Origin of the sequence: Mucilaginibacter sp. (assembly GCF_039207105.1) — a bacterium.
Lineage (GTDB): Bacteria > Bacteroidota > Bacteroidia > Sphingobacteriales > Sphingobacteriaceae > Mucilaginibacter.
This window is the reverse complement of the sequence record NZ_JBCECK010000027.1, coordinates 1-50,657: the sequence shown is the minus strand read 5'-3', so window position 1 is coordinate 50,657 and position 50,657 is coordinate 1. Positions and strand designations below refer to the sequence as shown.

Here is a 50,657-nt window from a genome sequence, read left to right as displayed (position 1 = left end):
AGTCTACATCGTTCAGGTTCAGATAAGCAAAAACCAAAAAAGAGAGCAGGAAAATTATATTTAAAACAACAAGCATATGTTTTTATTTATGAATTAGTAATAATATGAGTGCATATAATGGGTGAACCAATTTAAAAATAAATCCTTGTATACCTCTATTTTCGTATAATTAATTATAACTTTTCTGCCCTCATATGCAAATTAGTCCCTCATTATTCCTTGTAAAGCATCCTCGCGTTTGGCATAGGATATTAATAGCTTATTATAGTTTTCCAATAATGATATGTACCGATCTTTCCAGATATGGTTACCTGGTATTTCTTCAGAAACCGGATCTGTATTGTTAAAATCATTAACGGTTTTATGATTTTTCAAAAAGTCCTGTTTTGAAAACAGATCTGGAAACTCAACAGAAAAATCGTGTTTCAGAACAATCCCCAGCCGGTAAATTATTTCTGGTTTAAGGTATTTTTGGTTAAACCAGTTATAAACCGATCTGCGGTTAACATGAGTCAGGCGTGCAATTTCAGAAATATTCAATCCCTTTTTCCGGATAGTCAGTTCTACGATCCGTCCGTGATGGCTTTCCATAATTTATACGTGTTTTTATATGATTGGTGACAAAGTTTTTATTACGATAAGTTTAGAAGATTAAATTTTGCTTAGTGCTGTTTGTTCGGTATCGATCACTAATGCGCAGTTAAGTTCTTTCATAAGCATAACTACAGATTTGCCGTTTATTTTAAGCACTTCGCCCTGCCAGTCTAATAACAAACCATTTTCAACCTTAAGCTGATCCCCAACTTTAATGCGGGGCATACTTACCGCTTCAATATTTTCATGACTATTGATAAGGTTTTTTATACGTTCTATTTCTGAATCAGTGATGGTGGCCGGTTTGCCGCAATGATTAACAAAGTTGACAACACCCATTGTTTGCCTAACCATTAATTGCTCCTTAGGGTCGGCATTTACAAATAAATAAGAGGTGAACAGTGGAAGATCAACCACTTTGGTACGATCCACCCAACGATGTTTTGTTTTTATCGTTGGGCAAAACGAATTGATCTTTTGAGTTTGCAAAAGTTTATCAACTTTCTTTTCCCATCGTGATCGTGTGTAAACAACCATCCATTTGGAGGCTTTACTTTTTTCTGTTGTTGTGAAGCTTGTCATAATAATACTGTGAGAGTTATGTAAATAATTTAATTTTTATGGCAACAACGTAATTACATTGTACAAAAAATCAACAGTATAAATAACAAATGAAACGGGCTTGACTATGGGTTGGGGTGAACACATAACCTGCTACAATTGTGAGAATTAGGGTGCTGCTAAGGTAAATTTTTCACATTTCACCCAAAGGCTGCGTAAGCTCACTTTTTGGCTGTTAAGGCTCAAGTATTATTTTAAAGGGTTAAAAAGAAATTTTTAAATTTTGTAAAATATTTGACTATTGGATATCCTACTAAATGGATTGGGGTATTATTTGTATGGATGTCGGGGAATAGTGGGGATATTTTTCCCCGTTTTTTTGCAAAGAAACGATTTAAGCAATTTAGCTATAAATAGGAGAGGGGACAATAATTGCAGGTAAAAAAAAAGAGGTTGGTACCCCTACCAGCCTCTTCAAACTTGATTTTTTAACTTTGTAATTATTTGATAATTATAAAGCAAGTATTAAGCCAAATTAAATTTTAGCTAAATGCCTATTACGTTCCAAAATAAATAATGCCTGATTTAATTTTCATATCCTTAAATAAGGATGGCCTTAGTTGTTTTTAAAGCCATTGCTTTTAAGTTTAAGTTTCGCGTTTCCGGCAAGTAAAATATCCTGCAGGCGGTAATAATCATAAGTGATCCTAAGGAGAAGCGGATTTTCCTGATTTTTTGCGTTTAGTTCATCAATCTTGTTATTGAGGTAGTTTAACCTTTCTCTGATCGTAAAAAAATGAATGTCAAGATCTTTGTTATCAAAAATATCGGATAGTATGCTTTGATATTCCGCGGTTAATTCATCATCTTCTTCCATATGAATTCTTATATATTAGGGTATGTTAAAGTTAGATTAACTAAAAATGGAAGTCAAGTTAACATACGGTTAGATTGTTAGATGTTTAACTGTAATCATGAATTAGATAGAATATAGTTAGATTTTTGGATTGGTCAGTAACCATAAAGGCGCTGTTTACAGCGCCTTTATGGTTTATTAATTAGTGATGCTTAAAAGTTGGCAGCAATAGTTTCCAAATACTCCTCAATAGGTACCGAATTACGAAGCGATACCAGATAATTGCCCATATTACCGATTACTGTACGGAACTTTTTACTTTCGCCAATAGCCAGGTCATTTATAGCATTTACGATAACCTGCGGATCATCTTTTTGGCTATCATCAGCAGTAGCGAAAAGATGTTTTAGTTTGCCTGTTAATTCATCATATGCCGTGATGTTAGGATCAGTATTCCAAACTACGTTATTGATAAAGTTATTATCATGGGAACCACCTTGTTCAATAAGCCTAAGTTCAATATTGAGCGGTTTCAGTTCGTAATACAGGCCTTCTGTCAGGCCTTCCAATGCAAATTTCGACATGTTGTACAAAGACCCTAATGGAGCGGCTGTTGTAACGCCCATGAATGAGCTGATATTAATAAACATACCACCTTTATTAGCCCTAAAATGTGGTAAAAATGCCCGGATAATATTGATAGGCCCGCGGGTGTTTACAGCAAATTGCCAATCTATATCGTTTTCTTTTGCAAGCTCAAGTGCGCCATAAGTACCCATACCTGCATTATTAACCACCACATCAATTTTACCAAATGCGGCTATGGCATCAGCTGTGGCTGTTTTTACCTGTTCAATATCAGTTACATCCAGTTTGAATATTTTGATATTGGGATATTGATTTAATTCTGTTTCGTTTTCGGGTGTGCGCATAGTTGCTGCAACATTCCAGCCTTGCTGAGCAAAGTGTTTTGCTGTTAATTTGCCTAAGCCGGTGCTGGTACCGGTTATAAATATAGTTTTCATGATGTTTTTCTTTTATTGACAAAGATATTTGATAAATGATATACTTTTGTAATCAGTATCATAGAGTATACCAGTGAAAGTAATGAATGTCGTATGCTATTTGGGTTTAGCCAAAAACAGAAAAGCTTCAATCCTAATGGATTGAAGCTTTTCTGTTTTTATAGTTAAGTTTAAATATTATGCTAAATTTTCATTAAAGAAATCAATGGTACGTTTCCAGGCAAGTTCTGCGGCTGCCTTGTCATAACGTGGGGTAGTATCATTATGAAAACCATGATTTACGTTTTCGTAAATAAAAGCCTGATATTTTTTGCCATTTGCTTTTAAAGCAGCTTCATAGGCTGGCCAACCTTCTGTGATCCGGGTATCTAATGATGCGTAATGAAGCATGAGCGGAGCTTTAATTTTAGGTACATCGGCAGCAACAGGCTGGCTACCGTAAAACGGCACTGCGGCAGCCAGTTCAGGCACACGAACAGCCATCATGTTAGCTATGCCGCCGCCAAAGCAAAAGCCTACAACACCAACTTTGCCATTACAATCGGGGTGATTTTTAAGGTAATTAAATGCATCAATAAAATCTTCTTCCATTTCGCCTTTGTCCCGTTTACTTTGCAAGGCACGCCCATCATCGTCATTACCAGGATAACCACCCAGAGGTGTCAAAGCATCGGGGGCAAGTGAAATAAAACCAGCCAAAGCAGATCTTCGACCCACATCTTCAATATAGGGGTTCAACCCGCGATTTTCATGAACTACAATAATGCCGCCGAGCTTTTTTTGTGCATCAATTGGTTTTGATAATAACCCTTTTATATTTCCGCCACCTTTAGGTGAAGGATAGGTAATATATCCGGATTTTAAACGAGGATCGTCAGCCTTTATCTGTACGTTCCCTTTATAATCTGGCATTAGGAAAGCCATGAGAGCGGGTACGGTTAAACCACCTACAGCAAAAAGTGATAACTTTTCTACAAATAAACGCCGGCTTAGCCGATTGTGTGCATAATCATCATACAGATCAAATACTTCCTGGCTGATGTCTTCCTTGTTAATTTGGCTCATAGTTAAAGGTTTAATCAAATCTAACGATTCGTGGCAAAGATTTGCCATTCAAATATTAACATTTCGCATAACGTAAAGTTTTTAAGGCTATTTATAACAAGGCAGCTTTTTTCTTGTTGATAGTAACATTACCGTTTAAATAAAGGTCTATTATTTAAAAGCAGGTTTCAGGGTATGGCTTCATATGAAGAAAAAGTGCATTTAGCATTAAATGAATGGCAACAAAAGATGCAAAAAAATCCATCCTTTGCTAACCGCATGGCTAAAAGTATACAGTGTAAAATCAATAATATTATACCCGAGAAGCTGCACAAAATAATAACGATAACTATCGAAAATATGATTAAGGCCGTACTTTTTGGTGCTAAGTATACCACTACAAATAAATTAGCGAATGATGCCTCCCTGCAATTGAAAGAGAGTTATATTAAACAACAAATAAGCATTTATCAAAAAACGGCCACCGTAGAAGGTGCTGTTACAGGTGCGGGAGGCATATTAATGGGATTGGCTGATTTCCCTGTCCTTATCGGGATAAAAATGAAACTGCTTTTTAGTATTGCGGTTTTATATGGTTTTGATGTGAAGGATTATAAGGAAAGGTTATATATACTTTATGTTTTCCAATTGGCTTATTCCAGCCAGCAACGGCGTAATCAGATTTATGATTTGTTAAAAAACTGGGAGAACTATAGTATCCATTTGCCTCGTGATGCAGATGAGTTTGACTGGCGCACCTTTCAGCAGGAATACCGTGATTATATTGATCTTGCAAAAATGGCCCAACTAATACCGGTAATTGGAGCCGCTGTAGGTGCTATTGTTAATTATCAACTCATAGCACTACTGGGTGAAACCGCTATGAATTGCTACCGGATGCGTGTACTAAAACCTTTAAGAATACAAGATCAGGATATTTAACTTAATATTGGTATTCACTCAAAACTAAATATCCAATCATAAGCCTGCATGCACTGTTCACGGATGTTTTGAGGCATTTCAGAACTATCTCGAAATTTAAAGAACATGATTTTCGAATCAACATAATTAAGTTGAATGTGATTAATGATCAGATCGTGCTCCTGCACTTTGTTAACCCCGTGCCGCGAATTAAACCAGTACCAGTGTTCTTCCTGAATTTCTTCAAGAACCTGATAAAAAATATTCACCTGGGATTGAAAAAAGGTTTCTCTCTGTTTCATAATGAAATTGACTAAAGGGTTTATTGAATAGCATATTTCAAGTTCTATGCCACCTGTTTTTTAAAGGTAATTGTGGTATTAATAGCTACCAGACTGGGGAAAATATTGCAGATATGATGAGTTTTGTATCAACTTTGTTACCCGAATTGGGCTAAAAAAACATCAAGCATCGGTATAAAAATTAAGTGCCGGATGAGGTTTCCGGCACTTAATGATGGGGGGCTTATTTTTTAACGCTGGCTAATGGGTAAACATAATTAGCCGGATATATGCTTCTATACATGAGGTAGGTTACTGTTACCATAATGAAAGCAATAATGGCATCAATAGTGCCAGCAGGGCCAACAATAGTCAGTTTGGAGCTGAAGGCGAAAATGATATCGAAGAATATCCCTGCAAATACCCATTCTTTTAATCTCAATAATTTATCCGGGACTAAAAGAACTATAATTCCTGATAATTTGGCAACGCCCAATACATAAATAAAATAAGCAGGGTATCCTAACTTCAGCGTAATGTCCCAAACAATTGGGTTTCTGGTAAGTTCAAAAAAACCGCTGGCTCCAAACCATAAAGAGGTTAATACTGCGCCTGTCCAATAAATTCTTTTTGCATTTTTAAGTGTCATGATTTTGATGATTAAGTGTTTATGATGGTTCAAATGTGGGCTTTACAGCTGTAAACGACCAGTTGTTTCTGTGTGAACCGGACAAAGTAAAAGCTGGAAAAGACATTTTGATAGTTCAGGAATTTTCGCGGTCTCTGTGGTTAACATGATCTAATATATTTTACTGTAATATTTGGAGATGTAAATAAAATACCATTGCTTTGTATTGCAAAGTACTTTATATGGAAGAAAAAGATATTTATTCCGAGATCAGTTCCATCCGAACGCTTATGGAGCGGTCGACAAAATTTATTTCCCTCAGTGGCTTAGCTGGTGTAATGGCTGGCATTTATGCCTTAATAGGTGCAGGCATAGCATACAAACTGCTTTACGTAGATCATGTTGGAATTTATTCAAATACGACCAATGTTACAATCCAGCTGTTTGTAATAGCTTTAATTGTATTAGTGCTTTCTATAACCACCTGTATTTGGTTAACTACTCGTAAGGCTAAACGCAAAGGCCAAAAAGTATGGAACCAGAGTAGCAGCCTACTGTTAAAAAGCGGTGGCTTGCCACTATTAACTGGTGGTTGTTTTGTTTTGCTCTTGTTTATTCAGGGGCACTTTGGTATTATCGCACCCGGTTGTCTGCTGTTTTATGGCCTGTCATTGGTTGCTGCCGGACAATATACCTATAGCGATGTAAAATGGCTTGGTATATGTGAAATAGCATTGGGGTTGCTTACCACCCTGATACCGGGTTACGGCCTTTACTTTTGGGCATTTGGTTTTGGTGTACTGCATATTTTGTATGGCAGTATGATGTACTTTAAATACGATCGTGAAAATAGCGTTAACTAATTTTGATAAGGCTTTTGAAAACCGAATACGCCTACAAATCATGAGCGTACTGGTAGCTAACGAAAGTTATGATTTTAACTCGTTAAAAGATTTGCTGGAGGTAACTGATGGTAACCTGGCATCGCATTTGAAAGCTTTGGAAAAAGACGAATATATAACTGTAAATAAATCCTTTTTGGGGCGCAAACCCAATACGCGGTATCATGCGTCTGATAAGGGGATCACTGCCTTTAAAAAACACCTTGAAGCACTCGAAAATTTAATAAAGCAGCAGAAAAGGTAAGTTTTTATTGAATTTGAATTATTCAATACACCCCAATAAGTGATGAAGTATTTTGTTGAGGAAAATTCGATTGTAAGGGAAATTTGGGGCAAAGCCGATACCGTTCTGTTTATTTTTGCAGCTTCTTCTGCTGAATTTGCCCTTAATAAAGCAGTTGATTGGCTTTACTTCACCGGCAAACTACCCGCTGATCCATTGGGCAGACTGTTTTCTACCGTAACCTATGGCCAACGGATAATTTTTGCTACTACCGACGCGGCTTACGCTGCTATTGATCAGGTTACTACCATACACAAACATGTTGAAGCGGCTCGAGGAGCCAATATACCCGATTGGGCTTACCGGGATGTGTTGTTTATGCTGATTGATTATTCGATACGTTCATATGAGTTATTGGAACGCAACTTAACACTGGCGGAAAAAGAAGAAGTGTTTATGGTGTTTTACAAAGTAGGCTTTAGGATGGGTATTGAAGGTTTGCCCACGAACTACAATGCATGGAAAACTATGCGACAAAAGCACCTGGATCAGGATCTAAAATTGAGTGATTTTACTCGCGACTTGTTCAAGCGCTATCGCCATCATTTAGGCGCAATAAGATACATTTTACTGCGGTTAGTTCAGGCACTAATGGCTCCTGAAAGAGTAAAAACATTGTTGGTATTAGGAAAAATAAAGTTGCTAAAGCCTTTACTTTATATGTATAAGTTGAGCGCAGGTATCAAATTGCAGAGGTTTCTCAGAAATGCTTTGTTGCCTGCTAAGTACAAACTTCAAATTCAGAATATGGAACGGTTTAGTGAGCCGTTACAATAGCCATATCCTGAATTTGAAGCTGTTATGATAAGATGTTTACTGGGTGCTTATCTCCAGTTGTTTACCTTCTTTCAATGCCGCGTCCGTAATAAAATAACCATCAAGTTTTTTACCTCCATAAGTGATTGATGTTATTTTTTTACCGTTGTTCTTTTTGATGATTGTAAAGCTTTTGCCTGTATCTCCGAACTTAAAATTCACTTTGTCAAATAAGGGAACCGAGACAATATACTGAGGATCGGCTGGAGAAAAGGTGTAAAATCCCATCGCGTTGAACACATACCATGACGACATTTCACCTGCATCATCCATACCTGCGTAAGCCAGCTTATCTTTTCCCATATCATAAAAATGGTTCATGATGCTATCCAGTATAACCTGAGATTTTTCCTGTTTGCCCACAAAATAATACATGAATGGCGTGCTGTGATCAGGTTGGTTACCCTGGCAATACTGGCCGATAAAGCCAGATATGTTTTCGGCTTCATAGCCTTTCCACGGAATGGTAAAAAGTGAATCCAGTTTCTGCTCAAATTTGACTTTGTTCGGAAACAGTGATACTAAACCCTGCGGATCATGCGGCGCAAAAAAAGTAGACTGCCACGCATTGGCCTCACGGTACATGTACTCAAAATAAGGATAATCGGGCCTGAAATTTTTTACCCAGCTGCCATCGGCCAAACGACCACGCATAAATCCGGTTGAAGCATCAAACACGTTTTTATAATTACCTGTTTTGCTCATCAGCATTTTGTAATTGGCTGTGTCGTTTAATGCTTTGGCTAATAGGGCTACAGCATAATCGTCATAAGAATACTCTAACGTTTTAGTTACGGCGGCTTTAGTTACCGTATTGGTAACAGGATGCTCTACATCCAATTCGGCAATGTATCCTTTGGTGTTAAATTCGGTAATGTAGGGTCTTGTACCGCCCTCTACAGTGGCGTTTTTTAATAAAAGCTCATATGCCTTTTTTACATCGTAATCCCGTAAGCCTCGCAAATATGATCCTGCGATAAATGCCGATGCATGGTCACCGTGAAAAAAGGTAGGCATGAAGCCTTTAACTTCACCTTTATCTATTAATGATTTAATTACATCGTTAGCTACTTTAGGAGTTAATAATCCTAACAATACCAGTTTATTACGGTAATCGTCCCATAAGGATGGTTCTGTATAATAGTTAAAGCCTTTATTTACAACCTTACCGCTAAGGTCGGTAAAGTCGCCATTATTGTCGCTGCGCAAGGCAGGCCACAAGAACGACCGGTACAGACAGGAGTAAAATATACCTTTTTGCCTTTCCGTACCACCTGTTATCGTGATCTTTGAAAGCAGTTGGTTCCAGGTATCAGTAGCTTCTTTTCTTACCTGATCAAAACTTTTGTTCAGCATTTCTTTTTCCAGGTTTTCTTTAGCGTTTTTTATGCTTACGAACGAAAATCCGATCTTGATCTCCAAAGGCTTATCCGCATCAGCGAAATTTACTACAGGAACTGTTTTGCTATCGCTTTTTACAGAGTCAATATTTTTAATAGTATGATTGGTTACCGCATAGAAATACATTTTTTCGCCAGCTTGCTGAAAGCCAGTAAAAGTATTTTCGCCTTCTTTTATAATGTTCCAGCTTTTTACCCTTTCGTTTGACATAGATAGGTCTGCAATAAGCTTTTTGCTTTCACCTGCTTTAAAAGTGTATTTGTGGAACGCGCCGCGCAGGGTAGAGGTAAGCTCTGCATTAACACCGTACCTTTCCAGGTAAACCTGATAATATCCCGGATGAGCCGATTCGTTTTTGTGATTAAAAGCAGATTTATAATCATCCGGATTTATAGTACCGGTGGCAGGTAGCAAGGGAATATAACATAAATTCCAATGCCCTTTGCTGGTATGGCTGAAACCGTAAATCACCTTGTCTTCATACTGATAACCCGAACCGCTATGAAATTGAGTAACCGGAGTTAACTGCACCATTGCATTAGGCACAGATGAGCCAGGAAATACCTCAGCTCCCCAAACCCTTCTGGTAGGTGTATATCCGGCATCTTTAGCATCCCATAAAGTTGCGGTACCTAATAAAGGGTTAACATAATTAGCGGGTGACTGCTGCGCTCGTGATTGGTAATTCACAAACAGGAACATCAAAATGAATACAATACTTGATTTCATAGGTGATTTGGCTTTATTACTGGTAGTTTTTAATTGAGCACCAAATGTATAAAACTACGGGTAAGTTAACATACATCATGATTGAATAATTGCCGCGTAAAGCTTTGCATGATTATAAACAGAAGGTAATTCGCCCAGTTTGGTGATCCTGGTATAACCGAGTTCAGTAAACAGGGTAGCTAAATTTTCAAAAGAGACAGGGTAAGGTGCCCATTGATTAGAGCTATCAGTGTCATATTCAACAATAAGGAAGCTTTTGGCTTTCGCAAAATAACCTTCCAATTTGTATATAAGCTTTTGTTTATCTTTTATAAAATGCAGGGAATTAGCCATTAATATACCATCAAGAGGTGGTAATACCAGTACATCTGTCTCAAAATTTGCTTGGGTGAAATTTACAGGAATATTGAGTTGCTGCTTTTGCAGGTCAACAGCATTAATAGAGCTGCCGGCTGGTAAAAGCTTGAAAAGAGCCTCTGTAAAGGTACCTGTACCGCAACCAAGATCGGCCCAGTATTGCTGCTGATGTATGTTAATCCCTTTACTGATGAGAGATATAGCATCTATTTGTTTCATCTGATTACAATACTAAAGAAAAAACGATTGAAATGAATCAAAGTCAGATGAGAAAGCTTATTTATGTTGTGCTATTTTCCGGCACTGGTATTAATTATGTTATTATGCTGTTTACATATTATAACTAATAGTTACAAAATAATCGATGATTTAATGCTTGCTTAACATTCTAAAAATGAAGGCGGTCCTATTTTAGTACCGTGAAAAACCTTTCCTATCTTATATTATTCCTCCCCGTGAGGAAATATCATCAGCAATTGCCTGCCTGTGTAAGCTACCATTGTACAGGTCTGTTACAACAACAATCACATAGTTGTAAAACGGTAAATACTTTCAATTTTAAAGCGCGCTTGTTAAAGACTCCAGTCTGCGCTATTAACTGATACCTTCTCTGCTTCACATAAATCAATTGAGTAAGAACTTAAAAAACAGGAGGATAAAATATATGAAATAAGCTGATGTACGAGGCATAAAAAAGGACGAATTGTTCCACCAATTCGCCCTCATACAAGCCATTAATAATTCATGATTCTGCTAAATGACAAACTAATTAAAAGCTATGCGCAATTCTACAAAAAGAAATGTATATAAATTACTATGTACTATAACGAGATCTGCGGCGATAATATTACTACTGTTATTAATAACAGATACGCTACAGGCTAAAGAGCAAGGAAGTAAAATCACAAATCATTCCGCACAAATAGGTGGCGAAGAAAACGGCGTTTTACAGGGTAAAGTGGTTGACGAAAAAGGGTTACCGCTGATAGGGGTAACCATACAAGCCAAAGAAAACGGCACCAATAAATTAAAAACATCAGTAACTGATATTGACGGCGCTTTCAATCTTAAAAATCTTGAACCCGGCAAAACTTATGAAATTACTTTCAGCTACATGGGTTTTGATAAACAGGTTATTAAAGATTACCTGGTTAAAGCCAATGCTGCAAATGATTTGCAGATCAGGATGCTACCATCTGCCACAAGTTTAAATGAGGTAGTTGTAACAGCACTTGGTGTAAAAAAAGGTGCCGATAAAATTGGTTATGCAGTACAGGAAGTAAAAGGCGATGAACTGGTAAAAGCCAGGGATTCAAACCCTATCACCGGGCTTACAGGTAAGGTTGCAGGTCTTTCTGTGGCGCTTAATGCTGAACTATTGGGTACACCATCGTTATTATTGCGCGGTAACCAGATCACGCTGTTTGTTATCGACGGTATTCCGGTTAGTTCAGATACCTATAACCTTAATCCAGATGATATTGAATCATTCACAGTGCTCAAAGGCCCGGCCGGTGCAGCCCTGTATGGCAGCCGTGCACAATATGGCGCTATCCTGATAACAACCAAAAAAGCAGGAAAAGATAAAGGTTTTACAGTTGAGGTTAACTCCACTACCTCTATTGATAAGGGCTTTATAGCCGAACCTAAAACACAGCATGATTACGGCGGTGGTATGTATGGTCAGTATGCCTATGCCGATGGTTTTGGTGGCGGTCTTCAGGATGCCCAGTATCAATTATGGGGGCCTAAATTTCGTGGTCAGCTTATTCCTCAGTATGATGGTACATACACCCCAGATCAAACCTATACTACTAAATTTGGCGATCTGACCTATACAGGTCATATTAAACCAGAGCCTTACTTAAACCGTGGTTATGTAGATGGCAAAAGCAACCTTGATCGTTTTATCACAGCGGGTTTTCAAACCACTAATAATGTGGCCTTATCTGCCAGTGGTGATAAATATGCCATGCGTTTTTCAGCGTCGGAATCTAACCAGAAAGGTATAGTGCCCAACACAGGTCTTAATATCTTTAATTTTAATACTACGGCCAGCTATCAGATATCTAAACGCTTAACCTTTAATGCAGATCTGAATTTCAATAAAACCTATTCTGATAACGTGCCCGATGTTACTTATGGCCCCAACAGTTTAATTTACAACCTATCTGTATGGACAGGTGGTGAATGGAACGTAGACTCGCCAGATATCAGAAACGTATGGGCACCTGGCAAAGTAAACCAGGTGGCTGTGTTTCCGGAGCACGTACACTACAATAACCCCTGGTTAATGGTAGAAGATTGGACACGGAGCCATGATAAAACAGACGTTAACGGTTACCTTTCATTAAATTATAAACTGGATGAACACCTGAACCTTACCGCACGTTCGCAAATCACTACTTACTCACTGGTACGAGATGAAAAAATGCCCTGGGGCGCCTTTACCTATGCCCGTACACTGGGGCAGGGTGATTTTCGTGAAGATAGAAGGAACCTGTTCGAGAATAATACCGATTTGTTGCTGAATTATAACTATCACGCTGGTAATCTGATCACGCTATCGGGCTTAGCGGGTGGAAGTTTGCGTAATTTTAATTACAATTCCAATTTTACTTCAACCGATTACCTGGTTATTCCGAATGTGTACAACTTCAATAACTCGCTGAATACATTGATGACCAATAACTTCACTTCGCAAATGCGGGTGATCAGTGCGTATGCTTCGTTAGATGCTTCTATTGGTAAGTATGCTACAATTTCGGCCACAGGAAGGATAGATAAATCATCAGCCCTTCCAGAAGGTAACAATAGTTATTTTTACCCGAGCGTATCGGCAACTACCGTAGTTTCAGACTATATCAGGTTACCTGAGGTTATTTCTTCATTTAAATTGCGTGGCTCATTTGCTACCGTACACGGCGATGCTACGGCAACTAATATCGGCGCTACACCTTTTAACGTATACACTACCTTGGGTGGTTCAACGGCTAATAGCCTTTACTCCAACTTTTCGCAGTATGGAAATAATTATTTAAGTCCTTACGGCGGACCCGATTATTCTTTGCAGCCTGTTTATTCAACCAGCAAACCATACAATAACACAACTTCTGCAAATTCACCGGGCAGTATAGTTGATCCAAATATCAAGCCGTTTAACCGTAAAACCTACGAGGAGGGTTTTGATATTCGCTTGCTCAAAAACCGGATCGGTTTAAGCGCTACGCTCTTCCAATATATTGACGGCCCGCAAATTTTGGCCAATCCAATTTCGCCAACATCCGGTTATACCACTTATTATATCAATGCATTAAAAACCCGTAAAACAGGTTTAGAACTTACCCTTACTGCTACTCCGATAAAACTACATGACTTTTCATGGGATGTAATGACCAACTGGTCTACATTTAAAGATGTTTTCCTGGAGCTTCCTCCGGGGCAAACTTATTATAACACCTTCTTCCAAAAAGGCGACAGAACAGATGTTTTGTATGGATCGGCCTTTGTCAGATCACCAGACGGACAAATTGTGTATGATGCTGGAGGTAAGCCATTGAAAAATCCTATCAACCAAAACCTGGGCTATATGAACCCTGATTTTATATGGTCGGTAGGTAACAAATTCAGGTATAAAAACTTTTCATTCAGCTTCCAGTTTGATGGCAGCGTAGGCGGTAAAATATCAGATCGTTTGTATTCATTAACCATGCAGGGTGGCGCTAATATAGCTACTGTTGAAGGAGCATTGGGTAAATCAAGGCTTGATGATGATGTAAACGCCGGTGTTGCTGCCTATAAAGGTACTTACGTTGGCGATGGTGTTCAGGTAAGTAATGGCACCGCCATTAAGTATGATAACTTTGGCCATATTACCAATTATAACCAACTGCAGTTTACCAAAAATACATCAACCAGTACGGTACAAAGCTGGGCTACCCAATACTATGGTCAAGTGGCCGAAGGTTCGTTGGTAAGTAAAACCTATGCCAAGCTAAGGGAAGTACAAATAGGGTACGATTTTCCGAAAGAATGGTTAAGGGGTATGCTTATTAAAAAAGCATCTATCTCGTTGGTTGGGCGTAACCTGCTTTATTTCTACAAGGATAATAAATACAAGGGTATTGATATTGAGCAATTCAACACAGCTGTTGCTACCTCAACACTACAAACCCCAACAACCCGCCGTTATGGTGTTAACCTAAATGTTGTTTTTTAATATTCATAGCTATGAAGATATATATGCAAAAAATACTGCTGTTAGTGATGATGGCAGCTATACTATCAAGCTGTAAAAAGAGTTTTCAGGATCTGTATGAGAATCCTAATAAACCTACCAGTGTACAGGCTTCATTATTATTAAACGGTATATTGAACAATATGCTGGAGGCGCCAGGTGGTCAGCTCGACCGTACTAACCAGTACCAGTTACAAAACAACTCATACTTTGGTAACAATCAGTACAATTTTGGCCCTGGGAGTAATCTATACCCCGTGCTTACCGATGTTACCAATATGGAAAAAGAAGGTGCTGCTACAAATACAGGAGGCATAACACCATACAGCGCTCTGGGCAAATTTTTCAGGGCATACTTTTTTACAAAAATGAGCTTGCAAATGGGTGATATTCCCATGTCGCAGGCATTGCAGGGAGCTACACAATTAAGTCCTGTTTATGATCCGCAAAAAACGGTTTTCCTGAACAGCCTGAACTTGTTAGAACAAGCCAATGCCGATATAACCACCTTGCTAAAAGGTACATCAGCTTTTACCGGCGACATTTATTTTAACAATAGCCTGCAAGCCTGGCAAAAGGTAGTTAATACTTATCGTTTACGCCTGTTGATACACTTGAGCAAGAAGACCAGTGACGCAGACCTTAAGGTGGCTCAGCAGTTTACCCAGATCATTGCTGATCCGGTTAAATATCCTCTTATGCGCAGCACTGCCGATGATTTAAAGTATACCTGGCTAAACCCAACTAACCGTTATCCTTTAAATAAGGAGACCTTTGCCAACGGCGCGCTGAATAACAGTGCTGATACCTATGTGAGCCTGCTAACCACCGATAAGGATCCGCGGGTATTTATCACTACAGATCCCGCACCGGGCTTGGTGAGCTCAGGCCTAAGCCCTACAGATTTTGCTGCTTTTCAGGGTGGTGATATAGGCTTGGATATGGGTGTACTGGCCAGTCAGAATGGCGGCGGTAAATTAAGCTATATCAATCGGTATCGTTACTACTCCGGCTATACAGGCGAAACTACGGCTATTGTAGGTTATACCGAAATGTGCTTTAATATTGCCGAAGCCATTAACCGTGGATGGATAAACGGTGGCCCTTTAGGTGATGCCGAGGCTTATTATAATGCCGGTATTAAATCATCAATGGCCTTTTACGGTATTCCGGATAAAGGCAGCATGACTGTTTATTCGCTGCCATTGGGAGTGCCTGTTGCCGGTCCTTATGTAAGTAATACTGTTAACGTAGATTACAATGCTTACTATGCCCAGCCAGCAGTAAAATATGCCGGTAATAATGAAAATGGTATCCGCCAAATTAATGAGCAAAAATATATTGCCTTTTATTTGAACAGCGGTTTAGAGCCATACTTTAACTGGCGCCGTACCGGCTACCCTGTATTTAAAACAGGAGTAGGTACAGGTAATAATGGTAAGATAGCTTTGCGTTACAAATATCCAGCTGCCGAGCAATCAGCCAATACGGCTAACTACAATGCTGCTATTGCCCAGTATGGCAATGTTGATGATGTAAATGGTGTAATGTGGCTGCTTAAATAATAGCTATATAAAATGAAAAAGCTTGATTTATTTTTCGCGTTTGCTGTGGTGGTGCTCCCATTTGCAGCAAATGCTCAGGCTGTTCCGGCAGATACTACTGAGGTGGTTAAAGGCGTGACAGCGCATCGCGGTAACTCGGTTCAGTTTCCAGAAAATACATTACCTGCGTTTCAGAGTGGTATTGATGTGCATGCTGATTGGGTAGAGTTAGATATCCGTAAAACTAAGGATGGTCAAATCGTGATCAGCCATGATGCGGATACCAAACGCATGGCCGGTGTGGAATTATCTATTCCGGATGTTACTTACAAGCAGTTACAACAATTAGATGTAGCTGCCGAGTTCAGGAAAAGCAAAGGCCTTACTTTACAGCAATGTCCTGTACAACGGATGCCTTTATTAAAAGATGCCTTGGAGCTTTTTATGAAGCAAAATCGTACCCATGTATCTATGCATTTAAAGGTGGATTGCGTGGCCGATGCTTTAGCCATTATTAAACAATCCGGCGCTGAAAAGATGGTTGGTTTTAATGACAGCGGTTTAGACTACGTAGCTTTAGCCAAAAAGCTGGCACCTGAAATACCCATTTTTTGGGACAGGCTGCCTAATGCCAATATTGATAATGATATTAAGGTGGCTAAAGAAAAAGGCTTTGAAACTATTGTGATGCACTACAGTGCGGTTACTGCCGAAAATGTAAACAAAATCAAGGCTGCCAACCTGCAAGCGGGTGCCTGGACTGTTGATGACCTTGCCACTTTAGAAAAAATGCTGCAATTAGGAATACAAAGGATTTATACCGATGATCCTAAACTGCTAATCGCTATTAAAAAGGAAATGAGTAGGTAACTATTCATTATTACGATAATGCACAAGGCCCTTATTAACTAAAATAAGGGCCTTTACTTTTACAAGCAGGAGTTTGTATTTAAGTATGCATCATTTTTTAATATAGTAACTAAGTGTACCATAAGGTAGTATAGTAAGGTCGCTACTAACTTTGTTACCTAAAACTTCGTTGGCAAGGCATTGGTATATTGAGGATGCTTTATCTTGAGGCCAGGTTATTAAAACTTTCTCCGGTTTATCGGATATTGAGCGAACGCGGAGCACCCAGCCTTTACCATCATCACTCTCTTTTAAATTTGATAAAAACACCATCGGATTGCCAATTTTTACCGGCATTGTAATAGCGGGCTCTTTATCTACGGCTACCGCAAGTAACGGCCGGTTTTGCTCCATGCCAAAGCGGTTTGCCAGGCTTGCATCATAACTGCCATGTGGCCTGATGCCGTAATGAAAACTCATTATGCCGCCTTGTTCCAGCGTAAAGTTGGTACCCCAGTGGTTGTTTAATACCCAAGAGAACAGCGGCTGTGTTTGTTCCATAGTTTTATACCAGTTTTTTGAACCATAAGCGCCTCCAGACTGATGATTTGCCGTCATGCCGCCCAGCTCAATTAGGGGGGCTTCAATCGCGGTCCAGGTAACACCGGTTTGTGTGTTCGAAACATCAACCCAGCGTTGCATGGTTAACCAGTTTTTATTAGCTCCGTCTATTTGATCATATTCAGGTATCATTAAACCCCAGGGGATATCTATGCGTGTAGTAGGGTTTGGAATGTTAAAGGCAAATCCAAAATTGATATCTTCCTTTGTTCGGGTACTTATTTTATCGAAAGTATTAGTAAGGTCAATCCAGGGTTGGTTATAAATAAGCTTTACCTCACGGTTAAGCCATTTGCAGCCCTCGGCCTTTGATTCAACTATTATAGATGATACTAAAGGTCCATTCTCTTTTATTTTTAATACTACATCCGTAGGACTGAACGCCTTATTTGAGGTATCCTGACTTAAAGAATAATAGTAACTATTAATATGATGCGGCGACTTTTGATCTACATACTCTTGTTTATTTTTCTCGTTTATAAGATTAACGATGTCTCCGCTATTTGGATCAATTGTTACAGAAAGTATGCCGTTTGAAATTGTATTGCGATTGATAGAGCAACCCTTGAAATTAGATGCATCACCCTTAACAATAGTGAATGTAGCCGAACCTAAAGCTGGGATATTATCGGCCATAAAAACAAGTTCACCGGTAGATAATCTTTGCGATGGTACCTCATGGCCCAGTTTGTCTGTAACACGCTCACCTGTAACAGATTGTTCCCTGCTTAACGTAACTAAACCGCTTCGAGCCCAGGAGAGGGTATTAAATACGGCAATCTTATTACTTTGAGGTTTTTCAATAGATTTAAAAGCCGCTTTTATCAGATCCTGACTACCTGTATAAGCATTTTCAAAATAGCCGGCTTTGGTTGCTTCAATTTGGTTAGCTAAAGGAGCTTTCGGGTCCTGGTACCCCCAGGTATGTTCAGCTCCTAATAAACAGTTTTCCCAGGCACTGTCAATGAGTTTGCGTGGCGAAGGTGCTTTAGGATTAAGCATTGACCATAAGGTTTCGGCCTGAACAATATTTTCATTAGCCTGGCGGTATAAGCCAATACGTTTGGCATCTGAGCCCAATCCGTCTGTCCAGTACTCGGTATAATCACCTTTTATTTGAGGGATGATGGAGCCGAACCTATGTTCAAAATCGTTAATAATCTTTTGTGAGCCAGCGATGATGAGCTTCGGCCATGCGTAATTTTCATTCCAGGTACGCACGGCATCGGGCAGGTCGGCATCAATTAATGAATTATCGGCCAAAGCCCAGGGTAATACTGCTATGTTATAAGCTGAATGCCGGGCTTCGAGCATGGAAAGCTCACGCAGTATAACAGGGTTTATAAAGTTAGCAGAGGGGTTAGCTGTTGACATATAACGCAACTTAGGGTCATTACCCTGGGTTTTAAACAAGCCTTGTTTTGTTCCCTTTATTTCCCAGCCATATCCATACGGCAATGCCTGAAGATAAAGAATTTTTGACTTCCCATCCGGAGACACCCAGTAGAATGGGCGATGCTCCCAAGGTTGCCTGATCGCGCCGATATTAGGGAAGTCGATAAAGGCATGGATACCGTTCTGGAATGCCGTCTGGGTTATTCCCCATGAAGAGCCAGCCACATCCATCTGAACCATAGTTTTAATAGGCACGCCTGTGGTTTGTTGAATGGCTTTTGAATCGTGAAACAGCCTTAACAATTCTTCATCGGTACAGGCGCTGGTATTGATGTTGCCAAAATCACCATCTAAGGATATCCAGCCTTTTCGTACACCTTCAATAAACTTTTGTTTCTTCTCGGGCGTGGCCTCTTTTAAATAGTTTTGGGTTACCCAAATAGCTTCCGGATTCCACACAAAACGACTACCTTCCGGATAGTTTTGTGTTTTTTTAGCGATGTCAATTGCTACGTCAATATTGCGCATATGCAATTGGCGAACAAATTCCTGGGTGTTGGTATAGCCAATGTCTACATGTGAGTGCGGGTAAATGTATATTGTCCACTCGCGCATAGCAGGTACCATGATTGCTTTGTAATAATTTGCCTGTGAAGAAGTTACTGTAATTCGTGCCTGGCAATCTCCGCTGAGCCCTGCTCCGGCAGGTAGTAATATGGATAACTCCGAAGCATTTTTAAGATCGTTAAAAACGGTTTCTTCCGTAACACCATTGCATTCTACTTTAACAATGGCTTTGCCGGTTAACTGAGTATCGCCAAAATGGAGTATTACCGAGCGGCCGGCCTTTTTATCCGTGCGAAATTTATAGTATGGCTGTACCGAACATTCAAATGGTACTTTAGGAGCACCTTTTGAGGTTGCAATATCTTGTTTTTGAGCTGATACAATACAGGGAGTTAAAGCAATGGAAATAATACCCAAAGCCTTGATAAAAAATGATTTCATTACATCATATTAACAGCCGCGGTTGGGGCTGGTGTAAACTAAATATAAGGCAGGAGGACAAAATGCCCTCCTGCCCTTAGGTTATGGAATGGTCAAAACTTTAGGCTCATTATAATTGTACTGTTTAGTACCGTAATTAATACGGGTACCAATCCTGAAATACCAATCACGTTTGGTAGGCAATGCGCCGCCTGTAGTTTTAAGGGTAATCGTTTGTCCAATGATGTCATTACCAGTAAGGCCGGTGTAGGTGATATGTTGGGCATATCTGTTGTCGTAATTATTATTACCGCAATATTGGGTAGGGCTAACAAACAACCACAGATCGGTAATTTCCTGTTGGAAAGCTGTGTTGGTTGTACCACGGGTTACCTTAACCTGGGCGCTAACTGTTCCATCGGCGTTTAAAGTAGGTCCGCTTACCCATTGAACTTCCAAAAAAGGTGAAACTGTAAAGTCCACGGTAGTGGTGCCGCCCTTAACCTCAACTGTTTTGCTTTGGTCAACATTAGTTTGCACCATTGGTACAAAAGCACCTTCGGCCGTCATTTTATAGGTGGCGGCAAATACTTTGGTATTGCTGTAGGTACCATCTTGTTTGGTGGCCAGATAAAGTGGAGTTGGGTTGGCGCTCCAGCTTATTTCCAATAATTTAATACGGGTTCCCGAACCATTATCACCAGATACCTCACTTTGTACCGGGCTGCCGGTATTGGCATCAAGTATTCTGCCTTTCAAGGTTTCAGATGGAGGAGCATAATTATCTAATTTATTGCATGAACTAATAACTGCTGCTGTTAATGCTAATGCTAAGTAATATATTTTGCGTTTCATGTTTTAAATATTAATAACCAGGGTTTTGAATGATGTTAGGGCTTTTGCTGATCACGCTTGCAGGTATTTCCTCATAGTACCATTTCGGGTCAAAGGTGAAACGGGTATTGCGTTCGTCCAGACGAGGATCAAAGAAATACTTACCTGTTTCGGCTGTGTAAAAAGGATTAAGTACGCGCCAGGTAGTGCCGTTTTGCTCTTTATCAAAAATGCGCCAGCGTTTAAGATCCCAATAGGTTTTATTTTCAAAGGCAAGCTCTTTTCTTCTTTCCATACGGATATCATTAATGCTTGAAATAGATGTTAACGTGCTTGCACCTGCCCGGCTCCGGATCTGGTTGATTATTGATAAAGCATCGGCTGTATAAGTACCTGTCTGACCAAGCGTATTAAGCTCATAAGCAGCTTCGGCTTTATTTAACAATACTTCGGCATAGCGTAGTTCAATCCATGATTGATCTGAGTGGTTATTGGCTATTTCAGCTACCGGTTTGTTGGGAACGAGATATTTTCGCACTAAAAAGCCTGATATAGAACCTGCTGAACCACTGGTGTTAGTAAAATAGCCACTAAGGCCGGCAGGGTTCATTTTAGTTCCGTTAGGTAGGGTGTAAGGTGTTTGTGTACTTGATGGTGACGATACAACTGTTGCAGTAGGATAGGCTGCTGTTGAGCCGAAGGGAACTAATTTGTTGATACCACCTGAAGTACTGCCAGTATAAATGCCGCGGCGTATATCAATGTTTACATTACTAAACGCATCGCCTGGGAGAATCACAGTCGCACGTAAACGGGGTTCGGCGTTTGCAAATAAGTCGGTAACATTATCGTAGAGAATATATTTGCCCGACGCGTCTACAGTTTTGATAGTTCCGTCGTCATTTTTAGGCATGCCCTCAAACATCTCAACAAAGTTTAATGTAGGGCTTGTTTCAGATGACACCGATGTAGATATCTGGCGGGGAACGTTGTTTACATCGTACCAGTGCACAGCATCCGGAAATTTGTATTGTCTTATAAAGATATTTTCAGGGCTTGTAGCGTCAATAAATGTATTTACAAAGTTGGTATATTGTGCGGTTTTATCGCCTGCTGCCCAGTTTTTCAAATACAGACTGTATTTACCGTTCAGCAAATTAGCAGCATCGTAAGCAGCTTTAAAATAAGTTATCGCTTTGCTTGTAGGGATTCCGCAAACCAGGGCCGAGCCTGAACTTAATGCGATGGTATTATATTTAGCTATAGAACCTGCATACAACATTGCTCTTGATTTTAAAGCAGCGGCAGCATACTTGTTGGCTCTGCCGGCCTTATTAGTTTCTGGTAATTTATTGTAAGCCTCATCCAGATCGGTGCCAATGAAATCGTATATGCCGGCTTCTGAGGCACGCGGTACCATCAAATCATCAATATTCTTGGTAATATCATCTATACTTTGTCCGGGCTGAGTTAATAATTTGTCAACCAATGGTACGCCGCCGTAGCGTTTAACCAATGCAAAATAAGTAGCTGCACGAATAAAGCGTGCTTCGGCCAACCATGAGGTAACCTGGGCGTCTCCAAAATTGCTTGCATAATTGGGTAACGTCGCCATGAAATAATTGGCCTCCCGAATAAGGATGTATGAGTTGGCCCAAAGCGTTTTAATGCTTGAGGTTTCAGGATTGTTTTCAGTTAGTGGTTGAGGATCGCGGCTTAATGCTTCACCAGTGATCTGAGCTGGGGAACCAAAGTAATAAGTGTTGAATGTACCTGTAGGCGACCATTTAAAATCCTCCATGGGTAATTCGCTGTACATACGTGCCATGTATGATTCTACACCACTAATGCTGCCAAAAATATCGGCATCAGAAACGATGTTCATCGGTGGTATATCCAGGTTTTTCTTACATGATGGTGCTATGGCAACCAGCATGATAAGTAATATATATATCTTTCTTTTCATTGTATTTAAGCGTTAGAGTTTAACATTGACACCAAACTGCAGTATTCTGTCAAGCGGATAGATGTACCCGAATTGCTGATCAATGGCTGATGTGGCAGAAGGGTGTTCAGGGTCCATATATAACAGACCTGTAAAGGTTAACAGGTTATATCCGTTTACAAATACCCTTACACCCTTGATACCTATTTTTGATACCCAGTTGTTAGGCAGGGTATAACCCAGTTCGGCACTTTTTAACCTTACATAAGTAGCATTTTGCAGGTTTGCCAAGGTGTTAGTGAAAGGTACAGTACCGGTATATGCAAAATGACCAGGAACCCAAACTGTATTTGGATCATAAGGATTGGCATTAGGATCTGCAGGGTGGTACCTGTCTAAAAATTGAGTTAAAGCGCCGCCGCCAGCCCAAAGAGGTGTGTTCAGTTGTTCAAGATAGCTGGCATATGACATGGCCGCTCCCTGGAACAACAGGTTTAAGTCAAAGCTTTTGTATGAAGCACCAATGTTTAAACCGAAAGTTATCAATGGTAAGCCGGTTGATGCAATAGGGTGGCTGTCATCAACGCCAATCTGGCCATCGCCGTTCCAATCCTGGTAGCGATAATCACCAACTACGGTATTTCTGTTTACATATATACCACTGTTTTCAATAGCTTGCCAGTTTTCAAACTGTCCGGCTGATCCATATCCCCAGTAAATATTGTTGTAACGGTTGGCGGTATAGGTGCTGTTTATCCAGTTCAAGTAAGAGTTGCCCGCTTTGGCCTGCACACGTGTAGTGTTCATAATGCGGGTGTAACCAAATGTGCCCCGAACGTTATAAGCAAACTTGCCAATGGTATTACGGTGACTAACCTCAAAATCAAAACCTTGTGCACGATCGCCATTTAAATTTTGCTGAGGCAGGTTGGCACCAACTACATCAGGTAAGGTTAATAATTGTGTAGCAAGCAAACCTGTACGGTCGCGACGGTACCAGTCAAATGTTACCCCAAATAAACCTCTTATTACCTCGATATCCGTACCAATATCTAATGTCTTTGAGGTATACCAGGTAATTTCAGGATTAGGTATGCCTTTACTTACAGATGAGTTTACAAATGTGCCATCAAACACACCACCCGCAGGTAAGCCCATGCCCGAACCACCGGCCGGATAGGTGTAACCGCTTATAAACTGGTAGCTTGATGCTGAATCGTCTCCGGTTTTACCATACGATGCCCTGAGCTTAAAGTTATCTATGAATGAAAGTGCGGAATCTTTCCAGAAATCTTCTTCAGATAAACGCCAGCCTACAGAACCTACCGGGAATAAACCCCAACGTTTGGCAGCGCCAAAGCGCGAGGAACCATCATACCTAAAGCTAAAACCGGCAAAGTATTTTGATTTGTAATCGTAGTTAAATGAACCTACCAAACCCGCATTGGCATAATGGTATAATGCATTGGCCGATGCGGACATGTTGCCCTGCTGGTTAAGTGTGTTACCGGCAAGTAACTGGTCTACCGCGATGGACACTTCTCTTTGTGCGAAAAAGTTATCACCATAGCGATCGTTGGTTTCATAAAGAACCAGGCCGCTGATGTTGTTCCCACCAAATGTTCGGGAATAGTTTAGTGATACTTGGCTTAAACTTGTCGGGTAACCATAAAACTCCCTGCGCACAGTACCAGGTGTTTGCTGAGGAGAGGCGGCATAGGCATTTGTAGTGGCATTGTAGGAATACAGGTTAAAGGCTTCCATGTATTTCTTATTATCGGTAATATTAACATCATAGCTATACAAGGCTTTTGCACTTAAGCCTTTAACACCAGGGATGTTATAAGTTAAGCTTGCTGAAGACTGAAAATACTTGTTATTCAGTATCTGGTAGCCATTTACATCACTTGATGTTAAAGCCAATGGGTTTACAACGTTGGCCACGTTATTCAGATAGTTTGGGTTATCATTAGCATAAATTGGAGTAATAGGTGGTACATACCATAAACTCCTGAAAGACCAGTACGGAGCGTTATAAGGCATGTTCTTTTCCTCCATGATGCCGGCTATATTTAAATCAAAGGTTAAGTTTTTGGTAACCTTAGTAGTAATATTTGAGCGCAGGTTATAGCGTTTGTAATACAGATCATTACTTTTTAAAATACCATCCTGACCGGTGTATCCTAAGCTTAAAAAGTAATTGCTGTTTTCATTTCCACCGGTAGCGGTAAGATTTTGCTGTGTTTGCGGAGCCGATTTTTTAACAACGGCATCGTACCAGTTATAGCCTTTCTTGGTGCCATTTTGGTAAGCTTCAATGTCTGCATCGGAGTAAATGCGCGAGCCGCCGTTAACATTGTGCATGTTCTTCTCGTTGTTAAGGATCATCCAATCGGCTACCCCCACAGTTGATGGGAATCTGATAGGGAGCTGGTAGCCATAAGTACTGTTGAAATTAAGCTCAAGTGTACCTTTTTTACCTCTTTTAGTGGTAACTAAAATTACCCCGTTAGCGGCACGTACCCCATAAACTGCTGCCGATGCATCTTTCAGTACCGAAATACTTTCAATATCATTCGGGTCAATACGCATAATGTCGGTTCTGGGTACACCATCTACAACAAGCAGGGGCGTACCCATGCCGCGAATATCAAATGAGTTATTAAAGTCGCCAGGCTCGGCACTGTTTTGAACAACACGTAATCCCGGTACTTTACCGGCTATGGAATTAAGTACATTCTCGTTTTTGGTGGTAAGTATGTCTGAACCACTTACAGTTGATACCGCGGTTGTGAGTGATGCGCGTTTTTGTTTGCTGTAACCTACAACTACAACTTCGTTTAATGCCGAAGCGGTAGGGTTAAGGTTTACATTGATCTCGTCGGCAGCCACTTTAATTTCCTGGCGGTCATAACCAAGCATGGTGAAAACAAGTGTTTGACCAGGTGCCGCGTTAATGGTGTATTTACCATTTACATTGGTCATGGTACCTGTAGTGGTGCCTTTAATAACAACGCTTGTGCCGGGTAAAGTAGCACCTTTTTCATCGGTTACGGTACCTTTTATTGCTGTTTGTGCAAATGTTGCGGTAGCAATTAAAATCAGGATCAAGCTGGTTGCAAGGGGCTTTAATGAAAATGCCTGCCATCGGTAAGATCCAGATGAGTTGGTTAACGCTGATTTTTTGCTGCTTTTAGCTGTGAGGGGGCCTCCTTCTGCTTTTCGGGAAACCGAAAGGTACAATAACAATGCTTTACAGCGTGCAAAGCATGTTTTTGTAATGCTGTGGTATAAAAAAAGTCTCATAAATAATGGTAACTCAGATTGTTTTGGTAATAGGTTATGAAAATTGAGTTTTGAAATAGATGAAGATCTGATCAGATAACTCCCGGAGATTTGATCAAATAGTTGTGATGGTTAGTGTTTAATTTGGATTTTTCATGATATAAGTTTGGTTAATGGATTGTTTTATAACCCAGCATAATGTAGCTGTGCATTCTTTTTTTATTAAAGAATTTGGTTGTTAGTACAATAGGTTTTCTTTGATCATAATTAGCAGGGGAGATAGATCAAAGCATAGGTTTATATGTTAGTATGTACAAACATATAAATATTTTTAGAAATCAAAATTTTTTTCGTGTTTTTTGTTTATTGACTTAATATTTATTGGAGATTTTTATAAGTATACTTCTGTTACAGGTAAAATTCGTACTATATAATAACCTATAAGACAGGTATTGGTGATTATTTCGTCAAAAATAAATAAGCATTGTTAAGCTTAAATTAAATTATTGTAATAATGTATATACATAAAATCATTATAATTGTCATCTTATACCTTAACTTATGAAACCAGAGAGATTTTTAATTGGTCTTATCTTCTTGCTCTTGAGTGCTATTTGCAGCGCTCAACAGCCTGGAGGCAATCAAACAAAGCGGGCTAATGTTATTTTCATCATGGCAGATGATCACGCTTATCGGGCTATAAGTGCTTACGGATCTAAACTGATAAAAACACCTAATATTGACCGTATCGCTAAAGAGGGTGTATTGATGAAAGATGCTTACGTTACCAACTCCGTATGCAGCCCCAGCAGAGCTGTTATACTTACCGGAAAATATTCGCACATCAATGGAATGAAAGATAATGGCACATATTTTAACGGCGCGCAGCAAACATTACCTAAAATATTTAAGCAGTATGGTTATAATACCGCTATTGTAGGCAAGTGGCATTTGTTCAGTAAACCCACGGGGTTTGATTACTGGAATATTTTACCAGATCAGGGACATTATTACGCGCCTCAATTTATAAAAATGGGTAAGGATACAACCTACAAAGGTTATGTAACCGATATAATTACCGATATGGCAATCAACTGGATCGGTGAAAATAAAAATAAGCCTTTCTTTTTGATGCTACATCATAAAGCGCCTCATCGTAATGCTATGCCGCCACTTAAATACCTTGATAAATTTAATGATGTTAAGTTTCCGCTGCCTGATAATTTTTATGATGATTATGCCAGCAGACCAGCGCTTAAACGTCAAAGCATTACTATTAAAAATGATATGGATATTCGTTATGATAGTAAAATTCCATGTGATACCTGTCCGGTTACAAAAATTAATAATTGGGCTCCGGGAGAATATGAAAAAGAACTTGCTGGTTTAACGCCTGTAGAGCGTGTTGTATGGGATAAGCAGTTTCGGATAGAATATGAAAAATTTAAAAAGTTGCACACCACCGATGAAGTAACACGATTTCAGTATCAGCGCTTTATGGAGGATTATTTACGCTGTGTTTTGTCGCTTGATGATAATATTGGCCGGGTGCTTGATTATCTTGACAAAACAGGTTTGGCCAAAAATACAATTGTGGTTTATATGTCTGATCAGGGATTTTATCTTGGTGAGCACGGTTTATACGATAAGCGTTTTATGTATGAAGAGTCGTTCCGTACACCAATGATGATCCGTTTTCCTGGAGTAGTTAAATCGGGTAAAAAGCTTAGTCAGTATGTGTTAAATCTTGATATTGCACCAACCTTGTTGGACTTAGCGGGCATCAAAGTTCCTGGTGATATGCAGGGCGAAACCATGAAGCCTTTGTTGACAGGACAACATCTGGAAAAAAAATGGCGTGATGAGATCTATTATCATTACTATGAAAAATCATTTAATCTCACAGCTCATTATGGTATTCGCACTAAACAATATAAGTTGATGCATTTTTATGATCCTATAGACGACTGGGAGTTTTATGATCTGAAAAAAGATCCTCACGAAATGAAAAATGGATATAATAACCCGGCTTATCAGAGTATAATTGCAATGCTCAAACAACATATTACAGCATTGCAAATTAAGTACAAGGATGAAGTGACCAAGTAATTAAAACAGAAAGCGGGAAGGGGTTATTCCCTTCTGCTTTCTATAGTATAAATAAAGTTGTCAGCTTTGTAGTAGCCGGTATTAAATTCTATCGGTCTGTCGCCTTGGTCGTAAACATATCTTTTTCTAAAAAGGATAGGACTGCCGGGTTCAATCTCCAGTTTGGTGGCAATAAATTTATCAGCCACTTTAGCGCTTATTTCCTCTTTAGAAAGATCAACTATAATAGAATGTTCCTTTTCCAGTATCTCATATAAAGGGCGTTTGAAATCTTCGTCGCCGGTAAGGCCGACACGCGGGTGAAAGTAAGATACAAAGTATACAAAAGGGCCATCGGTACCACCTCTTAACCGCTCCAGTTTTAATACCTTTTTGGCGATATTGATCTCGAAAAAATTGGCTATTGGCTCTTCAGGATTAACCCAGCTGATGTGGAGTTCAAAATTACGGATCGGGATGCCGCGTGCATTCATTTCCTGAGAGAAGCTCAGCCAGTTGTTTGATTTTGAACTTACCGGCGAGCCTGCCACCTTTGTGCCTATTCCTTTTTTTCGGATCAGGAGGCCTTCATAAACCAGTTTGTTAAGAGCTTGCCGTAATGTAGTACGCGATATGGCCAGCTGCTTGGCCAAATCAACCTCATTGGGTAATAGCTTACCATCGGCATACTGAGGGTCGGTAATGATGTTGCGTAAAAGCTCTTCTGCTTGCAGGTGCAGGGGAATAGGGCTTTTATGGTCTATTGATAACTTCATGGTTTTCTGCTTAAAACGAATTGAAAACAATCCGCGCAAGTGATATTGGTTAGTTTATGTTTATGGTTTTAGATTTGTATCAACAAAGAATTAATGAAACGTAATTTAGCAAAATTAAAAAATGTTTTGATTATGTTTATTATGTTAATATGTTTGTACATAATAAATTTATCGCAAATAGTCATTTTCTAAACAATCAGTTATAATACTTACGTGCAATTTACGTAATAGCCATACTATCATACACGGCAGTAAAGGAGTAAGAAGCAAAACTTTGTGATATAGTACAATATAATTTATATGAACATAAGCTTAAATCCGCTAAATAACAAAACAAAAACAAACTGGAGAAAAGGTAAACAACCTTTAATGCCGGCTAAAGCCAGCGCTATTTTGCCTCAGGGCTATAATTTATATCCTCATCAATCTATTGGCCAGGGAAAAATATACAATGGATATGAATCATTGGCAAACTGGATAGCCGGATGTAAATATGTAGCAATTGACGGTTACATAGGTGTGTTTTGGGATGAAGTGAGGGATTATCTGGAGACTGAATTTACAAAGATGCAATTATCTGTTTGCTGGATCGAAAGCAGTGAGTATTTAAAGTCGCCCGATGAAATAGAAGAATTAGTAAAGCCTTACCTGGGTACACCTGGTTCTGTTTGGGGTAAACGTACTGATCTGAACCTTGCTGATTTTTACGATTTTGAGCAAATCACAGCTAATGCCGAATATGATGTAACTATTGTAATAGGAATAGGCGCCTCTCTTATAACAACTGATGCTCACATAGTATACCTCGATTTACCAAAAAATGAACTACAGTTACGTATGCGTGCGGGTACAGCGATTAACTTGGGCACAAATAAACCGGACATCAACAGCGAAATGTACAAACGCTTTTACTTTGTTGACTGGGTGGTTTTAAATGAATACAAAAAGCATATTCTTAACAAAATAGCAGTAGTTGCAGATGCCCAATGGAATGAAACCATAAACTGGATGCCGGCTAAATATTTTAATGAAGCCCTCCATAACATCAGCCAAACAGATTTTAGGGTACGGCCATGGTTTGAGCCGGGAGCATGGGGTGGTCAATGGATGAAAGAGCGCATTGAGGGTTTGAATAAAGATGATGTTAACTTAGCGTGGTCATTTGAATTGATAGTTCCGGAAAATGGGCTTGTTTTTGAAAGTGATAGCAACTTGCTGGAGGTTTCATTTGATTTTCTGATGTTTCAGGAAAGGGACGCGGTTCTCGGTGATTTCGCGGAAAAATTTGGTGATGAGTTCCCTATCCGGTTCGACTTTCTGGATACCTGGGATGGTGGCAACTTATCAATACAGTGCCATCCTAAATTAAAATACATTCAGGAACAATTTGGTGAGCGCATCACCCAGGATGAAACTTATTACATTTTGGACTGCCAACAGGATGCTAATGTTTATCTGGGTTTTCAGGATAATATTGATCCTGTGGAATTTAAAGAGCAACTTGAGAATAGCCAAAAAAATGGAGTAAAGTTAGACATTACCCAATATGTACAATCGCATGAGGCCAGTAAGCATGATCTTTTCCTGATACCTAATGGTACTGTGCATAGTGCGGGGGCAGGTAACCTGGTACTCGAAATAAGCGCTACGCCTTATATTTTTACCTTTAAAATGTATGATTGGTTAAGGCTTGATCTTAACGGTGAGCCGCGCGCCATAAATATCGATCATGCTTTTAACAACCTTAATTTTGAACGTAAAGGACAAAAGGTTACCGATGAACTGATCTCCAAACAAAACAGTATACAAAAAGGTGCCGATTGGGAAATTATCCATGTACCAACCCACGCAGATCATTTTTATGATGTACATAGGCTGGAATTTGATTCATCCATTACTGTTGAAACCAAAGGGTCGTGCCACGTTCTGATGATGGTTGAGGGAACGGAGCTTGTTGTTAAAGCAAATAATGGTACAGAAACTGTTTATCGCTACGCAGAAACATTTGTTGTGCCGGCAGCAGCTAAATCATATACGCTTATCAACAAAGGCACTGTGCGTGCTAAAGTAGTAAAAGCATTTTTAAAAGCATAAACTTAAATCATGATGATATCTTCCATAAAAAAAACGTTCATTGCATTGATGCTTAGCGGTGTTGCGCTTGTATCAAATGCACAGCAAAAACAACCAATTGATTATGCCGACCCGTTGCTGGGTAGTTCCGAGTCGCGCTGGATGCTTGGTCCTTACGCTACCATGCCATTTGGAATGGTACAGCTGGGGCCTGATAACCAGGGTGGTGTATGGAAATCTGGTTATGAATATACTTTAAATAATATCGGTGGTTTTAGCCATATCCATTCCTGGACAATGGCAGGGCTTTCTGTGATGCCAACTGTTGGTGTTTTGAATACTCGCCGCGGCCCGGCTGATGGCCCAACAACAGGCTGGACAACCGGTTATCGTTCACGTATTTATAAAGAAACTGAAAAAGCAAGCCCGGGTTATTATGCGGTAAAATTGATGAACGGTGATATCACCACAGAAATAACTACTACAACCCGTGCAGGTTTTTTTAAGTTTAGCTATCCTACAGATGAGGATGCCCATATTTTACTTGATCTCGATATCCCGTTTGAAAACACAGCCGAAATATTGGATGCTAAGTTTACCAAAGTAAGCGATACCGAAATAGAAGGTTATTCCAAACAAAAATGGAGCTGGCAGGAATATACCGTTCACTTTGTTGTGCGTTTTGACAAACCGATTGAAGGTTTTGGCGGCTGGGTAGGCAATAAGGTGCTTAAAGATGTTAAAGAAGTTATTGGCAAAGGAAAATTAGGTGCGTTTGCCGATTTTAAAGCCAAGAAAGGTGAAGTTATCCAGATGCAAAGCGCCATTTCATTGGTGAGCATTGATCAGGCACGCTTAAACCTGAAAACAGAAATGGATCCTTTTAAATGGGACTTTAACGCTGTTCATGAAAATGCCAGAAATGTTTGGAGCAACCTTTTGGGCAAAATAAAAATTGAAGGCAGCACCGAAGAAAATAAAAAGAAATTCTACACTAACCTTTACCGCTCATATGTGGCCCGTACTACCTGGAGCGATGTGAACGGTAAATACATAGATCCTAATGAAATTGAAAGACAGGTTGATCCTAAGACACCTATATTGGGTTCGGATGCTTTTTGGAACACATTTTGGAACTTGAACCAGTTATGGACATTGGTAAACCCTGATGTTGCCAGCAACTGGAGCAAATCGTTTCTTGAAATTTACAGAACCGGTGGATGGTTGCCCAAAGGCCCGGCAGGTATCGAGTATTCAGGCATTATGGAAGCTTCACATGAGATTGCGCTTATTACAAGCGCTTACCAGAAAGGTATCCGAGATTTTGATTCAAAACTGGCTTTTGAAGCTATGATGCACCAGCAAACAACGCCTGGCGTGAAAACTCCTGAAAATGGATTTGCAGGGAATAAATACTATGAATCATATCTTAAATTAGGATACGTACCAAATGAAGAAGGCCAGGTATCCAATACTTTAGAATATGCTTATGACGATTGGTGTGTGGCGCAATTTTGCAAGGCATTAGGCAAAACTGCCGAGTACAAGATGTTGATGAAACGGGCAGATAATTACAAAAATGTATTTGACCCACAGGTAAAATATGTACGTATGAAAAACCGTGACGGTAGTTGGGTTAAGGATTGGTCGCCGTATTGCTGTACCGCATTTAACGGCCCGGGATACCTGGAAGGTAATGCATGGCAATATACTTTCTTCAATCCGCATGATGTTCAGGGCATCATTAACAGGGTAGGTAAAGACGAATTTAATAACCGTTTAAATGAAGGTTTTGAAAAATCAGCCAAATATGATTTTAATGCTGATGGCGATCTTTATGATCTGGTACCCATAAATCATGGTAATCAGCCAAATATGCAGGCTGCCTGGTTGTTCAATTATTCAGGTAAACCCTGGCTTACACAAAACTGGACACGTGAGATCATGAATAAATATTATGGTTCTACGCCATATCATGGCTGGTTAGGTGATGAGGACGAAGGCCAGATGGGGGCTTGGTATGTAATGTCGGCAATGGGATTGTTTGAAACTGATGGTGGGGCATCAACCAAACCTTTTTATGAGATAGGAAGCCCTGTTTTTGATAAAGTAACTATAGCTTTAGATCCAAAATACTACAAAGGCGGAAACTTTACTATTGAGGCACAAAATACATCTGATTTAAACAGGTATGTTCAGTCGGCAACATTTAATGGCAAACCGCTTACAAAGCCTTGGATCTATCATCAGGATGTTGTAAACGGTGGTAAACTGGTTTTAGTTATGGGGCCGAAACCAAATGTTAACTGGGGCAGTAAACCTGGTGACGCGCCTCCATCAATGTCGGCAGCAACCAAATAACCAACATTAACCAATTACCTAATATAATTATGAAAGAAGTTAAAAAATTGAGATTGAGTACCATTACCCTTGTGGCTTCTCTCGGTGGTTTTTTGTTCGGGTTTGACATCGCTGTTGTATCCGGAGTATTACCACTGCTTGCAAAGCAGTTTCATTTAACTGCGGCCCAGGAAGGATGGTTTGTATCATCGGGCTTAGTGGGTTGCATTATAGGGGTAGCATTCTCAGGTGAAGTAAGTGATCGCCTGGGCCGAAAGGTTCCTTTGTTGCTATCAGCAGCATTGTTCCTGCTTTCTGCTTTGGGCTGCGCGTTTATGCCTTCGCTGTTTTGGGTAATTGCAGCACGTTTGCTGGGTGGTGTAGGTATTGGTATAGCATCAAACGTAGTACCACTTTACATTTCAGAAATTGCACCGGCAAATATCAGGGGCAGGTTGGTTACTTATTATCAGTTTGCCGTAACATTGGGTATCCTGGTGGCCTACCTTACCAACGCTGGCTTGGTTAGTTATGTTGCTCATTCGCCTGGTGAAAGCTTTTTTCAGCAGGAAATATGGCGGGCCATGCTGGGTTTAGGTGCCATCCCAGCCTTGTTATTTTTATTGGGCTTGTTTGCCGTCCCCGAAAGCCCAAGGTGGCTGATACAAAAAGGACGTAACGCAGAAGCTGCTGACATCAACGCTCGTTTAACCGGCAATACTGAACAGGATATTGCACAGGAAAAAGCAGCTGAAGTACACCAGGGTTCATACAAAGAGCTGTTTGCACCCGGCATGCGGAAGGCTTTGCTTATAGGTATTCTGTTACCGCTGTTCTCGCAGTTTAGTGGTATAAACGCTATTATTTATTATGGCCCGAGTATTTTAAGTAATGCCGGTATCTCGTTAAGTAATTCATTGATCAGCCAGATCATATTTGGTGTGGCCAATATGTTGTTTACCCTTATCGCTATTTGGAAAGTTGATAGCTGGGGACGACGTCCGTTGTATTTGTATGGCACGGCTGGGGCTGCCATAACACTTATTGCAACTGGTATTTGTTTTTATACAGGTGCAACCGCAAGTATGTGGTTGCTCATTTGTGTGCTTTCTTTCCTTGCTTTTTTTGCCTTTTCAATAGGACCGCTGAAGTTTGTAGTGGCATCAGAGATATTTCCTAACGCTATACGTGGAAGGGCTCTGGCCATTAGTATCATGGTAATGTGGGTGGCCGATGCCATAGTAGGGCAGTTAACTCCTATACTATTAGATGGCTTTGGCAGTGCCGGTACCTTTTGGTTCTTCGCGTTCTTTTGTGTGGTAGCCTACATCGTTGTATACAAACTACTGCCCGAAACCAAGGGCAAATCGCTGGAGCACATTGAAAACTACTGGAAAGAAAAAGGCATTGATGCAAGCAGCCAGCAACATGATGATAAACACATAACTCTTCATTAACATGTTAAAAAAACTAAAACTTACCATTGCCGGATTAACAATGGTTGCTTTAAACGCAGCCTCATCGGCAACATACGCGCAGCAAACTGATCTGACAAAATATGTTGATCCTCGCATAGGAACCGCACATTCCAGGTGGTTTTTCTTTACGCCGGGTGCGTCGCCATTTGGTATGGCTAAACCTGCGCCTTCAACTAATGGACACTACGGAACCGAGCATGGCTGGGATGCCGTTGGATACGATTACAGGCATACCTCTATCGAGGGCTTTGCCAACTTTCACGAATTTCAGGTAGGAGGAATTGTATTTGCGCCATCAACAGGGCCATTGCAAACGGTTCCTGGTACTTTAGAGCATCCAGAGGAAGGATACCGTTCGGAGTTTGACCGTAAGAATGAAACGGCTACGGCCGGTTACTATTCTGTGCTGTTAAAAAAATATGGTATTAAAGCTGAGCTTACTTCTACGCCAAGGGTAGCATTTCACAGATATACATTCCCGGCTAATAAACAATCGCATATTATATTTGATGTTGGCAACAAACAAGGCGAAAGTGGTGAGGTAAAAGATGCCAAAGTATATATTACGCCTGAAGGTAGGGTTGAGGGTTATGTGATTACTAAGCCGGTATATGTTCTGAAATACCAGCCAGATGCCGAGGTTGTTATGTATTTCTCAGCTATTCTTGATAAAAAGCCTGAAAGCTATGGTACATTCAATGGCGATCAAAAAAACGAGGGAGCTAAAGAAGCAAATGGAAAAGGCGCTGGTTTGTATCTTAACTTCAATACCCAAAATAAGGAAAGCATCACTGTAAAAGCCGGACTTTCCTACACTTCTATTGAAAACGCACGTGTTAATCTTAATACAGAAGCTAAAGACCTTACTTTTGATGCGGCTAAGGTAAAAGCGCATAACATCTGGAACCAATATTTGCATCGCATAGAGGTTGAGGGTAATAAACAGGAAGATGTTGTTAAGTTTTATACAGGTTTATACCATGCACTATTGGGTCGTGGTTTGGCAAGCGATGTAAATGGTGCTTATCCAAAAAATGATGGCTCCGTTGGTCAGATCGCTCTTGATGCAAAAGGACATCCTATCCACAATCATTATAATACTGATGCAATTTGGGGGGCTTTTTGGAACCTGACACAATTATGGGCCATTGCTTATCCGGAATACTATTCAGACTATGTAAAAAGCCAGCTACTTATCTACAAGGATTCAGGTTGGCTGGCCGATGGTATTGCTAACAGCAAGTATGTATCTGGAGTAGGCACCAACTATGTAAGCCTAATTATGGCCAGTGCGTACATGTGCGGTATTCGCGATTTTGATATTAAGGAAGCTTACGCTGCAGCAATTAAAAATGAGCTGGATGGCGAGAATCGTCCGAGGGGAGCAGGTAAGCTGGATGTCGCGCGTTTTGTAAAATTGGGCTATGTAGATCATATAGATAAAAGCTCTGGATGGCAAGAGGCCTGGCAGTTTTCAGCTTCACATACTTTGGAGTATTCATTCAGTTCATATGCGGTAGGGCAGTGGGCTAAATTGCTTGGCAAACAAAAAGATTATGAACAGTTAAATGCGCTTTCAAAGGGATGGGAAAAAATATATGACCCGGCATTAAAATTGGTGCATCCAAAGTTAGCTAACGGACAGTTTATTGATAATTTTAAACCCAGTGAAGTCTGGCGCGGTTTTCAGGAAGGTAATGCCTGGCAGTATACTTTTTATGTTCCGCAAGATCCTAATGGTTTAATAGCTAAGATAGGGAAGGAAGAGTTTACAAAAAGGCTTGATAGTATATTCACCGTGTCGCAGCCAAATGCGTTTGGCGGAGGCAAAAAATTAGATGCGTTCTCGGGTTTGGAGAGTCCGTATAATCATGGTAATCAACCTAATCTGCATACATCATGGTTGTTCAACTTTTCTGGCGCGCCATCGTTAACCCAAAAATGGGTTCGTGCTATCTGTAATGAATTTTATGGAGCTGATGGCATACACGGTTACGGTTATGGCCAGGATGAGGATCAGGGACAGTTAGGTGCCTGGTATGTAATATCAAGCTTAGGGCTATTTGATGTAAAAGGCTTTACCGATATTAAATCACAGGTTGGCTTAGGCAGCCCCTTATTTAATAGGGTTACCATTAAGCTCAGTAAAAAATATTATAAAGGCACTCAGTTTGTGATGGAGGTTAAAAACAATTCTGATAAAAACATCTATGTGCAAAGCTTTAAATACAATAATAAAGAACTGCACCAGCCATTTTTACCATTGTCAGATGTTTTAAACGGAGGAAAGTTAAGTTTAGACATGGGGCGGAAACCTGTAAATACGTACTAAACAATAAAAGTATTGTTATGCAAGAAAGCCGTGAATTATCAATTCACGGCTTTTTGCTTTGTGTGAGGAGCCTTATAATTGCTTACTGACTTGCTTGTCGCTGAATTTGATCCAAAAATACATACTGATCATAATGAGCATGTAAAGTATGATGTTAAAAAGGGTATGATGGTCAATTATTTGATTGGCTTTTCTGTTCCAAAATAAAGCTAATAGAACAAACCTGACGATGTTTAATAACTGGATGATCAAGATACCGGAGATTAAAAAAATTACTTTGTGATATGCTTTTTGTGGGTACGCTATTACAAAGGCCGAAAAGAAACTAATAACTCCTAATCCTAAGCAATCATATGCTAACCTTATAGCGCCCTTGCCTGCTACCAGCAGATCAATGTTGTTATAAATGACATCGAAACCAAGCCAACTTAATACCCTTGCACTTCCAGATAGCAAAAGCCAGCGGGTACCCTGTATATAATTTAAGTGTAAATCCAGAAATGCGATGTAATGATTCCCTTGGCTTGCCAGGCCCAGAAAAATAACATGGAAATAATAAAATATGAAGAAGAGTACGATGAATTTGATCGCGAATTTGAGTGGTAAACTTGATTGGTTAAGGTTCTGCTTTTGTTTGTTTTTTATAAGTTCATCAATTTTTATATCTACTACAAGCCTAAACCAAAATGATTGTAAAAAATGAAATATTACGCCGATACGGCCTTCCAATATTCCTAATTGAAATATCATACGGTGTACAAAGTAAAGTGCCGGCCTAACGTAGCGTGGTAATTGCCACCATAATCGTTTAAGCCATGCTGTACGTTCATCCGGCGATCCAAACAGTTTGGGTTTCAAGGTTTGCTGCCGGCTGTTTTGCATTCGTTCAACCTCTTCCTGCGCCAATAGGTCACTATAGCGATTATGTTTATCTATCCAGAAACGAATATTATTTTCCTTTAGATTCTCTTCTATAATATGTCCTTGTTTCCAGATAATGGTTTTGCCGGGAACAATAAAGCGATGATCCATATTCTCATTCAGGTCGGAGTACCCCTCGCTATACCGGAACATTTTAAGCAAATAAAAGGGATAATAGCCACCATATTTAATCCATCGTCCCTTGAAAAAATTTTTACGATTGAAGTATATGCCATCAATGTTCAAGTGATCTTCATTCTTGAAATTAAGCAGCAATTCTTTTAATTCGGGTGTAACTATTTGGTCTGCATCCAAACAAACAACCCAAGGTGTTTGGATATTGAAGTTTTTAAGTGCAAAATCCCATTGTTTAGGATGGTTTTCAAAAGCATGCTGTTGCATAAAGGCGCCGGCTTGCTGGGCTATTTGGACGGTTTGGTCAGTGCTTCCTGAGTCAAGAATAAAAACAGGCGAATTTAAATCCTTAATAGACTCCAACAGCCGTGGCAAATGCTGCTCTTCATTGTAACTAAGTATGATGAATGAATAAGCTGGGATCATTAATTTGAAAGGATGATTTTGTTGTATAGATCCTTGTATTTTTTGACTAAATTTTGGTTGCCAAAATCACGGGCTATAGCCTGAGGAGCATTCTGCCTGATGTAGGTGAACTTATCTGATTGGCCTGCTATCTGATTAATGGCCTGGGCAACTGAAGCTTCGTTGGTTTTGCATGTCCACCCTAACTGGTTTTGAATCACATAATCGGCCAGGCCAACACCCTCGCTAACCAATACAGGAGTACCCACAGCCAAGCTTTCAATAACAACGTTACCAAAATTCTCGTCGTAAGATGGAAGTATGAACAAATCATGCTGCCTCAATACATCAAATTTATTTTCCTGGATGAAACCGACCCAGGTTATTTTATCAGAGATCCTTTTTTTGTCGGCCAAAATCTGCAGCGATTTTATATAATCCCGATTACCATCACCGGCAATGGTCAGACTGAAAGGTATATTAACCAATGCAAGGGCGTTAATCAGTATATCAAGACCTTTTTTTTCTTCTATTCTTGAAAAAAAAATCAATTTAAGCGTTGGCGAAGGAAGACCGCTTTCTGATAACGGAATAACCGGCAGTTTTACAAAATTGGAAATAGTAGATATACTTTTAGGAGAAATGAGGTGGGCAATAGTGTCATCTTCTCTTTTTGATGTAGTGTGAATATGGCACCGTTTTAATATAGGTTTTCCTAAAAAACGATGTATAATTGCTTTGATACCTGTATTTCTATTGCTAAACGAATAAGAGCTTAACGTACCTCTTGGAGAAACTAAAACAGGCACTCTGCATATAAGGGCAATTAAACAAGATAATATCGATACCAGATTCCACCAGGCGTGGATATGAACCAAATCATAAGTCTTTGCATTTTTCCAAACCGCTTTTAATAATAAAGGTGAAAAGTGGCTATGATCTTTCGTGATACGCTTAAAGTAACTTACTTCAATACCATCTACCAACATAGAGGTGTTGGGCTGCACCTCAAGTTCATGCTGGCCATTGGCGGTTGTAGTAAATACACTGATACTTATACCTGTCTGTGCTAATTGTTCGCTAAGCATCGATACAGACATGGTTGGCCCGCCATAAATAAACGCTGGTTTATAAGAAGCCGATATTTGGAGGATTTTCAAATTTGTTTTAATGTGTGTGATGTACCTTCTCTACTTTATTGAAAACAAAACACCATCTGTTAATCAATCAGCCTTTTAATAACAATTGTAATTTAATAGTATAGTCAGTTGCATTAAAATACTTTAAACATAGCTCCTGAAGGTTTTTTCGTTTGGGTATCGTTAATGGGCATGCTAAACATTCAGTTATACCCTGATGTAATTCAATGGGGTTATCTGTATCGATGGCCTTACCCAATTCACCGTTGCGTATAGCATCAACGCTGCCATCGGTGTTGCCACAAATAACTGGCAGACCGCAGGCCAGTGCTTCGATGAATACGATACCAAAGCCTTCCTTTTTGCTGGGAAGTACAAATAGATCGGCCAGTAAAAAATGATCGGCCAGTTCAGCTTCTTCTATAAAGCCGGTCAGAATTACCTGTCCGCTTACCTGGTGTTCTGAAATCAGTTTATTGATACGTACTTCTTCTAATGTATCATACTTTCCAGACAGGATGTATTTAATATCGGGATATTGATCTTTTAATTTGCTAATGGTATTAATAACCAGTTCATAACCTTTATATTTTTCGGTTGCGGCCATTCGGGTTAGTGTAAATATGACCGGATTACTATTATCAAGACCATACCGATCAATCAAATGTTGAGGCTTGTTAAAAGCAGCTGGTAATCGCATAAACGGATCGATCACGTTGTTGAGTACCACACAAATTTCCTGATTAATACCATGACGGTTGACTATCTCTTGCTGGGTATAGTTACTTACGCAAAGTATTTTATTGCAGCGTTTGAGTAGTTGTTTCTTTATAAAAGATAGTGGTCGCCAAATTTCAATACCATGAGCAACTACCCAGACTTCACATTTAGGATTAATAAATTTAATTAATAAACCAATGATGGAGAGATTGATATGACTTAATATAACGATGTTGGGTTTACTATGGAGAGCTTTCCAGGCGAAGCTTATTTTGTTGACATCAAATCCTTTAAAATTTTTTGCAGGCAAATATTGTGGCATCAGATCGTCAGGCTTATCGTAAGCAGACCAGAGTTCAAAGTCCCAGTTATTAGCTTGAGCAACGTGATATAGGGAATATCCTAAAGTACGGGTCATTTTTTGGATACCGCCCGTTGTACTAAAAGTTTGTAAAGTAAATAATATAACTTTTTTACACATGTGGCTGTATCTGGTAAAGTGCAAAAGCTTTTGACCAGTGAATTTTGTTATTGTTGAATTTTATAATTGTATTTTTTGCCAGTTTTCCACGATATGATTCACTGTAATTTATTTCATGATGTGCCATCATCCATTCTTGCAAGGGAAAAGTAAAGCCCATTTTGGGCCGGTTCCAGATAGCAGTTGGCAATAAATTTTTAAAGCTTTCAATTAACAGCTTTTTAGGTAAATGTTTGCTAAACCTTATTTTACTGTCAATATTGTTTACCAATCTTGTAAAATCCTCATATAAAAAAGGTACCCTAACTTCAAGACCATGGCTCATGCTCATGACATCGGTATCTCTGAGTAATTGATTTTGCATATACAGGTTGGTTTCTAACCAGGATGCATGTTCATGGTCGTATTGATTTAGGCCAGGTAAACTATCTGTGTCAAAAAGCGTATTATGAACATCTTTGGTATCGGTATTAACCAATTGCGCAATATCTTCAGATGAAAATAACCCTCTTAAAAGGAGCTGATCGGCCAGGTAGTGATCGTTTATAGAAAAAGTAAGCTTCTTATACCGATCAGGGAATAGTTTCATCAAGGCAGAAAATAATGAAGGGTGAATTTTACGGAGATAACGGAGATACTTAATTCTGCCAAAGGAAGGATATCCACCAAAAAACTCATCAGCTCCAATACCCGATAATACAGCTTTTAAACCATCATCATGCGCACATTTGCTGATAAACCAGCTATTAATACCATCGGTAGTTGGCATATCCATAGCCTTCATTATTTGGGGAAATGCTACGTCAAAATCCTCTTGCTTTATCAGGTGCGAAAAGCTCTCTACCTGAACTTTATCAAGAATTATACGCTGATAAGATTGTTCGTTGTAATTCTGCTCGTTGAAGAATATAGATATGGTTTTAAGATTTTCTTTTTTTTGCTGATCTGCGAGCAGGGTGAGCAGGCTTGAATCGATACCGCCACTTAAAAATACGCCTATGGGGGCATCGGCTATCAGTTGGTGTTTTATTCCTTGAACAAGTACGTCATTTATTAGCTTGCAAGCTTCATTAATATCAGTAATTTTTTCCTGAAAAGGAATATTATGGTAGGCATTGATAGTATAGGCAGATGTATTGATGTTCCAGCACAGATAATGACCTTTGGAGAGGCTTAAAACATTTTTGAGTGTAGTATAGGGTTCAGGGATATGTCCAAATGCCAAGAGCCTTACAGGCCAGTGACGGTCTGTTTGTGATGTTATACCAGCTGCTATAAAAGCTCTTACTTCAGAAGCAAAACTCAATGATTGGTTTTGCACAAAGTAATACAAAGGTTTTACACCTGCAGTATCACGAACCAGATAAACGAGACTTTTAGTGCTATCATATAAAGTGAAAGCAAACATTCCGCTGAATTTTGAAAAAGCTTTGGTGCCCCAATATGAGTAAGCTAATAAGATAACCTCAGTATCCGTATTTGACTTGAATCCGACTCCTAATTGTTGTAATTCGGATTTTAATTCGAGGTAATTATAAATTTCTCCGTTAAAGGTTATCCAAACTTTTTGAGTATGATCACACATAGGTTGGTGGCCGTTACTACTGAGGTCAATAATAGAGAGCCGACGATGACCAAGGCCAATATGATTTTTTTCGTCTATCATGACGCCTTCATCATCGGGCCCACCATGTTGCTGCGCATAGCACATGATTTTTACTTTGTCCCGGATATCCTCAGGTTGTAGTTGCCTGTCAATGATTCCTGCTATTCTGCACATTGTTTATATATTTCCACAGCTTCGCCTGGTAAGTTACATGTTGCTATTTGTAACTTACTGTTTGGTAGTTGGTTGCATTGTTGGTGCAATGCTAATTATTTTAAGCCGGTTTATAAATAACCCGTGTTTATTACATTTAAAAGCGCTTGATATAAGAAGCTGCAACATGCACAATGATAGAACACCCGAGGCTTTCCAACCTCAATATCAATTGTTTTTGCGATTGGCGCGATATAACTTCTCCCGTCATACCCTTTAAAGGGCCAGCTTTAATAATAATTCTTTCACCCGGATGAAGACTTTCTTCTGTAATTTCCAAATCGAATGAACTTGACATAAGTAGTTTCAGTTCATTAATCTGCCGGTCGGGCATGGCTGCCGGTTTACCCGAAAAATATAAGAATCGTGATATTCCCTTGGTCATTAGCACTTCTGATTGCTCATGTTCGGCAATATTTACAAATACGTATGATTTGATAAAAGGCTCCTCTACCCATTTTTTTCTATCGCTCCATTGCTTTAACTGCTTGTGCAACGGAAGGTAAGTTATAAAGCCCTTGTTGGTTAAAGCTTCAAAAGCCTTTTTCTCGGCACGCGCATTTGTATATACCGGATACCACTTTGTTGTTGTTGAAGTTGTTGATCTCAAGTTCATTAAAATACTTATTTAAACCAGCGTCTGATATCCCACCATTTATTTTTGTTCTCATCCAGATAATATCCTGAACTTTCATATCCGCTATAATCTGAGTAGTAATAATAATGCGAACCAGAATTTTCACCCGTAAATTTGGTCGTGTAATATCTGGAATGCAATAGTTCTTCTTCAAAGGCATTCAATACAATAACTGTATTATCCAGGTTATATTCCTGGGCAATTCGCTGTGGTATGGAAGCCGCGTAAAATTTTGATTTTCCAGACCGCAGTACAAACACGTTAATATCACTCATCCTGATTAATGGAATAGCATCTGATACCAGACCAATTGGTGCGGTATCAATCATTACAATATCGTATTTTAATCTTAGTTGATTAATCAGTGTGCTCATCCTTGCACTGTGCAATAATTCAGAAGGGTTGGGTGGTACCGGCCCTGAAACTATAAAATCAAGATTTTGATGTTCTGAATGTAAAATGATATCATCCATCTCTAATTGATGGGCTAAATAATTACTCAAGCCCTTATCATTCGAAACATGGAAAGTTTTATGGATGCGTGACCGTCTGAGATCGGCGCCGATCAAAATCACTTTTTTATCAATCAACGAAAGCGTACTCGACAGGTTAATGGCTACAAATGATTTACCTTCGCCGGCTACTTCTGAAGTAATACAAATTACCTTATTTTGCTTATCGGATGCCAAAAAACTCAGGTTAGTACGAACAGATCTTACAGATTCGGCAAATATGGATTTGGGTTTGAGCAAAGCCAAAATTTCCCGGTTGTCTTCGTCAAAGGGCTCTTTGAATTTTCTGATTACGCCTAATATGGGTATAGTTGTAAGACTTTCAATGGTTTCCTTATCATAAATGTAAGGATTGAGTATCCGTACTACCATAATGAGCCCCAAGCCAATTGCTAATCCGAAAATTATAGCTGTTCGGTGCATATTGTGTTCGTCAGGCGATACTGCGGTCATATTTGGCTGGGCCAGTTCAACAATGGTTGCACCGGGCAATATGCCAGCCCTGCTTATTTGGGCCTCAAGTTTTTTCTCTGACAGAAAAGAATAAACTTTATCATTGATCTCAAAATCACGCTGCAGGCTAATCAAATCGCGCTGAGCCACGGGTAAGGCCATTATAGTTTGGTTTACCTGGCTAAGCTGACTATCCATGAAGCTTATTTTTTTTTCAATACTGGCACGTATACTTTTAATGCTATTTAATGCTGTCAATTTAATTTGCAGGAGCTGTTGATTGATATCTTGTACTGGTTGAGAACCCGGATTATAGGTTTTTAGCAACGCACGACGTTCTTGTATAAGGTTATCCAGCTTAGTTACCAATAATTGGAGAGACACATTTTCTTCTCCGGCAGTTGTGAAGTTGAAATTTAAATTATCTTTTTCCCGGGTGATCTGCTCTTTAAGCTGATCAAACGCTATAAGCTGTATTTTTAAAAGTGATTTATTGGATTCAATTTCTGCCGCTTTACTAACAGATGTGGTTGATGCAGCGCTTACATCAATTATTTTTGATTTTTGTTTGTATTTTTCAATGGAGTTTTCGGAGCCTTTAACCTCTGTTGACAAAAATGAGAGTTGACTATCAATAAAATCAATCATTTGAGATGCCGATTGCGCTTTTTGATTGCGGTCAAAAATAATGTACTCCTTTAGTATATTATTTAATGCATCAGAAGCAAATTGTGGATTTGAGTCAGTTTCCTGTAATCCAATGATATTAGAATTTTTAATAGTTTCTCCAGCTCTCAGACCGGCTCTTACACGGTCTACAAAATCTTCAGGGATATTAAATTTAAACAAATATATTGTGTTTTTATTCAATGTACCCGGGTACTTTATAGTAAAAGTAGTAGGCCCAATGCTTATGGGGCTATCATAGTTATGTATACTTTGAATTTCTTTGTTCGCAATTTTATAAGATAATTCAAATGATTTTCTGTTTACAGGCTTAAAGCTTATTTGATCATGATAAAAATTTAAGCTATCAAACCTGATTAATTCAATATTTAAAGGTTTTGTAGGATAAATTTCGGAGGTGCGCACCCGCCCCATAATGTAAAAGCTTATGCGATAATCCAGATTTTTTATGGCACTAAGTATAAGAGCCCTGCTTTGTAATACTGTAGTAATGCTTTGTATTTTTGATGGCCCCCGGTCCGGAACGCTTATTGCTGAAATGACGTCTGATATTTCTGATTTTTTTTCCTCAATCTTTAAGGTTCCGGATGAGGAATATGTTTTTGGTGTATACCATATATAAGTATAGGAAATAATTAGTGTTAAGGTAACGGATGCTGCAATCCAATACCAGCGGCTTAGCAATATTTTACCGATTTTAAAATAATCGATTTCCTGGTTAGGCAGTTTCCGTTGAATTTTTTCTGTTCCTTCCATTAACGATGTAAAAGCGTAATAATTAAAGCTGTGTGTAGTAAACCAACCCCGTTTGAATAATAGCAACAAGATTTTTCCTGGTTCTATTAAGTATATCACGCTTGTGTTGAACTATATCAATCGTATCGCCATTTTGCAAAATGGCAAGCTTAGTGTAGGCAAGTTGAATATTATTAATTAAAACTATTTGCATGTTTACTGTTTGAAACCATTTACCTTATAAAGGATAGTTAAGATACTTTTACGGTAAAAGGCTGTAATATGTTTTATTTGGGGGATAATTGGCGCGTTTGTGAATAGTTTATCTGGTACGCTATTACACAGTATTTTAACCAAAACCCCTGTTATCAGTAAACTTGATCTCCATGATTTTTTGCTCAAAAACATCGGCAGGTACCAGTGCCTTTGATTTAATTCGTATTTGATAGGTATATACGGTGCTTACGCTGTAATCTAATATTTTGGCAATTATCTCAAGGTCACTTATGCCTAAACGCATTAGTGCAAATATCCTGAGTGTTGCATTTAATGTTTCTCCGGATTTTGGCCAAATTTGATCTTCAGGTTTTAATAGCTTATTAAAGATAATAATGAAATTAGGGAACATTGTTAAAAAAACGGTGTCAAGTGTGTTATATAGCTGCTCTTTCTCCTGTTTAATGCGAATATTATTTAAAATTTCATCCGCTTCATTATATTTCCCGAGCTTAATATTACGCTGTGTTTTGCGCTTTACTTTATCCAGTGTTTCGATGTATGAAGAACAAGTTTTAAAAAACAGTCCGATAAGCTCTTCCTTAATTTTTGATGATTCCCAAAGTTTTTCATTTACTGTTTTCAATTCTTCGTTTTTCCCTTTTATCTCCAACTCATTGGCTTGGATCTTTAATAACTGTTTCCGATAAATGACAAGGAGAAAAAACAACAAAACGGCAACAATCATAAAAATCAGAATGCCGATCAAAAGCTTGTCTTTTTCATGTTGTTTTTCATCAATCAACTTACTCGCAACAAGCGGCAGTATGGATTCAATTTGCACAGCACGGTTTCTGGCACCGTAAAACTTAGCATTTTTTGCAGCTTCCTGCATAAAAATATATGCATCAGATGTTTTATTCAGTTTAAACAATTCCTGGGCAAGTAAAAATATAGCCAGTGTTTCCTTTGTTGAAGATCGAATGTCATTGATAGCAGCAAGCGCAAGAAAAAGTATCTTGTTTTGCCCTGTGTAGGAATAACTGATATGGGTGGCTACCATAGCCACAGTATGTTCAGGCATTTTGCGCTGAATGATCAGGTTATAGAAAAACTGGGGTGTTAGATTTTTATTTCTCTGCGATTCCGGAAGAAAAGCAAGATTAATGGTTTTTTCAAAATCATTTGGAGGCGTCGTAATTTCAGCATTTTTAAAATCATTTTCCGACTTTTTGTAATACAGCTTTGAAAAATAGGCGTCATTATCGTACTCACCTATTCCACCATTTAATCGTGCTCTTAATACCAGGTAATCAGTTTTATGTGCCTTGGATAAACTATTGGTGTCAATATTCTCTATAACGTCAAACCCCTCTTTATAAAATCCTGAATTCAAAAAAGTTACTCCCAATCGAAGCTCGCTCTGGATCAGCTTTTCCTTTTGTTTATACTTTATAGAAAGATCGACCATCTTTTTAACGTAAACGAATGCCGAATCAAATTTGAAAGAATGATATTCGTCAGATATTTTAGAACAAAGGTCGAATTGGATATCAAAATCTTCTTTGTTAGTATGAAGCAAACTATATCGCAACAAGTTTATCTGTTTTTGCTTTTTGAGATCATAAAAATTTTCCCTTGCCAGTTCAGATTTTAAAACTTTTAGAAGACTGTCAGATTTTATCTCTTGTGAATAGCCATAAAAACTTGTAAGCAAAAAAGTACTAATAAAAAGCATTTTAATTATCATAGATCGGATGTTAAAATAGGGCTGCACGGATTAAATAATATGGACAATATTTAGCCACATTTTGCTGCCGAATTTAATTTATTCATTTGGAAGAATTACAACTGCAATTTATCGCCAGGTAGAAGTTTGAGGGAAATATTGTAGTGCCTGAAAGGGACGGATACTCATATAAATACAATATGGCTGTCGGAATCAGACTTAAAGTATTGAAAAGTAGTTAGATTTTTTAGCTTTTTTTTGATGGTAATATTTTCATTATCAATGGTATAGATTTTTATTTTTTTAGATTTTTATTTCTCAATGGCGTTACTGCTAAGTAACGAGCCTAAATCATGGTTTACTTTGACCCGCCAATTTAACGAGCCACAATGTGCATCTATTACCAAATAATCGGCCAGCGATGAATGGTAAACAACTGAGTTTATAAACCAATTAACCAAATAACTATGCAAGTGAAAATTTTACGATTATTAAGTTGCCTTGCCTTATCATTTTGTTTTGTGTTGCCTGTTCAGGCGCAAAATAAAATAATCACAGGTAAAGTAACAGAGTCAGAAACAGGCGAGCCACTGCCTGGTGTAACTATTACGGTCAAGGGATTAACTATTGGTACCAATACCGATACCAAGGGTAATTTTAAACTTTCGGTTCCCGGGTCTGCAAATACCCTGGTAATTTCTTTTCTGGGCTATAAACGTCAGGAAGTGAGTGTATCTGATGGCGCGGTATTAAATATAAAGCTGGAAACTGATCAGAAATCCCTGAAAGAAGTAGTAGTAGTAAGTGTGGGTTACGGAACCCTTGACAAGAAAGAGGTTTCCAGCGCCATTTCCCATGTATCATCTAAAGAGTTGCTTTCGGTTGGAAGCAATAACCCTTTAATGTCGTTACAAGGTAAAGTACCCGGATTAACAATTTCCAACACATCAGCTGCCGACCCAAATTCAACACCAAGTGTTCAGTTACGTGGAGTTTCGTCCCGTAACGCGGGTTTAGGGCCTTTGTATGTAATTAACAATGTACCCGGTGGTAATATTGATAACATCAATCAAAACGATATCGAATCAATTGATGTGCTAAAAGGTGGTGCTGCATCGGCCATTTATGGTACCCGTGGTAGTAACGGCGTTATTATCATTACTACTAAAAAGGGAACTTCGCAATCAAGCATATTTTACGATGGTTATAGTAGCTTTGATTATATCACCAATAAATTGCAGGTACTTTCAAAAGATGACTTTATCAAAAACAGAGTTAATAACAAACAGGGACAGGATTACGGCGGTAATACAGATTGGCTAAAATCGGTAAGTAATTCACCATCATTTGGTCAAAAGCATACCCTTCAATTTTCGGGTGGTTCAGGCAAAACTAACTTTTTTGCATCTGCTGATTACCGTAGTGCCGAAGGTGTAGACCTAAGAGCAAGTAAAAAAGAATACGGCGCCAGAGTTAATGTAAACCACACCTCGGCAGATGATATTTTCACTGTGAGCTTGAATGTTGCCCCACGATATGCCAATACAAATACCGCCGACTACAGCGGTTTTAATAATGCATTAACGCTTAACCCTACACTACCTATTTACAACAGCGCGGGGCAGTACAATTTTATAAATACTGGTTTTTTTTCGAATAACCCGGTTGAAAATGCTAAAGTAAACCAGGCACAACAGGAAATTAAAGAGCTGGATATGAATGGTACCTTTAAAGTGAATATTTTAAAAAACCTACATACCGCCGTTACAGTTTCAGAAGTAAGTTCTTCTTTTAAAAACCTAAACTTTAATCCTTCTACACGGAGCACTATCATACATTCAAATCCTGTTAATAAAACAAATTATGCGTCACAAGAACAGGTTGAAAATGATGTGAAAAACTTAGAATGGACAGCCAACTATTTTACAAGTTTTGGTAAGCATGATATTAAGTTGTTAGGAGGGTATTCATACGCCTTATATGACTATCAGCGCTTTAAAGCCAGTAATTATGATTTTCCATTCGACTCTTTTTTATGGAACAACTTAGGATCCGGTGCTTACAATGGTGGCGATAAAGGCAACGGGCAAAGTGCCGTAGAATCAACCAGGAATGGATCTACTCTCATTGCTTTCTTTGGTAGGGTAAATTATACGTATGATAATAAATATATAATAACAGGAAGTTTAAGACGTGAAGGTTCTTCAAAATTTGGCCCGAATAACAAATGGGGTAATTTCCCTGCGGCATCGGCAGCCTGGAGGATCTCTGAAGAAAGCTTTTTGAAAGAAAAGATATCCTGGCTAAATGATTTGAAATTAAGAGCAGATTACGGTGTAACCGGTAATCAGGATTTTGATAATTATAAGTCATTACTTTTATATGGCGGCGCCGGTTATTTTCCATTTGATGGAACAACGTACCAGGTATATGGGCCATCGCAAAATGTTAACCCTAATTTGAGATGGGAAAAAGCCATCAACTTTAACGTAGGGCTTGATTTTGATTTGTTCAATAACAGAATTTCAGGATCTTTAAATTATTATATCCGTACTAACAAAGATCTGTTGGGTAATTATAATGTACCCGTACCTCCAAACCCTCAATCACAAACCTATGCTAATGTGGGGACCTTGAAAAATTCGGGTATTGAAATACAATTGAATGCAAGTGCAGTTAAAGGGCCTAAGTTTAAGTATGATATTTCTTTCGCAGCCGCATTAAACAATAATAAGTTTGTTTCTTTCTCTAATGATATTTATAAAGGCGCGCCTTATATTGATTTAGTAGGTTTGCCGGCACCTGGCAGCCCGGGTAATATTCAGCGTCTTCAGGAAGGTGAAAGGATCGGGGAATTTTATGGCTATAAATCTGCCGGAGTTGATA

General features: G+C 39.1%; 34 protein-coding genes. 13 read left to right on the top strand and 21 right to left on the bottom strand.

Translation table 11 applies throughout. The features are described from left to right. Window positions 1-201: 201 nt before the first annotated feature. From AAGC65_RS08175 to AAGC65_RS08155, 5 genes are all read right to left on the bottom strand, one after another. Window positions 202-591: a helix-turn-helix domain-containing protein gene (locus AAGC65_RS08175; protein WP_343111945.1), complete on the bottom strand. Its 390-nt coding sequence runs from the start codon at window positions 589-591 to the stop codon at window positions 202-204. Window positions 592-651: 60 nt separating this feature from the next. Further along, window positions 652-1,176, bottom strand: coding sequence for a UpxY family transcription antiterminator (locus AAGC65_RS08170; RefSeq protein ID WP_343111944.1), 525 nt, complete (start codon window positions 1,174-1,176; stop codon window positions 652-654). 595 nt (window positions 1,177-1,771) lie between these two features. Further along, window positions 1,772-2,032, bottom strand: coding sequence for a hypothetical protein (locus tag AAGC65_RS08165; RefSeq protein ID WP_343111943.1), 261 nt, complete (start codon window positions 2,030-2,032; stop codon window positions 1,772-1,774). Between the two features lie 191 nt (window positions 2,033-2,223). Next, on the bottom strand, window positions 2,224-3,036 hold the full coding sequence (locus AAGC65_RS08160) for an SDR family oxidoreductase (RefSeq protein WP_343111942.1): 813 nt from the start codon (window positions 3,034-3,036) through the stop codon (window positions 2,224-2,226). Between the two features lie 177 nt (window positions 3,037-3,213). Beyond that, window positions 3,214-4,101 (bottom strand): dienelactone hydrolase family protein, encoded by an 888-nt coding sequence (locus AAGC65_RS08155; RefSeq protein WP_343111941.1) that lies wholly within the window; start codon window positions 4,099-4,101, stop codon window positions 3,214-3,216. Between the two features lie 174 nt (window positions 4,102-4,275). Here AAGC65_RS08155 and AAGC65_RS08150 point away from each other — a divergent pair, with 174 nt between their 5' ends. Further along, the gene (locus tag AAGC65_RS08150; RefSeq protein WP_343111940.1) at window positions 4,276-5,022 is read left to right on the top strand and encodes an EcsC family protein; all 747 of its coding nucleotides are present in this window, start codon (window positions 4,276-4,278) and stop codon (window positions 5,020-5,022) included. A 14-nt stretch (window positions 5,023-5,036) separates the two neighbouring features. Here AAGC65_RS08150 and AAGC65_RS08145 read toward each other — a convergent pair whose 3' ends face one another. Together AAGC65_RS08145 and AAGC65_RS08140 are read right to left on the bottom strand one after the other, a co-directional pair. Beyond that, on the bottom strand, window positions 5,037-5,303 hold the full coding sequence (locus AAGC65_RS08145; protein WP_343111939.1) for a hypothetical protein: 267 nt from the start codon (window positions 5,301-5,303) through the stop codon (window positions 5,037-5,039). Between the two features lie 223 nt (window positions 5,304-5,526). Continuing rightward, window positions 5,527-5,931: a DoxX family protein gene (locus tag AAGC65_RS08140; RefSeq protein ID WP_343111938.1), complete on the bottom strand. Its 405-nt coding sequence runs from the start codon at window positions 5,929-5,931 to the stop codon at window positions 5,527-5,529. A 221-nt stretch (window positions 5,932-6,152) separates the two neighbouring features. Between AAGC65_RS08140 and AAGC65_RS08135 the strand changes: the two genes are divergently transcribed. Genes AAGC65_RS08135 through AAGC65_RS08125 form a run of 3 tightly spaced genes read left to right on the top strand, consistent with a single transcriptional unit; the run spans window position 6,153 to window position 7,872 of the window. Beyond that, window positions 6,153-6,773: a hypothetical protein gene (locus AAGC65_RS08135; protein WP_343111937.1), complete on the top strand. Its 621-nt coding sequence runs from the start codon at window positions 6,153-6,155 to the stop codon at window positions 6,771-6,773. Next, window positions 6,754-7,056 (top strand): transcriptional regulator, encoded by a 303-nt coding sequence (locus AAGC65_RS08130; RefSeq protein WP_343111936.1) that lies wholly within the window; start codon window positions 6,754-6,756, stop codon window positions 7,054-7,056. Before AAGC65_RS08135 ends, AAGC65_RS08130 begins: the two co-directional genes overlap by 20 nt. Before the next feature lie 42 nt (window positions 7,057-7,098). Then, window positions 7,099-7,872 carry an oxygenase MpaB family protein gene (locus AAGC65_RS08125; protein WP_343111935.1) on the top strand — a complete coding sequence of 258 codons (774 nt, stop codon included), beginning with the start codon at window positions 7,099-7,101 and terminating at the stop codon, window positions 7,870-7,872. 36 nt (window positions 7,873-7,908) lie between these two features. Here AAGC65_RS08125 and AAGC65_RS08120 read toward each other — a convergent pair whose 3' ends face one another. Beyond that, complete coding sequence (locus AAGC65_RS08120; RefSeq protein WP_343111934.1) at window positions 7,909-10,041, bottom strand: GH92 family glycosyl hydrolase; 2,133 nt, start codon at window positions 10,039-10,041, stop codon at window positions 7,909-7,911. A gap of 75 nt (window positions 10,042-10,116) precedes the next feature. Next, window positions 10,117-10,617: a class I SAM-dependent methyltransferase gene (locus tag AAGC65_RS08115; protein WP_343111933.1), complete on the bottom strand. Its 501-nt coding sequence runs from the start codon at window positions 10,615-10,617 to the stop codon at window positions 10,117-10,119. Between the two features lie 559 nt (window positions 10,618-11,176). Between AAGC65_RS08115 and AAGC65_RS08110 the strand changes: the two genes are divergently transcribed. Genes AAGC65_RS08110 through AAGC65_RS08100 form a run of 3 tightly spaced genes read left to right on the top strand, consistent with a single transcriptional unit; the run spans window position 11,177 to window position 17,049 of the window. After that, window positions 11,177-14,617 carry a SusC/RagA family TonB-linked outer membrane protein gene (locus AAGC65_RS08110; protein WP_343111932.1) on the top strand — a complete coding sequence of 1,147 codons (3,441 nt, stop codon included), beginning with the start codon at window positions 11,177-11,179 and terminating at the stop codon, window positions 14,615-14,617. An 11-nt stretch (window positions 14,618-14,628) separates the two neighbouring features. Next, complete coding sequence (locus AAGC65_RS08105) at window positions 14,629-16,200, top strand: SusD/RagB family nutrient-binding outer membrane lipoprotein (protein WP_343111931.1); 1,572 nt, start codon at window positions 14,629-14,631, stop codon at window positions 16,198-16,200. A gap of 12 nt (window positions 16,201-16,212) precedes the next feature. Next, window positions 16,213-17,049, top strand: a complete 837-nt coding sequence (locus tag AAGC65_RS08100; RefSeq protein ID WP_343111930.1) for a glycerophosphodiester phosphodiesterase family protein — start codon at window positions 16,213-16,215, stop codon at window positions 17,047-17,049. A gap of 90 nt (window positions 17,050-17,139) precedes the next feature. Here the strand turns inward: AAGC65_RS08100 and AAGC65_RS08095 are convergent, their stop codons facing one another. The 4 genes from AAGC65_RS08095 to AAGC65_RS08080 form a co-directional block, all read right to left on the bottom strand. Further along, window positions 17,140-20,052: a glycoside hydrolase family 38 C-terminal domain-containing protein gene (locus AAGC65_RS08095; protein ID WP_343111929.1), complete on the bottom strand. Its 2,913-nt coding sequence runs from the start codon at window positions 20,050-20,052 to the stop codon at window positions 17,140-17,142. 81 nt (window positions 20,053-20,133) lie between these two features. Further along, a complete protein-coding gene (locus AAGC65_RS08090) occupies window positions 20,134-20,886 on the bottom strand; it encodes a DUF3823 domain-containing protein (protein WP_343111928.1) in 753 nt (250 codons plus the stop codon). 10 nt (window positions 20,887-20,896) lie between these two features. Further along, window positions 20,897-22,831, bottom strand: a complete 1,935-nt coding sequence (locus AAGC65_RS08085; protein WP_343111927.1) for a RagB/SusD family nutrient uptake outer membrane protein — start codon at window positions 22,829-22,831, stop codon at window positions 20,897-20,899. A 12-nt stretch (window positions 22,832-22,843) separates the two neighbouring features. Further along, window positions 22,844-26,116, bottom strand: a complete 3,273-nt coding sequence (locus AAGC65_RS08080) for a TonB-dependent receptor (RefSeq protein ID WP_343111926.1) — start codon at window positions 26,114-26,116, stop codon at window positions 22,844-22,846. 540 nt (window positions 26,117-26,656) lie between these two features. On the opposite strand from AAGC65_RS08080, the gene AAGC65_RS08075 reads away from it, so the two are divergent. Next, on the top strand, window positions 26,657-28,204 hold the full coding sequence (locus AAGC65_RS08075) for a sulfatase (RefSeq protein ID WP_343111925.1): 1,548 nt from the start codon (window positions 26,657-26,659) through the stop codon (window positions 28,202-28,204). 23 nt (window positions 28,205-28,227) lie between these two features. Here AAGC65_RS08075 and AAGC65_RS08070 read toward each other — a convergent pair whose 3' ends face one another. Beyond that, window positions 28,228-28,959, bottom strand: a complete 732-nt coding sequence (locus AAGC65_RS08070; protein WP_343111924.1) for a GntR family transcriptional regulator — start codon at window positions 28,957-28,959, stop codon at window positions 28,228-28,230. Window positions 28,960-29,259: 300 nt separating this feature from the next. On the opposite strand from AAGC65_RS08070, the gene AAGC65_RS08065 reads away from it, so the two are divergent. From AAGC65_RS08065 to AAGC65_RS08050, 4 genes are read left to right on the top strand one after another with little or no spacing between them, the layout of a single operon-like run. Next, on the top strand, window positions 29,260-31,053 hold the full coding sequence (locus AAGC65_RS08065) for a class I mannose-6-phosphate isomerase (protein WP_343111923.1): 1,794 nt from the start codon (window positions 29,260-29,262) through the stop codon (window positions 31,051-31,053). Between the two features lie 9 nt (window positions 31,054-31,062). Next, complete coding sequence (locus tag AAGC65_RS08060) at window positions 31,063-33,393, top strand: GH92 family glycosyl hydrolase (RefSeq protein WP_343111922.1); 2,331 nt, start codon at window positions 31,063-31,065, stop codon at window positions 33,391-33,393. Window positions 33,394-33,422: 29 nt separating this feature from the next. After that, complete coding sequence (locus AAGC65_RS08055) at window positions 33,423-34,829, top strand: sugar porter family MFS transporter (RefSeq protein ID WP_343111921.1); 1,407 nt, start codon at window positions 33,423-33,425, stop codon at window positions 34,827-34,829. Between the two features lies 1 nt (window position 34,830). Beyond that, entirely contained in the window at window positions 34,831-37,182 is a 2,352-nt protein-coding gene (locus tag AAGC65_RS08050; protein WP_343111920.1) for a GH92 family glycosyl hydrolase, read from the top strand. A gap of 72 nt (window positions 37,183-37,254) precedes the next feature. Here the strand turns inward: AAGC65_RS08050 and xrtY are convergent, their stop codons facing one another. The 7 genes from xrtY to AAGC65_RS08015 form a co-directional block, all read right to left on the bottom strand. Beyond that, a complete protein-coding gene (gene xrtY, locus AAGC65_RS08045; protein ID WP_343111919.1) occupies window positions 37,255-38,664 on the bottom strand; it encodes an exosortase Y in 1,410 nt (469 codons plus the stop codon). Further along, complete coding sequence (locus AAGC65_RS08040) at window positions 38,664-39,803, bottom strand: XrtY-associated glycosyltransferase XYAG1 (protein WP_343111918.1); 1,140 nt, start codon at window positions 39,801-39,803, stop codon at window positions 38,664-38,666. Before AAGC65_RS08040 ends, xrtY begins: the two co-directional genes overlap by 1 nt. Before the next feature lie 67 nt (window positions 39,804-39,870). After that, window positions 39,871-40,983, bottom strand: coding sequence for a glycosyltransferase family 4 protein (locus AAGC65_RS08035; protein WP_343111917.1), 1,113 nt, complete (start codon window positions 40,981-40,983; stop codon window positions 39,871-39,873). After that, on the bottom strand, window positions 40,976-42,763 hold the full coding sequence (gene asnB, locus AAGC65_RS08030) for an asparagine synthase (glutamine-hydrolyzing) (RefSeq protein WP_343111916.1): 1,788 nt from the start codon (window positions 42,761-42,763) through the stop codon (window positions 40,976-40,978). Before asnB ends, AAGC65_RS08035 begins: the two co-directional genes overlap by 8 nt. Before the next feature lie 136 nt (window positions 42,764-42,899). Further along, window positions 42,900-43,418: a UpxY family transcription antiterminator gene (locus tag AAGC65_RS08025; RefSeq protein WP_343111915.1), complete on the bottom strand. Its 519-nt coding sequence runs from the start codon at window positions 43,416-43,418 to the stop codon at window positions 42,900-42,902. An 8-nt stretch (window positions 43,419-43,426) separates the two neighbouring features. Then, entirely contained in the window at window positions 43,427-45,847 is a 2,421-nt protein-coding gene (locus AAGC65_RS08020; RefSeq protein ID WP_343111914.1) for a polysaccharide biosynthesis tyrosine autokinase, read from the bottom strand. A 328-nt stretch (window positions 45,848-46,175) separates the two neighbouring features. After that, window positions 46,176-47,792, bottom strand: coding sequence for a DUF6377 domain-containing protein (locus AAGC65_RS08015; RefSeq protein ID WP_343111913.1), 1,617 nt, complete (start codon window positions 47,790-47,792; stop codon window positions 46,176-46,178). A 446-nt stretch (window positions 47,793-48,238) separates the two neighbouring features. Here AAGC65_RS08015 and AAGC65_RS08010 point away from each other — a divergent pair. Beyond that, window positions 48,239-50,657, top strand: a 2,419-nt coding sequence (locus tag AAGC65_RS08010; protein ID WP_343111912.1) for a SusC/RagA family TonB-linked outer membrane protein, incomplete at its 3' end; no start/stop codon positions are given.

Bases quoted from the DNA above. Each gene is read 5' to 3' on its own strand.
- AAGC65_RS08015 (WP_343111913.1), bottom strand. From the start codon at position 47,792: ATGATAATTAAAATGCTTTTTATTAGTACTTTTTTGCTTACAAGTTTT.
- AAGC65_RS08050 (WP_343111920.1), top strand. From the start codon at position 34,831: ATGTTAAAAAAACTAAAACTTACCATTGCCGGATTAACAATGGTTGCT.
- AAGC65_RS08060 (WP_343111922.1), top strand. From the start codon at position 31,063: ATGATGATATCTTCCATAAAAAAAACGTTCATTGCATTGATGCTTAGC.
- AAGC65_RS08055 (WP_343111921.1), top strand. From the start codon at position 33,423: ATGAAAGAAGTTAAAAAATTGAGATTGAGTACCATTACCCTTGTGGCT.
- AAGC65_RS08090 (WP_343111928.1), bottom strand. From the start codon at position 20,886: ATGAAACGCAAAATATATTACTTAGCATTAGCATTAACAGCAGCAGTT.
- AAGC65_RS08070 (WP_343111924.1), bottom strand. From the start codon at position 28,959: ATGAAGTTATCAATAGACCATAAAAGCCCTATTCCCCTGCACCTGCAA.
- AAGC65_RS08080 (WP_343111926.1), bottom strand. From the start codon at position 26,116: ATGAGACTTTTTTTATACCACAGCATTACAAAAACATGCTTTGCACGC.
- AAGC65_RS08140 (WP_343111938.1), bottom strand. From the start codon at position 5,931: ATGACACTTAAAAATGCAAAAAGAATTTATTGGACAGGCGCAGTATTA.
- xrtY (WP_343111919.1), bottom strand. From the start codon at position 38,664: ATGATCCCAGCTTATTCATTCATCATACTTAGTTACAATGAAGAGCAG.
- AAGC65_RS08025 (WP_343111915.1), bottom strand. From the start codon at position 43,418: ATGAACTTGAGATCAACAACTTCAACAACAACAAAGTGGTATCCGGTA.
- AAGC65_RS08065 (WP_343111923.1), top strand. From the start codon at position 29,260: ATGAACATAAGCTTAAATCCGCTAAATAACAAAACAAAAACAAACTGG.
- AAGC65_RS08095 (WP_343111929.1), bottom strand. From the start codon at position 20,052: ATGAAATCATTTTTTATCAAGGCTTTGGGTATTATTTCCATTGCTTTA.
- AAGC65_RS08100 (WP_343111930.1), top strand. From the start codon at position 16,213: ATGAAAAAGCTTGATTTATTTTTCGCGTTTGCTGTGGTGGTGCTCCCA.
- AAGC65_RS08175 (WP_343111945.1), bottom strand. From the start codon at position 591: ATGGAAAGCCATCACGGACGGATCGTAGAACTGACTATCCGGAAAAAG.
- AAGC65_RS08020 (WP_343111914.1), bottom strand. From the start codon at position 45,847: ATGGAAGGAACAGAAAAAATTCAACGGAAACTGCCTAACCAGGAAATC.
- AAGC65_RS08035 (WP_343111917.1), bottom strand. From the start codon at position 40,983: ATGTGTAAAAAAGTTATATTATTTACTTTACAAACTTTTAGTACAACG.
- AAGC65_RS08115 (WP_343111933.1), bottom strand. From the start codon at position 10,617: ATGAAACAAATAGATGCTATATCTCTCATCAGTAAAGGGATTAACATA.
- AAGC65_RS08160 (WP_343111942.1), bottom strand. From the start codon at position 3,036: ATGAAAACTATATTTATAACCGGTACCAGCACCGGCTTAGGCAAATTA.
- AAGC65_RS08170 (WP_343111944.1), bottom strand. From the start codon at position 1,176: ATGACAAGCTTCACAACAACAGAAAAAAGTAAAGCCTCCAAATGGATG.
- AAGC65_RS08150 (WP_343111940.1), top strand. From the start codon at position 4,276: ATGGCTTCATATGAAGAAAAAGTGCATTTAGCATTAAATGAATGGCAA.
- AAGC65_RS08075 (WP_343111925.1), top strand. From the start codon at position 26,657: ATGAAACCAGAGAGATTTTTAATTGGTCTTATCTTCTTGCTCTTGAGT.
- AAGC65_RS08155 (WP_343111941.1), bottom strand. From the start codon at position 4,101: ATGAGCCAAATTAACAAGGAAGACATCAGCCAGGAAGTATTTGATCTG.
- AAGC65_RS08145 (WP_343111939.1), bottom strand. From the start codon at position 5,303: ATGAAACAGAGAGAAACCTTTTTTCAATCCCAGGTGAATATTTTTTAT.
- AAGC65_RS08110 (WP_343111932.1), top strand. From the start codon at position 11,177: ATGCGCAATTCTACAAAAAGAAATGTATATAAATTACTATGTACTATA.
- AAGC65_RS08085 (WP_343111927.1), bottom strand. From the start codon at position 22,831: ATGAAAAGAAAGATATATATATTACTTATCATGCTGGTTGCCATAGCA.
- asnB (WP_343111916.1), bottom strand. From the start codon at position 42,763: ATGTGCAGAATAGCAGGAATCATTGACAGGCAACTACAACCTGAGGAT.
- AAGC65_RS08120 (WP_343111934.1), bottom strand. From the start codon at position 10,041: ATGAAATCAAGTATTGTATTCATTTTGATGTTCCTGTTTGTGAATTAC.
- AAGC65_RS08105 (WP_343111931.1), top strand. From the start codon at position 14,629: ATGAAGATATATATGCAAAAAATACTGCTGTTAGTGATGATGGCAGCT.
- AAGC65_RS08125 (WP_343111935.1), top strand. From the start codon at position 7,099: ATGAAGTATTTTGTTGAGGAAAATTCGATTGTAAGGGAAATTTGGGGC.
- AAGC65_RS08135 (WP_343111937.1), top strand. From the start codon at position 6,153: ATGGAAGAAAAAGATATTTATTCCGAGATCAGTTCCATCCGAACGCTT.
- AAGC65_RS08165 (WP_343111943.1), bottom strand. From the start codon at position 2,032: ATGGAAGAAGATGATGAATTAACCGCGGAATATCAAAGCATACTATCC.